Source organism: Pseudomonas sp. C2B4, assembly GCF_013359695.1.
Lineage (GTDB): Bacteria > Pseudomonadota > Gammaproteobacteria > Pseudomonadales > Pseudomonadaceae > Aquipseudomonas.
The window spans coordinates 1-55,550 of the sequence record NZ_JABFMU010000036.1; the positions used below are offsets into that span (position 1 = coordinate 1).

Genomic DNA, 55,550 nt, shown 5'->3' on the forward strand with positions numbered 1-55,550 from the left:
TGAGCCCGACGAGCTACCAGACTGCTCCATCCCGCGTCTGTGTGGCGGCATTCTACAGAGGATCGACAGACTGTCAACCGCAATTTCCGGCAAAACCTCTTCAGGTTCAATCGCTTAGCTCGATGGCGGGGGCGCTGATCGGTCTGAAAGGCAGGCCTGGCAAGGCTTTAGGCTCTATTGGTGACAACTTTTCGATTGAAAAAATAAATTCAGCCGTCGCGTTTCCTACATTCGACGAAGAACATTCAGACTACTGGTGCTATATACAGGTGTGGGTGAGATACTGCTTATCCCACAGGGCGCGCCGCCATTTTTCACTCTGAATTTACCGCGTTGATATGACCCAGCGAAAAATCATCCACGTCGATTGTGACTGTTTCTACGCCGCCATTGAGATGCGTGATGACCCGCGCCTCGCTGGAAAGCCGCTGGCGGTGGGCGGGGCGGCGGATCGACGTGGCGTGATTGCCACCTGCAACTATGAGGCTCGGGCTTATGGCGTGCGTTCGGCAATGTCTTCCGGTCATGCGCTGAAGTTGTGCCCGGACCTGACCATCGTCAAGCCGCGTATGGATGCCTATAGAGAGGCTTCGAAGGAAATTCATACGATCTTTCGCGATTACACCGACATCATTGAGCCGCTTTCCCTGGACGAGGCTTACCTGGATGTGTCGGACAGCGCGCATTTCGGCGGTAGCGCCACGCGCATCGCCCAGGACATCCGTCGGCGGGTATCGAATCAACTGCACATTACTGTCTCGGCCGGCGTGGCACCGAACAAGTTTCTTGCCAAGATCGCCAGTGACTGGAAAAAGCCCAACGGTTTGTTCGTGATTACGCCGGATCAGGTCGAGGACTTTGTCAGTGGGTTGCCGGTGAGCAAGTTGCACGGGGTCGGCAAGGTCACAGCCGACAAGTTGGGCAAGCTCGGCATCCTCGATTGCGCACAGTTGCGCGAGTGGGACAAATTGGCGCTGGTACGTGAATTCGGCAGCTTCGGTGAGCGACTCTGGAGCCTGGCGCGTGGGATCGATGATCGCCAGGTGCACAACGATAGCCGCCGGCAGTCAATCAGCGTTGAAAATACCTACGACGTCGACCTGCCAGACCTGGTGAGTTGCCTGGATAAGTTACCCGAGCTGCTGGAAACCCTGACCGGCCGTATGGCACGGATCGACAGCAGCTACAGGCCGGGGAAACCGTTCGTCAAAGTGAAATTCCACGACTTCACCCAGACCACGCTGGAGCAGGCCGGGGCAGGGCGGGATTTGGGCAGTTATCAGCTGTTGCTGACTCAGGCGTTCAATCGAGGGGGCAAGCCGGTGCGATTGTTGGGCGTGGGGGTGAGGCTGGAGGATTTGCGGGGCGGGTTTGAGCAGATGGAGTTGTTTGAGCGGTAGCGGCAAGGTTTTGTTGTGGTGGTGAATTTCAGACCGCTTTCGCGAGCAGGCTCGCTCCCACATTGGATTTGTGAACGCCAATGAAACTGTGGGAGCGAGCCTGCTCGCGAAGCTTTTTCGGCTTTAATTCGGCCCCGGATCCGCCACCAGACGCCCGGCATCCTTGGTCAAGGATTTGAGGAATTCGGTCTGCAGTTCAGGATCGTTGCGAGTCAGTTCGATCAAGCTCTGTTCCAGCTCGCTGGCTTCCTCTTCCAGGCCCAGTTCCGACAGGCGTTTGACCCGGTGTACCCACTGGCTCACTTCGTCATCTTCGAGGTCGTCGTAGATCAGTCCGTGGGCTTCGAGCAGCTTGCCGCGCAAGGTGTTGCTCAGTGCCAGGGTCGAATCGCTGTGCACTTCATCCTTGCCGTCGGCGACACTGATCTGCAGCTTGCCCAGGTGGTTGAGGTCATGTTCGGCGAACGGGCTGTCCAACAGGTTCAGGCGCAAGACGCCGTTTTTGTCGGTACTCAGTTCGAACGTATCCTTGCCGGCCTTGACCTCAACCGGACGCTCGCTCCAGGGCAGGCTTGAGTATTCGGTGCGTTTGTCGAGCTGCACTTCGTCGATTCCGGCCAGGTTTTGCTGCGCGCGACCGTGAGATTGCACGTTCATGAACGGGTTGAGCCCGGCAAAGCCGTAGCTGAACCAGTCCTTGGTCATGCTGTCTGGCAGGTTGCCCAAGGCGAACACGTTGGCCACGTTGGCACCGACGCCTGCCACTACGGCCACCGCGCCCAGCGGGATCTCGTAGATCTCCCGCCAGGGTTGGTACGGCGTGTAGCGATCGTAATGCCGCGTAACTTCGAATTCGGTGACTTCGAAAGTCTTCTGCTCGTGGATTTTCACCCGGCGTTGCGGCAGCTCAAGCACCTTGGGCTCACCAACATCGATCTGCAGGCTGTGATCGAGCAGTTTGCGCTCGACACGTTCCTCGTGCTCGCTGCGTTGTGACATGTGATTGGCACAGCCGCTGACCAGCAGGGTGCCGCACAGGGCGGCACCACCGAGGCCTAAGGTGTTTCGCTTGAACATGACGTCTCTATCTGGTTTCAGCGGCGGATACGGGCCTGAAGGAACGGCAATACGTCGGCAACCGGCAATGCTTGCGGCTCGGCTTCGGTACGGCTCTTGTATTCCAGGTTGCCATCGGCGAGGCCACGGTCGCTGACCACGATCCGGTGAGGAATGCCGATCAGCTCCATGTCCGCGAACTTGATGCCCGGGCTGGTTTTCTTGTCGCGGTCGTCCAGCAGTACTTCGAAGCCGGCTGCAGTCAGTTCTGCATACAGCTTGTCGGTGGCCTCGCGAACCAGGTCGGTTTCGTAACGCAGCGGTACCAGGGCGATCTGGAATGGCGCCAGGGTGTCGCTCCAGATGATCCCTTTCTCGTCGTTGTTCTGCTCGATGGCGGCCGCGACCACGCGGGAAACGCCGATGCCGTAGCAGCCCATTTCCAGGGTTACCGGCTTGCCGTTCTCGCCCAGCACTTCGCACTTCATGGCTTTGCTGTACTTGTTGCCCAGCTGGAAGATGTGCCCGACTTCGATGCCGCGTTTGATTTCCAGGGTGCCCTTGCCGTCCGGGCTTGGGTCGCCGCTGACGACGTTACGCAGGTCGGCAACGGTCGGAACCGGCAGGTCGCGTTCCCAGTTGACGCCGAAGTAGTGCTTGTCGTCGATGTTCGCGCCGATGCCGAAGTCGCTCATCAGCTCGACGGAACGGTCGATGATGATCGGCAGGGGCAGGTTCAGCGGGCCGAGGGAGCCGGCGCCGGCGCCAATGGCGTCGCGCAGTTCGGCTTCGGAAGCCATGACCAGCGGGCTGGCAACGCCAGGCTGGTTGGCGGCCTTGATTTCGTTCAGTTCGTGGTCGCCACGGATGATCAGGGCAATCAGCTTGCCTTTCTCTTCTGCGTGCACCACCAGGGTCTTGATGGTCTTTTCAATCGGCAGATTGAATTTTTCCACCAGCGCGGCGATGGTCTTGGTGTCCGGCGTGTCGACCAGGCGCAGCTCTTCAGCCGGTGCCGGACGGGAGGTTTCACGCGGTACAGCTTCGGCCTTCTCGATGTTCGCGGCGTAGTCGGAACCGTTGCTGAAGACGATATCGTCTTCGCCGGATTCGGCCAGTACGTGGAACTCGTGGGAGCCGGCGCCGCCAATCGAGCCGTTGTCGGCTTCAACCGGACGGAACTTCAGGCCCAGGCGGGTGAACACGTTGCAGTACGCCTGGTGCATGCGATCGTAGGTGACTTGCAGCGAAGGCTGGTCAGCGTGGAACGAATAGGCGTCTTTCATGATGAATTCGCGGCCGCGCATCAAGCCGAAGCGTGGGCGGATTTCATCGCGGAATTTGGTCTGGATCTGATACAGGTTGATCGGCAGCTGTTTGTAGCTGCTCAGCTCGTTGCGCATCAGGTCGGTGATGACTTCTTCGTGGGTCGGGCCGGCGCAGAAGTCGCGACCGTGGCGATCCTGGAAACGCAGCAGTTCAGGGCCGTACTCTTCCCAGCGACCGGACTCCTGCCACAACTCAGCCGGTTGAGTGCTTGGCATCAACACTTCGAGCGAGCCGGCGGCGTTCATTTCCTCACGAACGACGGCTTCGACCTTGCGCATGACTCGCAAGCCCATCGGCAGCCAGGTGTACAGGCCCGAGGCGAGTTTGCGGATCATGCCGGCGCGCAGCATCAGCTGATGGCTGATCACGACCGCGTCGGAAGGCGTTTCTTTCTGTGTGGCGAGCAAAAATTGACTGGTGCGCATGGTTGGCCGTTATCGATTGCTGATGACGAGAAATGACGGAGCATTGTACGGGCGAGATCCGCTGTCGTACAGGCGTGCGGTCGGCGGTGTGGCAGGAGGGCGGGAATCGTTCCTCCCTCTGCCTTGCTTCCTTCAAATGCAGCTTATGATTCTTCCGCGACCTGAGTCGGGACGGGTTCCGGCGTCGGTGTCGGACCTTCGCGGCGGTTCTCCTGGAACCAGTGCAAGGCGATCAGCAGCAACGTCGGCACACCCAGCAGGGCGGTGATCAGGAAGAAATTGTGATAACCGAATTTCTCCACCATGACCCCGGAATAGCCGCCGATCAGACGTGGCAGCAAGAGCATGATCGAGCTGAGCAGGGCGTATTGGGTGGCGGAGAACTTGAGGTTGGTCAGGCTCGACAGGTACGCGACGAACGCCGAGGTCGCCAGGCCCGAACTGAAGTTGTCCAGGGAGATGGTGACAACCAGCATCTGCAGGTTGGGGCCCATGTCCGCCAACAGCAGGAACAATATGTTGGTGCCTGCCGACGCCGCGCCGCCGATGAACAGGATCGGCAGGATGCCGAAGCGCACGATCAGCAAGCCGCCCATGCCGGCGCCGACCAGGGTCATGATCAGACCGAAGATTTTGCTGACGCTGGCGATCTGGTCCTTGGTGAAGCCCTGGTCGATATAGAACACATTGGCCATCACACCCATGACCGTATCGGACATTCGATAGGTGGCGATCAGTCCCAGCAACAGCAGCGCTTGCCAGCGGTAACGCAGAATAAAGTCGTTGACCGGTGTCAGTACGGGGGCCAGGCCGCGACGGCCCATGGCCGAGAGGCACATGGCGGTGAGGGTGGTGTAGAGGATCGCGCGCAGGAATGCACGGTCTTCGAGCAGCAGATCTAGCAGGCTCACGCCTTCGAACAGAACGCTGGCAAAGTCGGTGTTGTAGAACTGGGTGAACATGGCCGGCACGGAAACCAGCAGCACGATCAGTACGAACACCGATGCCAGTTGATGCACGAAACTGTATCGCCCGGCCTGCAATTGTGTGCGCAGTGGAACGGGCGGTTCGCGCATGAACAGGCTGGTCAACAAGGCCGGGACCATCAGGACGCCGAACAGTATGTAGGTGCCGGCCCATGCGGAATGCTGGTAGTTGAAACCGGTCGAGCCGAAGCCTTCGGCAAAATACAGGGCGCCGGCGGTCGCCAATAGCGCGGCGATTCGATAACCGGACATGTAGCTGGCGGCCAACGCAGCCTGACGGCTGTCTTCGGCGATTTCCAGGCGATAGGCGTCGACCGCAATATCTTGCGTGGCCGAGGCGAACGCGACGATCACGGCAATTGCGATCAGCCAGGACAGATGTTTTTGCGGGTCGCAGAAACCCATCCCGATCAGGCCGAGGATTACCAGTGCCTGGGAGAGCACCAGCCAGGAACGTCGTCGACCCAACTTGCCGAGCAATGGCAGGCGCCATTGGTCGAGTAGCGGGGACCAGACCCATTTGAAGGCATAGGCCAGGCCGATCAGGCTGGCATAGCCGATGGTTTCGCGAGCGACACCAGCTTCGCGCAGCCACACCGAGAGTGTCGAGAACACCAGCATGTAGGGCAGGCCGGCAGCGAAACCCAGCAACAGCAGTACAAGCGTCGAGGGGCTGGCATAGGCAGCGAGCGCGGCGCGCCAGGTTTTACGGGGCATGGGCTGGAGTCTGCCTCAAGAAATACGGAAACAAAGCGCGCACTCTAACCGCTGTGCTCTACCGGGCGCCAGCCATGGCGTCGAATATCAACTCGATTATTCAGGATACTGATGCCCTCCATGCGCAATCGCGCGCGTTGTTCGTCCCCGGATGGGCTGCCTGCGGGCAGGCTGATGCGTCCGCCGGCGCCGAGTACGCGGTGCCAGGGCAATTTACTGTCGCCGGGCAGTTGGCTCAATGTCCGTCCGACCCAGCGGGCGGCACGACCCAGGCCCGCGAGCTCCGCCAACTGGCCATAACTGACCACCTTGCCCTGAGGAACTTGCGCGAGGGTCAGGTAGAGCGCCGTGCGTCGGATTTGTGCCGCACTTTCGGATTCAGTGGTGGGTTCGTTCACGTCCCGTGTTCCTGAAAAAGTAATCCTGAAAAAATTCACAGTACCGTCTGTAGAGTAAATCGCGGATCGCCAGTTGAGAAATGAACTCAATAGAAATAGTCGTGTCAGTCCTTGCTAGGGCCTTATTTCTTCGGATAATGCCGACTTTTTTCGCAATCCTGAGTCTGTATTTGCTTATGTTGTCCAGAACGTTGCTGTGCCTCGCTGTCGTCAGTGCCTCCTCTCCCTTGCTCGCCGATACCGTCTGGTTGAAGAACGGTGACAAGCTGAGCGGCAAGATCGTTCTGTTCGATGGTGGCAAGTTGCTGATCCAGACGGAGTACGCCGGTGCGGTGCCTATCGACTGGAAGCAGGTCAAAACCCTGGAAAGCGATCAGCAGTTGCTGGTCAAGCAGGATGCCTACACCGGCGAAAAGGCCAAGGCATTGCATGCGGCGGACGACGGCAAGGTCACCCTGGCCAACGGTGATGCGCTCAAGACTGTCGAACTGGCCAGTATCCAGCAGATCCTCAAGCCAAAACCTGTGGTCGAGGATCTGGTGTGGAAAGGCAACGTCGACGTGGCGCTGGATTATCAGCGGGCCGAAAGAGACACCGATGATTACGATGTCGACTTCAAGACCAGTGCGCGCCATGGTCGCTGGCGGCACACCGCGGAAGGCGAATACAACCGTGAGTTCCAGGATGATGTGGTCACCACTGACAACTGGCGGGCCGAGTATTCCCTCGACCGCTTCCTGACGGATAAATGGTTCTGGCAGGGGCGCCTGGTCTACAAACGCGACAAGGTCGAAGATCTGTCCCGTCAGCGCACCGTCGGTACGGGCCCGGGTTATCAGTTCTGGGATGACGAACTGGGGGCTTTCTCCCTCGGATCGCTGGTCAACCGCACCGACTATCAATTCGCCGATGGCAGCAAGGAAAACTTCTATTCCGTGGCGATGAAGTGGGATTACAACCGCTACCTGATTGGCAAGAAAGTGGAGTTCTTCACCAATGGCGAGGTGGGCAAGCCGCTGTCGGGCGTGGCCGAGTATGCGCTGGATGCGGAGATGGGCTTGCGCTACAAGGTGACGGACTGGGCTTCGCTCAATCTCAAGGCCGAGCGAGACATCATCGACGGTACCAAGGATGCGGATCTGGATAAGACGCGGTATACCGCTGGATTCGGCGTGACCTGGTAAGGCGCTTTTTTGTCTGGCAAAACTGCATGCTCACAAAAAACCGTTCGGGGGAGGCTTAAAGCTGTGGCTAGAGAATTCATCCCCTAGCCACAAATGTGGTTTACATACTTAGGTGAGCAGCATTGTTTTGAAGTCGGGTCTTTGTGCTGGGCGGCGTTCTCTGGTTATCGATTAATTCTTTCGTGCACATTCGCCTTGGCGTTCACCTGCCTCGTAATAGCACTCTTGGATCAGGCGGCCATCCTCTGCCCAGAAACGACTTATAATCCGCAGCGGTTTTTATCTGGCCGTTTTCGTACCAAGCGCGGAAGGGGCCTTCGAGTTTGCCAGCCTCGTAGGTCTTTTGTTCCTTAAGTTGGCCGTTTTTGTACCACTCCTTGAAATCGCCCTGTTCGCGGTGCAGTTCATCCCACTGCCATTGAACGGTTTGCACACCTTGCTCATTCCAGCGTTCAAAGCTCTGTCGAAATCCAGCCCTGTAAAACGCCTTTTCTTCTATTTTGCCGTCGATGAAGTACGTGATCAGCCAGCCATCCGGTTTGCTGTCGATATCGTTTCGAGTCAGTTGTATAGCGCCATTTTCAAAGTAATGGGTGCTCGGACCTTGTGCTTTGCCGTTAACGAAAAGAGTGCTGTATCTCAGCTGTCCGTTCGGGTAGTAACCCAGGGCAGGCCCGTCCCACACGTCGTTTCGATAGCTGCTACGGCTAATCAATGCCCCGTCTTCGTCATATTCGAGATACTCACCATCCACGCGTTTGCCTAGCTGCCAGTTGTAGGATTCGGCGATCTTGCCATTGTCATGGTAGATAGATTGCCATCCTTCGAGCTCGTCGTTTAGATAACCCTCACGCTTGATGACTATGCCGCTTTCAGAGTACGTGAGCGCTTCGCCCTGGCGCAGGCCATGTGCGTCGCTTTTATAGCTTTGGCGGAGCTTGCCGCTTCGGTAGTAACTTCTGTAGGCGTGGACTGCCTTGCCTGAAACAAAATCTGCCTTATCCACAAAATATTCATGGCTCGGGGTTTGGGTTTCGACAAAGAAGATCTGTGCTACCCATGCCTTGCGTTTACTGTCGTACTCCATCGGCATCTTCACGTAGTAATACGCTTGGCCTTGACCTGTTGGTGAAAATTCGCGATCCAGATACTGTTTTCCGTCTACAAGGGATGCCGTGAGTTCGCCGCATTCTTCAGGCGTACAGGGGCGCACCTTCACGAGAAACGCTCGTTTGCGTTCGCAGACCGTATGTGTAAGTAGAAGAGGGATTTTCTGATCGATCAGTTGCTGGACTTCGTCGAGGGCTCGGCGAAAGGAATCATCGGGGATGCCTGCAGACTCGGGCGTCATGTAAATCTCATTGCTTCCGCAAGCATGGGGGGTTGAAAGCGTCAAAAGTGCTGCCGCTCGAAGTTGAATAGATGAGTGTCCATTCACCTCCGGACCCTTCGCCAAGTAGGTGGCGCGAGTATTCATTCCGACGATTACGGTCGGGTGTTCAGGTTGCGATTCTGCGTAGGTATTGAGAGGCGGTGCGAAAACGAGCAGTGCTGCGTTGAGTGCTTTCCAGGAGATGAATTGCATCCTGCTTTCTTCCATGTGATTTTCCAGGGCGCGAATCATATAGAGGGGGAGCGGAGATGGGGCGATGCAAAACATTCAGGCACAAAAAAGCCCCGCTGTTGAGGGCGGGGCTTTTTACTAAAGCAAGTACAAGTTAGATAACTTGAACTTCTTCAGCTTGCATGCCTTTCTGACCGCGGGTAGCGATGAAAGAAACCTGTTGGCCTTCTTTCAGGCTTTTGAAGCCGTCGGATTGGATAGCTTTGAAGTGAACGAACAGGTCGTCACCGGATTGTGGGGTGATGAAGCCGAAGCCTTTTTCATCGTTGAACCACTTAACGGTACCGGTTTGGCGATTAGACATGGTGTAACTCCTTGAACAAAGATAACTGCGACTCAGGAAGAACCCTGGCCGAGACTGAGTGCAAAGAGCAGGAAAAATTCTTGTAGATGGTTGGATCGAAATTCAACATATCGTGTAGAGATTCTCAGTGACACAAGCAGCACAGTGGCGCCACCTTAACCCTTTTTCCGGAACGTGCCAATGCTTCTAGCGAAGGTTTCTCGGTTTTCATGATCGACGGTGCATCGTATTGTTTCGAAGGTCCGTCAATAACGCGTGATCGTCGAGAATTGTGCCCTGCTCTTTGAACCCGGAGGCCCGCCCCGGTAAGATGCCGGACAGATTTTTTCCACCTCGCTATTCAGGACACCGCCATGAGCATCAAATCGGACAAGTGGATTCGCCGCATGGCGCAGGAACACGGCATGATCGAGCCGTTCGTCGAGCGCCAGATGCGCGGCAGCGACGACAGCCGTGTGATCTCCTACGGCGTGTCGAGCTACGGCTACGATGTGCGTTGCACTAATCATTTCAAGGTGTTCACCAACATCAATTCGGCCATCGTCGACCCGAAAAACTTCGATGCCGGCAGCTTCGTCGATATTCACAGCGACGTTTGCATCATCCCGCCGAACTCCTTCGCCCTGGCCAGTACCGTCGAATATTTCCGTATTCCGCGCAACGTATTGACCATCTGCCTGGGCAAAAGCACCTACGCCCGCTGCGGCATCATCGTCAACGTCACCCCGCTTGAGCCGGAGTGGGAAGGGCACGTGACCCTGGAGTTCTCCAACACCACGAACCTGCCGGCGAAGATCTACGCCAACGAAGGCGTGGCGCAGATGCTGTTCCTCGAGTCCGACGAAGAGTGCGAAGTGTCCTATAAGGATCGCGGCGGCAAGTATCAGGGCCAGCGCGGCGTGACCCTGCCTCGGACCTGAGTCAGCCGTCTGACAAAACGTGGGAATTCCTGAGCGAGCGTACACTCTATGGAGTGTACTGCCCCGATTTGCGCAAGGCGGATCGGGCTATCGCTCAGGAGTGCTTTATGAAGATCGACCCGCGAATAAGTGCCGAACTGGCAAGGCTTGAGCCCAATCAGGTTGGCGTTTTGGCCTGGTCGTTGTTGGCACACCCGTCAGTCAGCATGGCAGGGGGCATCCCCGGCCAGCCTGATCCCGATACCCCCAATGAACAGCCCACCGAACCCGGTGAGCCCACCCTGCCGGATGAGCCGCCTCCCGCGCCTGTGGCCTGATTGAATTGAATGTGGGAGCGAGCCTGCTCGCGAAGGCCATGTTTCATCCAACAGAAATGTTGACTGACCGGGCCAATTCGCGAGCAGGCTCGCTCCCACAGGTTTTGCAGTAGGGGTTACTTGAGGTTACCGCTGAGGAATTGCTTCAGGCGTTCGCTCTTCGGGTTACCCAGCACGTCTTCCGGCGCGCCTTCTTCCTCCACCAGGCCTTGATGCAGAAACAACACCTGGCTCGACACTTTACGGGCGAAGCTCATTTCGTGGGTGACCATGATCATGGTCCGGCCTTCTTCGGCCAGACCCTGGATCACCTTGAGCACTTCGCCCACCAGTTCCGGGTCCAGCGCCGAGGTCGGCTCGTCGAACAGCATGACTTCCGGTTCCATGGCCAACGCCCGGGCAATCGCCACGCGCTGCTGCTGGCCGCCAGATAGGAACGCCGGGTACTGATCGGCCACCCGTGCCGGCAGACCGACCTTGTCCAGATAGCGGCGCGCACGGTCTTCGGCTTCCTGCTTGCTGCAGCCCAGCACCCGGCGTGGCGCCATGGTGATGTTTTCCAGCACGGTCATGTGGCTCCACAGGTTGAAGTGCTGGAACACCATGGCCAGCCGGGTGCGGATCCGTTGCAGTTCGTCGGGATCGGCGACATGCATGCCGTGGCGATCCTTGACCATGCGAATCGCCTGGCCGTCGAGGCTCATGGCGCCGTCGTTGGGTTGTTCAAGAAAGTTGATGCAGCGCAGAAAGGTGCTTTTACCCGAGCCGCTGGCGCCGATCAGGCTGATGACGTCGCCGGTGTTGGCCTTGAGCGAAACGCCTTTGAGCACCTCATGATCGCCATAGCTTTTATGCAGGCCTTCAATGGTCAGTTTGTACATGGAGCAAGCATCCTCAAGGCGAAAGTAGGTAGCCGCTGCGATAGGCTTCGGCGCCCGCGACGTGGGCGATCACCATGCCGGCGGTGGCCATGCGGCGCAGCGAACGGGCGTACATCAACCCGGCGGCGGTGCAGTGGACCGGTGTGACACGGTCGGAGATCGGATCGATGATTTCGGCGATCAGTTGCCCGGCTTCCAGGTATTCCCCTGGCAGCGCGGTGAACACCAGCAGCCCGCCGACCGGCGTGGCCACAGGTTCCACACCGGCCAGCGGTGTGGCCGGGTAGGGCAGGTCAGGCAGTGGGGCCGACTCGCCGGCAATCGCACCGAAGTGAACCAGGTAATCGATGATCGCCTGGCAGTCGAGGCTGGCCAACGGGTGATTGACGTCGCCCTGGCCGCGCAGTTCGACGGTGACCGAAAAGCTGCCCAACGGAATATCGAAGTGCTCGCCGAAGCGCTCTTTCAGTTGCCACCACAGCAGGGTGAAGCATTCATCGAACGACTGGCCGCCGGAATCGGTGGCCAGCAAGCTCGCTTCGGAGCCGATGTAGCGGGCCAGCGGCTCAACCAGCGGCCAGGCCTCGGGCGTGGTGTACAGGTGCGCGACGGCTTCGAAATCGCAATGCAGGTCCAGCACCATGTCCGCATCGCAGGCCAGCCTTTGCAGGGTCAGGCGCTGGGATTGCAGCTGGGTGCTGGCGGTCTGCCGCGCCAGCGCAGTGCGCAGGCTGTTGCGGATCAATTGCAGGTTATGTTGCGGGTCGTCGCCGAGTTGACCTTCGATGTCGTTACCGACTTCTTCACTCAAATCGACGAACCAGCGGTTGAAGTTCTGCCCGCTTTCCAGCTCGTAGCGGCCCAGCGGCACATCCATCAGCACCTGTTCCAGGCCGACCGGGTTGGCGACCGGCACCAGGACGATCTCGCTGCGCAGACGACCGGCGGCTTCCAGCTCCGCCAGGCGTTGCTTGAGGTGCCAGACCACCAGCATGCCGGGCATTTCATCGGCATGAAGGGATGACTGGATGTAGATCTTGCTTCGGGCGCTTGTAACGGTAGGCGCCGTTGCAGGCCCGAAGTGGAAGCTGTGGATCTGGCGTGCGGTCCCCGGCAGCGGGGCCAGCAGGTCATGTATCTGGTGGCGCATTCTTTGTTTCCTGAAACAGAAAAGACCTAGTGGGTCGGCCCGAGGAAGGCCAACCATCGGCGTTCGGCGAGGCGGAACAGGCCGACCAGCGCAAAGGTGACGGTCAGGTAGATCAGCGCGGCGATGCCGAACGACTGGAAAGTCAGGAAGGTCGCCGAGTTGGCATCCCGCGCGACTTTCAGTACATCCGGGATGGTCGCGGTGAACGCCACGGTGGTCGAGTGCAGCATCAGAATCACTTCGTTGCTGTAATACGGCAGCGAGCGACGCAGGGCCGAAGGCATGATCACGTAGGCATAGAGCTTCCAGCCTGTAAGACCGTAGGCCTTGGCCGCTTCGACTTCACCGTGGGCCATGCTGCGGATCGCCCCGGCGAAAATCTCCGTGGTGTAGGCGCAGGTGTTCAGGGCGAACGCCAGGATGGTGCAATTCATTGCATCGCGGAAAAAGCTGTCGAGCAGCGGTTGCGCGCGGATGGCGGCCAGGCTGTAGATCCCGGTGTAACAGATCAGCAGTTGGATATACAGCGGCGTGCCACGGAACAGGTAGGTGTAGAACTGCACCGGCCAGCGAATGTAGAAGTGCGGTGAAACCCGGGCGATGGACAGCGGAATCGAAACGATGAACCCGATGAAAATCGAAGCGCTGAGCAGCCACAGGGTCATGGCCAGGCCGGTAATGTTCTGACCGTCGGTGTAAAGGAAGGCTTTCCAGTATTCCTGCAGGAGTTCGATCATCGTACGGCCTCCCGGGTGCCGGCGGCGTAGCGACGTTCGAGCCAGCGCAAAATGATATTGGAGGCACTGGTGATCACCAGGTAGATCACGGCGGCGAGCACCAGGAAATAGAACAGTTGATAAGTGCTTTTACCCGCGTCCTGTGCAGCCTTTACAAGGTCCGCGAGGCCGATGATCGACACCAGCGCGGTGGCCTTGAGCATGACCATCCAGTTGTTGCCGATACCCGGCAGGGCAAAGCGCATCATTTGGGGGAACACCACGATACGGAAACGCTGACCCCGTTTAAGGCCATAAGCGGTGGCTGCTTCAACCTGACCGCGAGGCACCGCGAGGATGGCGCCGCGGAAGGTTTCGGTGAAGTACGCACCGTAAATGAAGCCCAGGGTGAGTACGCCAGCGCTGAATGGGTCGATTTCGATGTATTCCCATTCCATGTAGTCGGTGAGCGACGTCAGCCAGGTTTGCAGGCTGTAGAAGATCAGCAGCATCAGCACCAGGTCCGGCACCCCGCGAATCAGCGTGGTGTAGCACTGGGCGGGCAGGCGCAGCAGTTTGACTTTTGACAGCTTGGCACTGGCGCCGAGCAGGCCGAGCAACACGGCCACCAGCAGCGACATCGCCGATAATTTGATGGTCATCCAGGTGCCTTCCATCAGCAACGGACCGAAGCCCTTGAGGCTGAAGGCTGAGAGCCCCAGATTTTGTAAGAGGTTTTCGAACATAAATCAGCAACCTGATCGGATGAAAAAAGCGCCCATCGCGAGATGGGCGCCGGGCATTATTTGCCGCTGTACAGATTCAGATCGCCAAAGTGTTTCTTCTGGATGGTGGCGTAGGTGCCATCATCGTGTAACGCTTTGATACCTTTATCCAAAAGCGCTTTCAGCTCGGTGTTACCTTTCTTAATACCGACGGCGGTTTTGGCTGGCAGCAGCTCGCTGTCGACCGGTTTGCTGACGTCGTAGTCGGCACCTTGTGGGGATTTCAGGAAGCCCAGTTCAGCCTGCAGCATGTCCTGGATACCCGCATCGAGACGACCCGAAGTCAGGTCGGCATATACCTGGTCCTGGTTCTGATAGGCCTGGGTTTTCACGCCTGCCTTGTCCAGAACGGCCTTGGCATAGGCTTCCTGAATGGTGCCTTGCTCGTAGCCGACGGTTTTGCCCTTGAGCGTGGCAACGTCTGCGGTGATGCCGGAACCTTTCTTGAACACGTAAGCGGTAGGGCCGGAGAACAGCTCGCTGGAGAAGTCGATGACTTTTTCGCGGGCCGGGGTGACGGTCATCGAAGAGATCACGCCGTCGAATTTATTGGCCTTGAGGCCAGGAATCATGCCGTCGAAATCGCTCTCGACCCATTTGCACTTGACCTTCAGCTCGGCGCAGATTGCGTTGCCCAGATCGATGTCGAAGCCTACCAGGCTGCCGTCGGCCGCTTTCGACTCGAACGGTGCGTAGGAAGGGTCAACGCCAAAACGCAATTCCTTGTATTCCTTTGCCAGCGCAGAGCCAGCAGCTACGCACAATGCCAGTGCAGACAGGGTCAGCAATGCTTTTTTCATTATTCAATCCCTAAGAACCAATATGAGCGCTTGTGGCGCAGAATTATTGTTACTGGTACGCGTAAGACCTAATGAAAGTAGCAATTTCCGAACCAGAGTGCCGAACAAGCGTTTAAAAGGTGTTCGGGAAATTGCCGGATGCGATTAGTGCACGAAAACGGGCGGCGTGAAAAGCCTGCACTGTTTTGGGTGGCGGGCCTGTTCGCGAAGAGGACGTGTCAATCAACCTTCAAGGTGACTGACACACCGTTTCGCGAGCAGGCTCGCTCCCACAGGGATTTTTCAGCCGTCTTTATTTGCCGGGTGTCAGGGTCAATCGCTTGGTTCCGTACACCTTGTCAAAGTTCTGCGGTTGCATCGGCAGGCTCATGTATTGCCCCTTCAACCACGGATCGATGCTGTTGAGGTAGTTAGGGCTGGCCGGGTTGCCGGACTGGCCGGTGGCGAGCTGGCCCGTCAGCGGCTCGGCCTGGCCGAAGTCGACGATAAAGCGCATGGCCGGCACCAGCGTCGTGTTGAAGTCCTGGCCCCAGGTGAACGCCGCGGTGTTGAGCGTGGTGTGATCGCCGCCTGCCGGCAGCGGACCGCGTACGGTCTGGCCATGGCTGTTCTTCCATTCATAGCGGTGCAGTTTGCCCCACTGCCAGGCTTTGTGATCACCACCCAACTGACTGTCGCCCGCGCTGATCGCCGCGGCCAGGCTGCGTGCGAGGATGGCCGGTTTGTCTTCTTTCTGCGCGGTGCGCGCGTCATCCCAGAACGGACTGTCTTCACGGCCCAGCAGATGATCGGCCTGTGCGGCGTAGGACAACTTGCCGTTGGCGATAAAGGCTTTCCACGCCGGGCTGCTCTCTGGACCCAATTCGTCGAGGAAGATTTGCTTGGTGCTTTCCTGCAGGAACAGCTCGTAGATCGCGGCGTCAGTGGAGGTCGGGGCCAGTTTGCCGTCGAACGCCATCAAACGGGTCAATGCTTCGCGTGCCTTGCCGCGATCCGCCTCGGGCAGCGCGTCGATGGCCTGCTTGAGCGGCTGGGCCATGCCCGGTGCTTCGAACATCTTCTTCAGTTTGGCGGCGAAGGTCGTGGTTTGGTCGTACTGCATGGCGATCAGGCTGCGGGTGTCATGTTTGCCGATGCCGGCCAGTTCGGCCAGGCGCTCGCCGCGTTCCGGTGCCGACCAGGAATTGGACAGCTGCATGCCGTAGCCATGAGGGATGACCCGTTGGTTGGCGGTACCGAGCCAGCCTTGGGCCGGGTCCTGATCGTAGGGGTGCAGCATCGGATCGGCGTAACCGTCCCAATCGTAGCGTCCGTCCCAGCCCGGCGAGGGCAGCAGGCCTTCGCCTTCGCGGCGGTTCGGGTAGCGGCCGGTGACTTGCCAACCGATGTTGCTGGCATCGGCAAACACCAGGTTCAAGGCAATGGCGCGGATCTCGCGGCTGGCGTCCGACGCCTTTTCGACGTTCTGTGCGCGGGACAGGTCGAAAAACGCGTCCAGGGTTTTGTCGTCGGTGAAGTTCGGCGTCTGCAGGGCCAGGCCGAAGCCGCTGCCCTGGGCCAGGCCCTGGGCGCTGTTGAGCAACGGGCCATGGCGGGTTTCGAACACCGCTTCGCGAATTGGCCGCTGGCCTTTGACGAAATAGGTTTCGTTGCGCACGATCGCAGGCGTCCATTTGCCGTTGGATTCGTAAGTCAGGCCATTGCCCTGGCGCTTGATTTTCTCCAGGAACAGGTCCTGGTTGTCGCCCATGACCGTGGTCATGCTCCACGCCACTTTGCCGTTGAACCCGCCCAGCACCATCGGCAAGCCGGCGATGGTCACGCCGGATGCCTGATACTTCGGTGCGCGAATCTGCACGTAGCTGAACAACGATGGCACCCCCATCGGGCCATGGCTGTCGCTGGCCAACAGGCTTTTACCGCTGCGACTGCGTTGCGGGGCGATGGCCCAGTTGTTCGAGGACGTGGCGCCCAGCAGGTTCAGCTCAGAGAGTAGTCCCGTGGCTTTGCTGATATCTGCCAGGCCCGGTACTTGTCCATTGAGCTTGATGCCCTGCAGCTTTTCGCTTTCGGCCAGCGGCAGTTTTTCGTCTGGCGCGGAGGGCGTCAGCCACGGGAGTTTGTCGGTGGTGATCGTTTGGGCCAGCACCAGCGAGGAAATTTCTTCGGGCAGGTTCGCGGACTGACTGAAGTTCAGCAGGCAGAAAATCAGCGCCGAATCTTCCGGTTTCCAGTATTCAGGCTTGTAACCGCTGGCCGCGAGGTCGGCCGGCAGTTTGTCGCGGTAGCGGAACAGGTAGGCGTTGACCCCGCGAGCATAGACTTCGAAGAATCGCTTGAGGCGTGGCGAAGAAGCCTTGTACAGCTCGCCGGCGCTCTTCTTCAAGTTGACGGCACGCATGTAGCGGTCGGCATCCAGCAGATCCGAACCCTGCATCTCGGCCAGGCGTCCCTGAGCCAGCAAACGCAGGGTGACCATTTGCGTGATGCGGTCGCTGGCGTGCACGTAGCCGAGGGTGAACAGGGCGTCGTGGAACGTGCTGCTTTCGATCAACGGCATGCCCATGGCATTGCGGCGCACCGAAACGTTCTGTGCCAGGCCCTTCAGTGGCTGTACACCAACAGTGGGCGGCAGGGTGTCCTGGGCATTGAAGCTCTGACAGCCGGTCAGGCTCAAAACCCCCGCCACTGCTGCGGCAACGCCGAACCGGGGTAGAAAATGTGTAAGGGCTGGCGAGGCCATGGCAAAGCTCCTGCGGGAGTAAGGGTGCAATTAAGGCAAAGGCGCTACGTTAGTGAGCGGGAAGGGGGTGCGCAAGCGGACAAAAGGTCTTATTTCAGGATTTGTCCAAGTCATCCGAATGACGTTGCAGGGTTGTTTGTCAGCGGAGGCAATGTTGAAGTGCGACAAACTCAATCAACAAGCGTGAGAAAAGTCGGCATGGAGCTCAAGGCAAACGCAGCATTGATCATCATCGATCAACAAAAAGGCATCCTGCACCCCAAACTCGGTCGTCGAAATAATCCCCAGGCCGAGGCGCGCATGCTGGAACTGCTGGATCATTGGCGGCGCAGCGCAAGACCGATCATCCACGTACAGCACCTGTCCCGCTCAGCGGATTCCGTGTTCTGGCCGCAGCAATCCGGCGTGGAGTTTCAGGAGCGTTTTCAGCCATGGCCTGGCGAGCAACTGATTCAGAAGCAGGTGCCGGATGCGTTTTGTTCGACGGCGCTGGAGGCCTGGTTGCGCGAGGTGGGGATCGAACAATTGATCATCGTGGGCGTGGCGACTCACAACTCGGTGGAGTCCACGGCGCGAACGGCGGGCAATCTGGGGTTTGATACGTGGGTGGTGGAGGATGCGTGCTTTACCTTCGACAAGGCCGATTTCTTTGGAAATGCCCGTTCAGCCGAGGAGGTGCATGGGATGTCGTTGGGGAATCTGCAGGGGGAGTATGCGACGGTGGTCAGTACGGCGCAGATCCTGGTGTGAAGCCTTGTAGGAGCGAGCTTGCTCGCGATGGTCGTTAACGATAATGCGTACCGAATGGTTCAACGCGGCGTTTTCGAGTTTTTCGCGAGCAGGCTCGCTCCTACATGGCGATTCAACGGGCGAAGAAACTCTTCGCCCAAAGCATCAAGCGCCGTGGCACTTCTTGAATTTCTTGCCGTTGCCGCATGGGCAAGGGTCGTTGCGGCCGACATCTTTCAGGGCGTTGCGCACCGGTTCCTGGTGGGCGTGGCCGCAGTTCGGGCCGTGGACATGGCCATGGTCGTGATCATGGTGGTCATGATCGTGGTTGCAGTCAGGGCCATGGACATGGGGTTGCTGGGTCATCGGGGTTACTCCGGAATTAGATCGGCGGGGATTATTACGCCATTACGCGCCAGGTGCACGTAGTGAGCGATGAATAAACCGGTTTCCATCTCGCCTTCCAGACGATAGGGAATGCCTTGCTCGGACTCTTTCAGCTGTTTGACCAGGTCTTTGATCTTGGGCCAAAGGTTGGTGCGGATCGGCACCTTGTAAAAACGGCTGGCCTTGGGCGTGACGGTGATCCAGTGTTCATGTTCGCCTTCGGCCAGCAGGATGCCACCCAGGTGAATGCGATATTCCAGGCCGCGCACGGTCAGGTCACTGTCTCGGCGGTTATCGATGCGAAAATGCAGCACGAACCGCTGCTCCATCAGCTTGGCCCGCTTCACTTCAACCCTGACCAGATGCACCTCGGGGTCCGGCTCATCGGAGCTGAACCAGGACGCACAGCCACCGAGCCCCAGGCACAGGGTCAACGTAACTAGATAGAGTCCGAGCCGTCGGGTGATCATGGTGGTGTTTTCCTCCTTGAACCCCAGTCTAGTCGTTGGCTCTACTTCAACCGCCGAAATACCCCGAACAGCACTTCTTGAACTTCTGCCCGCTGGCGCAAGGGCAGGCGTCGTTACGCCCGACATCGAGTTGCACGGTGGGATCAATGAAGTACCAGTGGCCGGCGTTCTGCACGAACGATGAGCGCTCGCGGTGGCTGTGTTCGCCGCTGCCGTCGTGCCAGCGCGCGGTGAAAGTGACAAAGGCGTGTTCCGGCTGCCCGCCGAGGACTTCAGAGCTTTCCACCTCAAGACCCAGCCAGGTGCTCTGGGCGCTCCACTCACTGATCGATTGCCGATCGAGGCCTGCCTGCTGGGCGGGCAGGGTGGTCGTCACCAGGTAATCAATCAGGCCCAGCACATAAGCGCTGTAGCGCGAGCGCATCAAGGCTTCGGCGCAAGGGGCCGGGTGCCCGGCGTGGTAATGACCGCAGCAGGCATCGAGGAGGGTGCCGCTGCCGCAAGGGCAAATGGATGTACTCATTGCGTTACCACCAATATTTCCCGAAATTTTCCGGATTGGCCCAGAACCGCGAGTTGAGCCAGTCGGGGACTTGCTTGTATTCAAGCAGATCATAGGTAAACAGCGTCAACACCTGATCGTCGCGCTGGAAGCGTTCACTGGCTTGCAAGGCCAGAGAGAAAAAGTCCGTCTCTTGCCAGCCGCTGGCCGGCAAGTCGGCCAGTACCGCAATGCGGCTGGCGTTGAGGTTGCGGATGCCGCCCAGCAAATTCAGCCCATCGCGCTTAGGCAAGTGTTCAAGGCAATCGACGACCAGCGCGAGATCAAACCGGCGCGCCGCCAGCTCGGCAGGCAACGGGCCGGGTGCCGTGTGCGCCACGCAGCTGTCGGGGTGCGCAAGCTTGAAGGCCTCAAGCGCGGGGAACTCGCTGGCGCCAATCAGCAACAGCCGCGAAGGGGCGTAACGATCCAGTAAAGCGGCCAGCGCCTGTTGCGGCGTGCGCGAAGAAATACCTGCATTCATCGAAGATCCTCACTCAGATTTGCCAAGACTAGCCTGCCCGCCAGTTCGAGCCTAGAGCGCGTTTTTCGTAAAAGTGACGATCTCCCGTGAATACGGGACAAAACTGCAATGGCCTATTGCTGGCGGAGTTTTAATCTCCGGTCTTTACTCCCTTAATCGGTTCTAAGCCGATCCTTCAGGAGAAAACTAGATGAGCATAGTTCGGACAGCATTACCCCTGGTTCTGCTAACCAGTGTGTTGACTGGTTGCGCAGGTTTGCAGAAAACCGACTGGCCGATCTGTGCGGCAGTCGGCGGTGTCGTAGGTGCGGGCATCGGAGCGACCGAGAGTTCGTCATGGGCCGGTTGGGGAGCATTGATTGCCGGCGGTACGGCGGCGGCCTATTGCTGGGTTCATGGTGATGGCGACGAAGACGGCGATGGTGTGCCGGATAGCCGCGACAAGTGCCCGGGTACCCCTAGAGGCGTGAAAGTCGATGCCGATGGTTGCCCACCACCAGCACCAGCTCCTGTGGTTGAAGAAGCCGTGGTAGTCAAGGAAGAAACCATCGTCATTCGCGATGTTCACTTCCAGTTCGATAAAGCAACGCTCACCGCGTCTGACAAACAGGTTCTGGATAAGATCGCCACTCGCCTGAAAGCGGAAGCGCCTACTGCCCGCCTGACCGTTACCGGCCATACCGACAGTGTGGGCAGTGATACCTACAACCAGAAATTGTCGGATAAACGCGCTCACTCGGTGGTTGAGTACCTCATCCAGGAAGGCGTGCCGCGCAGCAACTTCGTGTCTGTTTCCGGTGCCGGTGAAAGTCAGCCGGTTGCCGATAACAAAACCGCCGACGGCCGTGCACAGAACCGTCGTACGGAAATCAAAATCCAACGCTAGCTCCCTCGCATCCGCGGCTTGTGCAGTCGCGGATGCGGGTCTTTACTCCTGTGTGACCGGCATTGGCCGGTGACACAGGAGCTTTCAAAATGACCAAACTCACACGGACCGTCTTACCGGTTCTGCTGCTTGGCAGCCTGTTGACCGGTTGCGCTACTCACAGTGATGGCACCGCCCCCCTCAATCAACGCACCTGGCCGATCTGCAGCGTCATTGGCGGACTGGTCGGCGGAGGCTTGGGCGCTATTGGAAGTAGCGGTTGGGCGGCCGGTGGAGCGGCGCTCGGTATCTTGAGCGGTGGTTTGATCTGTTATGCCCAGGATGGTGATGAGGACGAGGATGGCGTTTTCGATCGACGCGATCGCTGCCCGGACACCCCGGCCAATACACCTGTGGAACATCACGGTTGCCCGTTGCCGCAATATCCGGTCAGCGAGAAACCTGCGGAACCTGTACAGCCCGAAGTCATCACGTTGAGCAATGACGTGTTTTTTGGCTTCAATCAATCCGACCTGACCCCCTACGCGCAGAGCCAGCTCGATTCGATCATGAGCAAACTGCTGGACGCCGACGTGGTGGGCATCAAGGTGGTAGGGCACACCGACAGCGTCGGGGCGGATGCCTACAATCAGGCGTTGTCGGAGCGACGTGCCAGCAGCGTTGCACAGTACCTGTTGAGCCAGGGCGTGGCGCCGAGCAAGCTCACCAGCGAAGGCAAGGGCGAAAGCGAGCCGGTGGCTGATAACGAAACAGAAGAAGGCCGCGCGAAAAACCGTCGTGTGGAGCTGCACATCAATCGCTGAGCCGCGAGCTAGAGCCGTCGTGTGAAAAATCGTTTCACGGCGACGGCCATTCGGCGGCCATCATGAAGAATTTTCGCTCGCCCTCTGGCTTATCCCGCGTGGAAGCCGTTACTGTGCGCGCAAAGAATAATTCTCATCGGGGGGCGTATGAAGGTGTTATGGGGGCTGGGGAAGCTGTTGACCCTGCTGTTCTGGCTGGTGGTGCTGGCCAATCTGCTCACGCCGTTCGTCCATCCGCTGCATCTGCTGGTCAACCTGGCCGGTGGCCTGTTGGCGACCCTCCATCTTCTCGAAGCGCTGCTGAGCTATCGCAGTCTCAGAGGTCGTGCCCATCCGTGGCTCGATCGCTTGAAGATTATCGTTTTCGGCGTCTTCCACCTGCAAACCCTTCCGGCTCCCACCGCAACTAAGGCTTCCCATGCGTAAACTCTGTCTGCTCGCGGCACTCATCAGTCCATTGGCTTGCGCCCAGGTGGTGAGCGTCGAAACCAACTCGTTGATGCGCCTGCCCAACACCGCCAGTACTTTGCAACTGGAACGCCTGGTCGTGGCGGACTACGGTACCTTGCTGATTCCCTCGAACGTGACCGAAGTCACCGTTGGCGAACTGCAGCTGGGACGTGATGCGCGCATCGCGATCGTGCCCAGCGAACAGGCGCTGGAGCTGAAGGTCAGTCGTGCCGAGTTGTCGGAGGGCAGCCAGATTACCGCTCGCGGTGCGCCCGGCACGTACCAGAAAGCCGCCCGTTCCGGACGTAATCTGAACTTGCAGATCAAGTCCCTCAACGCGCCGCAATTGCTGGTGGATGCTCGCGGTGGTGCGGGAGCGCCGGGTTTTGTCGGGCTCGACGGCGCCAACGGTCAGGCACCGGGCTGCACCTGGGGGCAGGCGGGGCGCGGTGCCGATGGCAGCGATGGCAGTGACGGTCAGCCAGGGGCGCCAGGTGCGCTGGTCAAACTGGCGGTGCCGCGTGACTACCCGGCAGAACAGATCAAGGTCCAGGTGGCCGGCGGTGCCGGTGGCCTGGCCGGGCCTGGTGGCAAACCGGGAGCGGGCGGTAAGGCCAAGGGCTGCATTATCTACAAGGCCGATGGTGGCAAGAGCGGTAAACCTGGCGCTGATGGACGACCGGGACCTGCGGGGGCAGCGGGTTCGGTGACGGTTCAGCGGTTGTAAGCCGTTTCTGACATGGTTGTCGCCTGATCAATTGCATTCGCGGGCAAGACCGCTCCCACATGGCTGTGATAAACCTGTGGGAGCGGGCTTGCCCGCGAAGCTTTTAGAAGGTTGGCCTGACCGCAGCAATCGCCACCACCACCAACCCGACAATCAGGTTGATCCCCACCACCCTGCGAATTCGTCCCAGCACCGCCGCCCCGACCGGCCAATCCTGCGCCTCCACGGCAGTGCGCAGTTCCGGCAGCATCAACGCCTGAATCCGGATAAACAGCGCCGTCATCACCACATACAACCCCATCATCACCTGCACATAACGCGGCGCCAGTTCAAAACCGGCGAAGTGCAGATTCAGCATGCCCACGCCGCTGACCGGCAGCAGCACCACCGCTACCCAGACCCAGCGGAAAAAACCTTGAAACACTTCTACCCACAACTTCAACCGGGCAGGGCCTTCAAGTGCCTTGATTGCTGCGGGACGCAGGACCATCCAGGCGAAAAACATGCCGCCGACCCAGACCAGGGCCGCCAGTACATGCAGGCTATAAATGAGGCTAAAAGGTGTCATTGGGGTACTCCGTTCTGCGCGGGATTCATTAGCGGGGTATGATAGCGGCCGATCCGAACCACTGAAAATTTATCCAGCGTTTTTTGCGCCCGACAATCCATGATCAGCACTGAACTCAAAACCACGATCCAGGGCGCCTATTCGCGTTTTCTCGAAGCCAAGAGCCTCAAGCCGCGCTACGGCCAACGCCTGATGATCGCCGAAGTCGCCAAGGTCCTCGGTGACATCGACACCGACGACGAAGGCCGGCGCAGTGGCGAGCCGGCAATTGTCGCGGTGGAAGCCGGCACCGGTACCGGCAAGACCGTTGCCTACAGCCTGGCGGCCATTCCCACCGCCAAGGCTGCCGGAAAGCGGCTGGTAATCGCCACGGCCACCGTCGCCCTGCAGGAGCAGATCGTCTTCAAGGATCTGCCCGACCTGATGCGCAACAGCGGGCTGAATTTCAGTTTCGCCCTGGCCAAGGGGCGCGGGCGCTACATGTGCCTGTCCAAGCTCGACATGCTGCTTCAGGAAGGCCACGCGCAAACTGCCACGGCACAGCTGTTCGAAGAAGAAGGCTTCAAGATCGAGGTCGATGAGGCCAGTCAAAAGCTGTTTACCAGCATGATCGAGAAACTCGCCGGCAATAAGTGGGACGGCGACCGTGACAGTTGGCCGAACGCCCTGGAGGACGCCGACTGGGCACGCCTGACCACCGATCACAGCCAGTGCACCAACCGCCATTGCCCGAACTTCGGTCAGTGCGCCTTCTACAAGGCCCGCGAAGGCATGGGCAAGGTCGACGTGATCGTCACCAACCACGACATGGTGCTGGCCGACCTGGCCCTGGGCGGTGGAGCGGTGCTGCCGGACCCGCGCGATACCATCTACGTTTTCGACGAAGGCCATCACCTGCCTGACAAGGCCATCGGCCATTTCGCCCATTACACACGCTTGCGCTCCACCGCCGACTGGCTGGAAACCACCGCCAAGAACCTCACCAAACTGCTGGCCCAACATCCGCTGCCGGGGGATCTGGGCAAGCTGATCGAGCAGGTGCCGGAGCTGGCGCGGGAGATCAAGACCCAGCAGCAGTTCATGTTTACCGCTTGCGAGCAGATCGCCGATTTCAAACCCGGCGAAGATGTCGAAGGGCGCGAACGGCCACGCCATCGTTTCGTCGGCGGGGTGATCCCCGAGCACATGCGCGAGATGGGCATCGAACTGAAAAAGGGCTTTGCCCGCCTGACCGATCTGTTTACGCGCCTCACCGACTTGCTCAAGGAGGGCATGGACGGCGAGGTCAATATCGGTATCGCCAGCAATCAGGCCGAAGAGTGGTATCCGCTGTTCGGCAGCCTGCTGTCCCGTTCTTCGGGCAACTGGGAGTTGTGGACTGCGTTCACCGTCGAAGACCCGGAAGACAACCCGCCCATGGCGCGCTGGTTGACCCTGGCCGAAAGCGGTTCCCTGTTCGATATCGAGGTCAACGCCAGCCCGATCCTCGCGGCGGAAATGCTGCGACGCAATCTGTGGAACGTGGCCTACGGAGCCCTGGTGACCTCCGCGACCTTGACCGCCCTCGGTACGTTCGACCGGTTCCGCATGCGCGCCGGCCTGCCGAAAAAAGCCGTGACCGCCGTGGTGCCGAGCCCGTTCCATCACGCCGACGCCGGTGTGTTGCGGGTGCCGAACCTCAACGCCGACCCTCGGGATGCAGCGGCACACACCGCGGCAATCATTCGCGATCTGCCCGAGCTGGTCGAAGGCTCGCGGGGCACGCTGGTGTTGTTCTCTTCGCGCAAACAGATGCAGGACGTGTTCGACGGTCTCGATCGCGATTGGCGCAAGCAGGTGTTCATCCAGGGCAACCTGTCGAAGCAGGAAACCCTGAACAAGCACAAGGCGCGGGTCGACGGCGGGGATTCGAGCGTGTTGTTCGGCCTGGCGAGTTTCGCCGAAGGGGTCGATTTGCCCGGTGCGTATTGCGAGCACGTGGTCATCGCCAAGATTCCGTTCTCGGTGCCCGATGATCCGGTCGAAGCCGCGCTGGCGGAGTGGATCGAAGCCCGGGGCGGCAACCCCTTCATGGAGATCTCCGTGCCGGACGCCTCGCTGAAACTGGTCCAGGCCTGCGGTCGCTTGCTGCGTACCGAAGAAGACCGCGGCACCATCACCTTGCTCGACCGGCGCCTGGTCACCCAGCGCTATGGCAAGGCGATCCTCAATGCGTTGCCACCCTTCCGGCGCGAAATTTCCTGATACCGGTGGGCAAATCTGCCCACCGCGTTGTCTATCTCTCTGCCACCGCTTTTCCACTGGCCCATTGAGGTCGTTAGGGAGAATTTCGTTCTCATGATCCGCCGTTCGTTACCTGCTGTATTGACCTTGATTTTCGCTGCCCCGTTGCTGGCAGCTCCAGCCGCTCAGCAGACCCTGTTCAACTTTGTCCGGCCCGCCGATGTGGTGCGGGTGGTCACCGAGAACGCCGATCTGCCGCAAGCCAACGCCGAGCAAACGCCTGAAGGCGAAGTGCTGCGCCGGGTGACTTTCAATCCGGTGGCCCGCCCGACCTTGCGCATGACCCCGCAAACCGGCGCCTGGGACTGGTCGCAGTCGGCAATGATGAGCCTGCGCATTCAGAGTGCGATGAACTGGGCGATCACGCTCTATGTGCAAATCCAGAGCAACGACGGTAAGACACTGGTCAGCCGTATCGACCTGCCGGCCGGTCCTGCGCAGACATTGTTGGTGCCGCTGGTTGCGACTTCGCCGCTGGCTCAGGGCATGAAGGCCGGGCCGCCGATGCCAACCACCGTTGATGGTCAGCGGGTATTTCTGGCCAGCAGCAGTGGCGAACTGGACCGCAGCCAGGTCGTATCGGTCAGTCTGTGGATGGATCAACCCAAGGCCGCCCAAAGCATTCTGCTCGAGCGTTTCGGTGTGCAGGACGGGGATGCGGTCACCCAAGCCGTATACGGCAATCTGGTGGACGCCTACGGCCAGTCGACCCGGGGTAAATGGCCGGAGAAAATCGCCAATGACGAACAACTGAAGTCCGCTGCCGCCAAGGAACAGCAACAACTGAACACCTGGCTGGCCGGACGGGAGAAGTCGTCGCTGGACAAGTTCGGTGGCTGGACCCAGGGCCCGGCATTCAAGGGCAGTGGTTTCTTTCGCACTGAAAAACGCGATGGCCGCTGGTATCTGGTAACGCCGCTGGGGTATCCGTTCTACTCGCTGGGCGTCAATACCGTCGCGGCAGACGTCAACCAGACTTACATCGCCGGCCGCGAATGGATGTTCGAATCCTTGCCCAAGCCTGAGGAGCCGCTGGCCAACCACTACGGTGAAGGCGATAACCGTGGCGGCAACGGCGTCGATCAGGGACGGGGCTTCAATTTCGGGCGCTGGTACGACTTCTATGGCGCCAACCTGCAACGTCTGTACGGCGACCCTTGTGCGCTGGGCAGCGATACCAAGGCCGGCGTGGCGGCAGCGGCCAAGGCCGATGCGGTAGAGGCCACTGCGCAGAAGGCCGCCGAGCCACCGGTTGTTCCATCGACCGCCGAATCCGGTGTTGCCGAAGCGGCCAAGGCAGATGCCGAGGGCGCGACGGCGGCGAAAGCGATCGAGCCAGTGCCGGCCGAACCCTGCAAAGCGGTGTTCGACGAAAAACGCTGGGCCAGCCAGACCCTTGATCGCCTGCAAGCCTGGGGTTTCAACACCGTGGGCAACTGGAGCGCGCCCGCGTTGGCGGACTCGGAACGCATGCCGTACACCTTGCCGCTGTCGATCGTCGGCGATTACACCAGCATCAGTACCGGTAACGACTGGTGGGGCGGCATGCCCGACCCGTTCGACCCGCGTTTTGCCATGGCCACCGAACGCGCCGTGGCCATCGCCACCCGCGACCATCGCGACGATCCATGGCTGGTTGGTTACTTTGCCGACAACGAGCTGGCCTGGGCCGGCCCTGGCGATGATCCGAAGGCCCGCTATGCCCTGGCCTACGGCACCTTGAAAATGACCACCGATGTACCGGCCAAACGCGCGTTCCTCAAGCAACTGCGCGACAAATACCGTAATCAGGCCGGACTTTCCAAAGCCTGGGGTATTGATTTGCCAGCCTGGGAATTGATGGAAGACCCAGGTTTCGTGCCGCCGCTGCCAAGCGCGGAGCACCCGGAAATCGAGGCTGACTTCAAATACTTCCAGAAGGTCTTCGCCGACACTTACTTCAAGACCATTTCGGACTCGCTCAAGTGGCACGCACCGAACCATTTGTTGCTCGGCGGCCGCTTTGCCATCAGCACGCCGGAAGCTGTCGAGTCCTGCGCCCGGTATTGCGATGTGTTGAGTTTCAACCTGTACACCCTGCAACCGCAGGATGGCTATGACTTCGCCACACTGCGCAGCCTCGACAAGCCCGTGCTGATCACCGAGTTCAACTTCGGTTCGACGGATCGCGGCCCGTTCTGGGGTGGTGTGACGCCACTGGCGAAGGAAGAAGACCGTGGCCCGGCCTACGCGAACTTTCTCAAACAGGCGCTGAGCGAGCCGTCGATTGTGGGTGTGCACTGGTTCCAGTACCTCGACCAACCCGTGACGGGGCGCCTGCTGGATGGCGAAAACGGTCACTTCGGACTGGTGGGCATCACCGATCTGCCATTCCAGGGTTTTGTCGACAACGTGCGCAAGAGCAACCTGGCGGCCGTCGATCAGTTGGTCAAGCAAGCGCAGAAAGCCAGCGCCGAAGCCGACAAAGCCCGCCATGACACCGAAGGCGGACGCCAGGCCGAGGCGGATAAAGGCCCGGAGAAGGGCGCGGGTGGGCATTCCGGCAAAGGTCATTGAGTCCTGATTGACCGCTTTATCGTTCTTCGCGAGCAGGCTCGCTCCCACAATGCTGCGTCGAGCCATTGTGGGAGCGGGCTTGCTCGCGAAGGCGTCTTTACAGGCGCAATGCATTTCCGATCAGTTCCGAGGGCGATTGATCGCCCGGCCCGCCCCTGTTCCCAAATCCCTCGAGGGCTGGAACAATGCGGGCCACTTTTTACAGTGTTTATCCGGGGAGTTGCGGGTGCAGATTCAGGGTCATTACGAGCTTAAGTTCGAGGCAGTGCGTGAAGCGTTCGCGGCGTTGTTCGACGATCCTCAGGAGCGTGGCGCGGCGTTGTGCATCCGCATCGGCGGCGAAACCGTGCTTGACCTGTGGTCCGGCACCGCCGACAAGGACGGCGCCGAGGCCTGGCACAGCGATACCATCGCCAACCTGTTCTCCTGCACCAAAACCTTCACCGCCGTCACGGCTTTGCAACTGGTGGCCGAAGGCAAGTTGCAGCTGGATGCCCCCGTTGCCCGCTACTGGCCGGAGTTCGCTGCGGCCGGCAAAGAATCCGTGACCCTGCGCCAATTGCTCAGCCATCGTGCCGGTCTGCCAGCGCTGCGTGAATTACTGGCCCCCGAAGCGCTGTACGACTGGCAGACGATGGTTGACGCCTTGGCGGCCGAAGCCCCTTGGTGGACGCCCGGTGAAGGCCACGGCTATGCCGCGATCACTTATGGCTGGCTGATTGGCGAGTTGCTGCGTCGTGCCGACGGTCGCGGGCCGGGTGAATCTATCGTGGCCCGGGTGGCCAAGCCTTTGGGGCTGGATTTTCACGTTGGCCTGGCCGATGAAGAATTCCACCGTGTGGCACACATCGCTCGTGGCAAAGGCAACGTCGGCGATGCGGCGGCCCAACGCCTGCTGCAAGTGACCATGCGCGAGCCGACGGCCATGACCACCCGTGCCTTCACCAATCCACCGTCGGTACTGACCAGCACCAACAAGCCGGAATGGCGACGCATGCAGCAGCCGGCCGCCAATGGCCACGGCAACGCCCGCAGCCTGGCCGGGTTTTACGCCGGCCTGCTCGATGGCAGCCTGCTCGAAAGCGAAATGCTCGATGAATTGACCCGTGAACACAGCCTTGGCGAAGACAAGACCTTGTTGACCCGGACCCGTTTCGGCCTGGGCTGCATGCTTGATCAGCCGGACGTGCCTAACGCCACCTTCGGCCTTGGCCCGCGAGCGTTCGGGCATCCGGGCGCCGGTGGTTCCATCGGTTTTGCTGACCCGGAGCATGATGTGGCTTTCGGTTTTGTGACAAATACACTGGGGCCGTACGTCTTGATGGATCCGCGCGCACAAAAGCTTGTGCGGGTACTGGCCACTTGTCTGTAAATCACGCTCGAAGGTCCCAGGTCCGGAACCCAAAAGCCTTTTCAGTTTCAAATCATCTGTTTATACGGGCTTGACCGGCCCGCTTTTTTTTTGACTTCATTTTTGTGGATATCCAATGTCAACCAAACCAACCCTCGCCTTGGCACTGTGCTTCGCTATTACCGGTTGCGCACAGAATCCGAAAAATGATGCGGACGGCGGCAGCTGGTGGCCGTTCAGTTCCTCCGACAAAGTCGCGGCCAAAGAGCCCGCTCCGGCACCCTTGAAACCAGCGGCGACCACCCCGGTGGCCAAGACGGAAAGCAGCAGCCACTGGTACTGGCCGTTCGGCTCTGATGACAGCGCTGAAAAGCCAGCTGCCAAACCGCTGCAAGTAAAAACTGAAGCGAAGCCTGAAGCCAAACCAGTAGCAGTGACCAAGGCTGATGCCGATTCTGGCGGCAAGTGGTGGTGGCCGTTCGGCGGCAAGGAAAAAACCACGGCCAAAGCCGTACCGATGCCCGACCCGAAAGTGACCCAGGCCTGGCTCGACGACTACGAACCCCGTCTGCGCACGGCGATCAAGGACAGCAACCTGCAACTGGAACGCCGTGAAAACGTGCTGGTGGTAATCGCGCCGGTCGAAGGCTCGTTCAACCCGGACCGTCCGGCCATGCTGCTGCCCGTCACCCTCGGCCCGTTCACCCGCGTGGCGAAAATCCTTGAAGCCGACCCGAAAACTGCCGTGTTGGTGCTGGGTCATAGCGACACCTCCGGCGCCGCGCCCGCCAACGTCAAGCTGAGCCAGGAGCGTGCCCAGTCGGTCGCAGCGATTTTCCGTCTCAGCGGCCTGCAGCGTGATCGTCTGATGCTGCGCGGTATGGGCAGCGAGGCTCCGCGTGCAGCCAACGACAGCGTCGAAGGGCGCGCACTGAACCGTCGGGTAGAATTGCTGGTGACTCCGCAAGACACCATGATCGCGTTGCTGAGCAAGTACAACATGCCAGCCCCGGCGCCTGTGCGCACGGTCGCAGCCCAGGACGCCAAGCCGGCAGCCAAGCCTGTGACGCCAGCGCCCGCCGATGCGAAAAAAGCCGCTGCACCGGTGGCGAAAAAAGCACCCGCGAAGAAAGCTGCCAAGGCCCCGGTCAAAAAGGCCCCGGCCAAGACGGCGACTCCGGCGAAAAAGACAGCACCGGCCAAGGCCGCTGCGGCTGACAAGAAAGTCGTTACCGATACCACAAAGCAGTGATTTGCTGACTAAAAGGAATGCGTCATGACCAAGGCTCTGGCTGATATGCGCCGCGATTACACCCGTGATGGCCTGACCGAGGCGCAAGCCCCGGCCGAGCCGTTCGCGCTGTTCCACCAATGGTTCGCCGACGCGGTGAAAACCGAGCAGGCACCGGTGGAAGCCAACGCCATGACATTGGCCACGGTCGATCAGGAAGGTCGACCGCATTGCCGCATCCTGCTGCTCAAAGGGCTGGACGCGACGGGTTTCACCTTCTTCACCAACTACGACAGTGCCAAGGGCCAGCAGCTGGCTGCGAATCCGTTCGCGGCCATGACCTTCTTCTGGCCTGCCCTGGAGCGTCAGGTGCGCATCGAAGGGCGGGTGATGAAGGTCACGCCTGAAGAGTCCGACGCTTACTATCAGGTTCGTCCGCTGGGTAGCCGCCTGGGGGCTTGGGCATCGCCGCAAAGCCAGGTAATCGCCGATCGTGCTGAACTGGAATCGTTGCTCAAGGACACCGAACAACGTTTCAGCGACAGCCAGCCTCACTGCCCTGAACACTGGGGTGGTTACCGTTTGTTACCGGAGCGCATCGAGTTCTGGCAGGGCCGTTCGAGCCGCCTGCACGATCGCCTCAACTATCGCTTGCAGGGCGCCGACTGGATTCTTGAACGTCTGGCACCCTGAGCAGTCTACCGCTCGAGATAGCCTGCCGCTGCGGCTTCCAGCCATTGCGGCAGGTCTCGACGCTTGATCTTTTGCGCTTGAGCGTTCGCCAGTTGCTGGAGCATGAACGCTTTTTTGCGTTCGTCGTTGCCCGCCAGCGATAACGCCAGATCGCGGTCCATCCAGCGTTTGATCCTCACGTATAGCCACCAGTGGAAATACAGGCCGGCAACGGTTGTGACGACAATGATAAAGTAATCCATGAAAATCCTGTCTCTGGAGGGCAGATCGCGCAATTTGCCACTACTGTGTGGTGAGTTCACGCAGGTGCCTGTACAAGGCCTGAATCAAAGCAATTTTATCCGGGCGATGCCGTGACATGCGTCAATCTGCGGAGTTTAATGGTTACCTGTCCTTTGGAGTTGATGCTATGCGTAAGTCTGTTCTGCTGGTTGCTTCCTTTTCCACGATGGCGATGTTGCTTACCGGCTGCCAATCGAGCCTGACCGGTGACTCCTACTCCCGTGACGAAGCGCGTCGCGTGCAGACGGTTCGCATGGGCACCATCGAAGCCCTGCGCCCGGTGAAAATCGAAGGCACCAAAACCCCAATCGGCAGCATCGCCGGTGCGGCGGTCGGTGGTGTTGGCGGCAGCGCCATCGGTGGCGGTAAAGGCAGCATCGTCGCTGCGGTCATCGGCGCAGTCGCTGGCGGCCTGGTGGGCTCGGCGGCCGAAGAAGGCCTGACCCGTACACAAGGTGTCGAAATCACCGTGCGCGAAGACGACGGCAGCATGCGTGCCTACGTGCAACAGGTTCAGGAAAACGAAGTGTTCCGCGTTGGCGAGCGTGTGCGAATTGCCACGGTCGACGGGACAAGCCGCGTTACGCACTAAGCGGGAATACGGATAAAAGAAACCCCCGATCAGTCACCTGATCGGGGGTTTTCTTTTTTGGGTAGTGCCGCGGGAGTCAAATGCGTATCGGACTATGAAACCTGGAGGCTGTTCCTGCGGCTCGCCGCCGCCGTCACCGCATAACCGATCAATGCGGCCAGTATCGAGCCAGTCAAAATCCCCATTCGGTCCATCCCGGCGTATTCGCTGGCACCCGGTACGAAGGCCAGGGAACCGACGAACAGGCTCATTGTGAAACCGATGCCGCAGAGGATCGCCACGCCCAGCACCTGGCCCCAGTTGGCACCTTGGGGCAGGGCGGCGATGCCTGATTTCACCGCCAGCCAGGTCAGGCCGAACACGCCGATGGTTTTACCCAGCAGCAGGCCGACTGCGATGCCCATCGGCACGTAATGGGTGAAGCTCTCGACGGTCACGCCGCTCAGTGACAGGCCGGCGTTGGCGAAGGCAAATAGCGGCAGGATGCCGTAGGCCACCCATGGGTGCAGTGCGTGTTCCAGGGTCAGCAGTGGCGACGGTTCGGCGTTTTTCGTACGCAGGGGAATGCAGAAGGCCAAGGTCACACCCGCCAGCGTGGCGTGGACACCACTCTTGAGCACGCAGACCCAGAGGATCAAGCCGATGATCATGTACGGCCCGAGCTTGACCACCCCGAATCGGTTCATGCCGACCAGCGCGGCGATGCACGCCGCGGCCAGTGCCAGGGACAGGGTCGACAGCGCGCCGGAATAGAAGATCGCAATGATGATGATCGCGCCGAGGTCGTCGATGATTGCCAAGGTCATCAGGAACAGCTTCAGCGACACCGGAACCCGTTTGCCCAGCAGCGCCAGTACCCCGAGCGCGAAGGCGATGTCGGTAGCGGTGGGGATGGCCCAGCCGCTGAGGGCTGGCGGGTTGTCACGGTTGAGGAACCAGTAGATCAGCGCTGGCACCACCATGCCACCGATGGCGGCCGCACCGGGCAGGACGATTTGCGACGGCTTGGACAACTGGCCGTCGAGGACTTCGCGTTTCACTTCCAGGCCGATCAGCAGGAAAAACAGGGCCATCAGTCCGTCGTTGATCCAAAGCAGCAGCGGCTTGGCGATCTTCAACGCACCGACCTGAGCCACCACGGGCGTGTCCAGCAAGCCGTTGTACAGCCACGACAGCGAGGAATTGTTGATGATCAAAGCCAGAATGGCTGCGGCGATCAACAGAAGACCGCTGGCAGCTTCCAACTGAAAGAAACGCGTGAAAGTGCTACGCAGAGGCAAAGTCGCTCTCCATTAGTCGATTCAAAAGGTCGGACACCCTAACCCGTACCCTTAGAAGTTAAAACAAAAGTTATATTCTTTTTTGTTATATGACGTTACAAACCGATTGATCCGTTCAGGCGATCTGAGCCTAGCAGTTGCCTGCCGTATTGAACCCCAGCTGTACCTGTGCGGGATGTAGGTTTTTTCCTAAGCTTGGTGATTAGCCAGACTCCTGCCCGATCCAACGAGAAAACCACCATGAGCGACAACCGACAGTGGGCCCGTGAAGCCATCCGGATCATCGAAGCCGATTTCCAGCGTAGTGCCGACACCCACCTGATCCCTTTGCCGCTGCCGGGTTTTCCGGGCATCGAGCTGTACTTCAAGGATGAGTCCAGCCATCCCACCGGCAGCCTCAAGCACCGTTTGGCCCGCTCATTGTTTTTGTATGCGCTGTGTAACGGCTGGCTCAAGCCCGGTGCGCCGGTGATTGAAGCGTCCAGCGGTTCGACGGCGATTTCCGAGGCGTACTTCGCCCGGTTGCTGGGGGTGCCTTTCATTGCGGTGGTGCCGGCCAGTACCTCCAAGGAGAAGATCGCGCAGATCGCTTTCTACGGTGGCCAGACTCATCTGGTGAATGATCCGACTCAGATCTACGCCGAATCCGAGCGTCTGGCGCGGGAACACGACGGACATTTCATCGACCAGTTCACCTACGCCGAACGCGCGACCGACTGGCGGGCGAACAACAACATTGCCGAATCGATCTTCCAGCAGATGCGTTTCGAGAAGCACCCGGAACCGAGTTGGTTGATCTCCAGCCCGGGTACCGGCGGCACCACGGCCACCCTGGGGCGTTACGTGCGCTATCGCCAACATTGCACTCGCGTGCTGTGTGCCGATGCCGAGCGTTCAGTGTTCTTCGATTTTTACCAGAACGGCGATGCCAGCCTGCGCCTGGACCATGGTTCGCGAATTGAAGGCATTGGCCGGCCACGGGTGGAAGCGTCGTTTCTGCCCAAGGTCATCGATGCGATGGTCAAGGTGCCGGATGCCCTGTCACTGGCGGCCATGCACTACCTGGCCGAGCGCTTGGGGCGGCATGTTGGCGGATCGAGCGGGACCAACCTGATCGGCGCGTTGATGGCGGCGCAGCACATGGCGGCAGCCGGCGAGACGGGGTCGATCGTGGCGATCCTGTGCGACAGCGGCGAGCGCTATGCAACGACTTACTACGATCAGAAATGGCTCAAGGCCGAGGGGTATGAGTTGAGCGGGTTGATGGCGGTGGTGGCGGCGAGTGTCGAACAGGGTGTTGCACTGCCGGGCAGCGTGTTGCGCGCCAATATCTGAGGACGTTCAAACACTGCAGAACCCTTGTGGGAGCGAGCCTGCTCGCGAAGGCGGAGTGTCATTCACAGTGATGTTGAATGATCTACCGCTTTCGCGAGCAGGCTCGCTCCCACAGGGGATTTGTATCAGGCCTCGAGACCGAGGATGTCTCGGGCAACCGCTTCAGCAATGCGAATCCCGTCGACACCCGCCGACAGAATCCCTCCCGCATAACCCGCGCCTTCACCGGCCGGGAACAAGCCTTTCACGTTCAGGCTCTGCATCGAGTCATTGCGAGTGATCCGCAGTGGCGACGAGGTGCGGGTCTCGATCCCGGTCAACACCGCGTCGTGCAGCGAGTAACCGCGAATCTGCTTCTCGAAGGCCGGCAAGGCTTCGCGAATGGCTTCGATGGCGAAGGCTGGCAAGGCCAGCGCCAGATCACCCAGGGCAACGCCTGGCTTGTAGGACGGTTCGACGCTGCCCAGTTCGGTGGACGGCTTGCCAGCGATAAAGTCGCCGACCAGTTGCGCCGGCGCTTCGTAGTTGCTGCCCCCCAGCACATAGGCGTGGGACTCCAGACGCTCCTGCAACTCGATACCGGCCAGCGGGCCGCCCGGATAGTCGACTTCCGGGGTAATCCCGACGACGATGCCGGAGTTGGCGTTGCGTTCATTACGCGAGTACTGGCTCATGCCGTTGGTGACCACACGGTTAGGCTCGGAGGTCGCCGCCACCACGGTGCCGCCCGGGCACATGCAGAAGCTGTAGACCGAGCGACCGTTCTTGGCGTGGTGCACCAATTTGTAGTCGGCGGCACCCAGTTTCGGGTGGCCGGCGTATTTGCCCAGGCGCGCGCGGTCGATCAGCGACTGCGGGTGCTCGATACGGAAACCCACCGAGAACGGCTTGGCCTCCATGTAAACGCCACGGCCGTGGAGCATGCGGAACGTGTCCCGGGCGCTGTGGCCGAGGGCCAGGATCACGTGTTTCGAATGAATCTGCTCGCCGCCGTGGAGTTCGACGCCGACCAGTTGCCCGTCTTCGATCAGCACGTCGGTGACCCGCTGCTGGAAGCGCACTTCACCGCCAAGGGCACGGATTTCCTCACGCATGTTTTCCACGACACCGGTCAGACGGAACGTACCAATGTGCGGTTTGCTGACGTAGAGGATTTCTTCCGGCGCACCGGCCTTGACGAACTCGTGCAGGACCTTGCGGCCAAGGAACTTCGGATCCTTGATCTGGCTGTAGAGCTTGCCGTCGGAAAACGTCCCCGCGCCGCCTTCGCCGAACTGCACGTTGGACTCGGGGTTAAGCACGCTTTTGCGCCACAGACCCCAGGTGTCCTTGGTGCGCTGGCGCACATCGGGGCCGCGTTCGAGGATGATCGGCTTGAAGCCCATTTGTGCCAGCAGCAGCCCGGCGAAAATACCGCACGGACCAAAACCGACGACGATCGGACGTGCGCCCGGATCGGCTGGCGCCTGGCCAACCATTTTGTAGCTGACATCCGGCGCCACGTTGACGTTACGATCATCGGCGAACTTGTGCAGCACCGCTGCCTCGTCGCGAACGCTGAGGTCGATGGTGTAGATGAAGCACAGTTCGGAAGACTTTTTGCGCGCATCGTAGCTGCGCTTGAACAAGGTGAAGTCGAGCAGGTCATCGCTGGCAATGCCCAGGCGCTGCACGATGGCAGGGCGCAGGTCTTCGTCGGGATGGTCGATCGGCAGCTTGAGTTCGGTGATTCGTAACATGACGGGATCCGGTTCGCGGGGCGCACAACTGCGCCAGGGCGTTTGAAGCCGGCGATTATAAGCCGCAAAGGCCGGGTCCCGTGAGGCTTAAACGATCAGTCGTCGCGCGATCCGCCGAAATACCCGCATCCGCGTTGCACCTGGCCATTGATACGCAACTCGGCGCTCATGTGCTGGACGCTGCCGTTGCTGCTGTCGACGCAGCGTTGTGGGGCGACCCACAGTTCGATGTGCTGATTGTTGGCTTCGGTGCTGAGGTTGAAGCGGCCATCGCCCAGTTGCTCTTCGACGTAGGGCACGGCCAATGGCGGCTGGCCGGCTCGGGTGATGACCATGCCTTTGCCGCTGACGCTAACATTCCACTCGGGGGCATGGCCGGCGGCGCGCAGGATCAGCTTTTTGAAGTCAGGATCTTCACAGCCGTTACCTGAACGTTCGACGCGGTACAGCTGTTCGAGGTCCAGTTGCCCGTCGCCGGAACCGGAGACGATCCGCCCGCGCACATCGGCAAAGAGTTTGCCTTGGGCATTGGCCAGGCTCGCGGCCTGTTGCAGGACGCTGGTGCCACCCGTGTCGTTGACCGCATAACGCTGTGGTTGGCCGCATGGCTGGAACAACAGCTTGCCGTCGGCGGCGCTCAACTGGCCCTGCATGCGGGTCTGGCCTACATGGGCGGCGCTTTCTCGGGATCCGTCGAATAACTGGCAGGCGGCGAACAGGGGGAGCAGGGCAACAACGACTAGGGAACGGGCAACACGCATCTTGGGGTCTCCTGACAAGTGCCGCCACGTTACTCAGACTGACCGTTCATCACAACCGGTGAGTGGGACTCGCCTCGGATTTGAGGGCGGGTAAGTAACATTCGGCTTTACTTTAGGAGCCGGGTCGAAAGGGATTTGGCCGTAACCTTGTCGGCCTTTTCGTTACAGGAGGTGTTATGAGGGGCTCAGGCAAGCTGATTTTCGGGGTATTGGGAATGGCGGCGGCGATGCAATGCCTGGCGGCGGACATCACTTTCACGTCCAGGTCGGACTTTACCGCCATGGACCTGGAGCTTAAACGGATCGATAACCTGAACCCGCAATCCATCGGGCTCAAGGTCACACTGAGCCCCAATGCACAGCGCCGGTTAGCACAAGTGACGCGTCAGGAAATGCATCAACGCGTGCGGCTATTCATCAATGGAGTGCTGGTGTCCACCACGACGGTTCAGTCGGAGATCAGAGGCCCCAGTCTGTTTATCTCCGTACCCCGCGAGATAGCCGGCGACCTGGTGCCGACGCTGTTGGAGCCGCCGGCATCCTGAGGCGACGCTGAGTCAGCGCCGCACCTTGGGTCTGTTCAGATGTGAAAGGTCTGGCCGGTCTGCAAGCCTTCGACACTCTTGGCGTAGGCCAATGCCACATCGGCCGCTGGAACCGGTTTGAAGCCACGGAAGTAGGGTGCGTATTTGCCCATGGCTTCGACCAGCACATTCGGGCTGATCGAGTTAACCCGCAGGCCGCGCGGCAGTTCGATGGCGGCTGCGCGGACGAAACTGTCCAGGGCACCGTTGACCAGCGCTGCCGACGCACCACTGCGGATCGGGTCATGGCTGAGCACGCCGGTGGTGAAGGTGAACGATGCGCCGTCATTGGCGAATTCACGGCCGATCAGCAGCAGGTTGACCTGGCCCATCAGCTTGTCTTTCAGGCCCAGGGCAAAACTCTCCTCGGTCATTTCATCCAAGGGGGCGAAGGTCACGTTGCCAGCAGCGCAGACCAGCGCATCGAACTTGCCGGTTTGCTCGAACAGTTTGCGAATCGAGGCGCTGTCACTGATATCCACCTGGAAATCACCGCTGGTGCGGCCGATGCGCACGATTTCGTGGCGTGGGGACAGTTCCTTGTCGATGGCCGAACCAATGGTGCCGCCTGCGCCGATCAAAAGAATTTTCATGTTGCCGTTCCTCCAGTGGTTTGAATGTGGCTTCAGTTTAGAGTGGTTTTTTCCACTGATAAGCGCGCTAATAGGCAACCTTTGGTTTTCAAATGGAAACAATCCATGAGCGAGATGGATGATCTGGCGGCGTTCGCGGTGTTGGTCGAGGCGGGCAGTTTTACCCTGGCGGCGCAGCAACTGGGGTGCAGCAAGGGGCAACTGTCCAAGCGTATCAGTCAACTGGAAACGCAGTTTTCCGTGGTGCTGCTGCAGCGCACCACCCGGCGTTTGAGCCTGACGGCGGCCGGCGCGGCATTGTTGCCGCAGGCGCAGGCCCTGGTGGTTCAGGTCGAGCGGGCACGCCAGGCCCTGGCCCGGTTGAAGGACGACATGGCCGGTCCGGTGCGTATGACGGTTCCGGTGTCGTTGGGGGAGACCTTCTTCGATGGCTTGCTGTTGGAGTTCTCAGCCAAGTACCCCGAGGTGCAGATCGAATTGGAGCTCAACAACAATTACCGCGAACTGTCCCGCGATGGGTTCGATCTGGCGATCCGTGCCGACGTGGCCATCGATCAGCGACTGGTGGCGCGTCCCTTATTGGCCTGGCACGAAATGACCTGCGCCAGCCCGGCCTATCTCGAGCAATACGGCGAGCCGCGGACACCTCAGGCCTTGGCCGAGCACCGATGCCTGCTCAACAGCCATTACAGCGGTCGCGAAGAATGGCTGTATCACCAGCAACATGAATTACTGCGGGTGCGGGTTTCCGGTCCGTTCGCCAGCAACCATTACAACCTGCTGAAGAAAGCCGCGCTGGCCGGCGCCGGCATTGCCCGTTTGCCGTCCTACTTGCTGCCGGCGGAATTGGCGGATGGGCGTCTGCGCTGGTTGCTGCGCGACTATCAGACCCGAAGCATGCCGATGTACCTGGTGCATCCGTATCAGGGGGGCTTGCCCAAGCGTACGCAGGTACTGGCGGATTATTTGATGGGGTGGTTCAAGCGAAGTGGGGAGGCGTTGGATCGACTATAGATCGTCACATAACCCCTGTAGGAGCGAGCCTGCTCGCGATGGACGTTAACGATGACGTGGGCTGTCTGGATGAACGCAGCGCTCTCCAGTTCTTCGCGAGCAGGCTCGCTCCTACAGTGGGTCTTCATTGTTGTCGGGGGTTGTGGCAGGCAAAAAAAAACGGCCCGCGAAGGCCGTTTTTTTGTTTTCCGCAGAGGCTTAGCCGCCGAGGTACGCTTCGCGCACTTTCGGGTCGGTCAGCAGGGCTTCACCGGTGCCTTGCATCACCACCCGGCCGTTTTCCAGCACGTAGGCACGGTCAGCGATTTTCAGCGCCTGGTTGGCGTTCTGCTCGACCAGGAACACCGTCACACCGTCCTTGCGCAGCTGTTCGATGATGTCGAAGATCTGCTGGATGATGATCGGTGCCAGGCCCAGCGACGGTTCGTCGAGCAGCAGCAACTTGGGCTTGCTCATCAGCGCACGGCCGATGGCGAGCATTTGCTGTTCGCCGCCGGACATGGTGCCGCCGCGCTGGCTGAAACGTTCTTTCAGGCGTGGGAAAAGTCCGAGGACCTTGTCCATCTGTTCCTGATAGTCGCCCTTGGCGGTGAAGAAACCACCCATGGAGAGGTTTTCTTCCACGGTCAGGCGGGAAAATACCCGACGACCTTCCGGAACCACGGCGATGCTCTTGCGCATGATCTGCGAGGAGTCCTGGCCTACCAGTTCCTCACCCATGTAGCGGATGCTGCCGCTGTGGGCCCGAGGCGAACCGCACAGGGTCATGAGCAGGGTGGACTTGCCGGCACCGTTGGCGCCGATCAGAGTCACGATCTCGCCCTGGCGAACTTCGACGTTGACGCTGTGCAAGGCCTGGATCTTGCCGTAGAAGGTGGAAACGTTTTCGAACTGCAGCATTTACGCTTCCCCCAGGTAGGCTTTGATCACTTCAGGATTGTCGCGGATCTGTTCCGGCGTACCGTTGGCCAGAGGCGTGCCCTGGTTGATCACGACGATGTGGTCGGAAATGCTCATGACCAGTTTCATGTCGTGTTCGATCAGCAGCACGGTGACATTGTGCTCTTCACGCAGCACGCTGATCAGCGCCTTCAGGTCTTCGGTTTCCTTCGGGTTCAGACCGGCGGCCGGTTCGTCGAGCATGAGGATCCGCGGACGGGTCATCATGCAGCGGGCGATTTCCAGGCGACGTTGCTGACCGTAGGCCAGGGTGCCGGCCGGACGGTTGGCGAACTCCTTGAGATGAACCTTTTCCAGCCAGTACTCGGCGTATTCCATGGCCTCGCGTTCGCTGCGGCGGAACGACGGGGTCTTGAACAGACCGGACAGGAAGTTGGTGTTCAAGTGGCGATGCTGGGCAATCAAGAGGTTCTCGACCGCCGTCATGTCCTTGAACAACCGCACGTTCTGGAAGGTACGCACCACGCCCTTGAGGGCGATCTTGTGGCCCGGCAAGCCTTCGATCGGCTCGCCGTCCAGCAGGATGCTGCCGCCGCTCGGCTTGTAGAAGCCGGTCAGGCAGTTGAACACGGTGGTCTTGCCGGCACCGTTGGGGCCGATCAGTGCAACCACTTGTTTCTCTTTCACGCTCAAGGCTACGCCATTGACCGCCAGCAAGCCGCCGAAGCGCATGCTCAGGTTTTCTACTTTAAGGATCTCGCGGCTCATTTGCGCAGCTCCATGTGAGGACGTTGCATGGGCAGCAGACCCTGAGGGCGCCAGATCATCATCAGTACCATCAAGGCACCGAACATCAGCATGCGGTACTCACTGAACTCACGCATCATTTCCGGCAACAGGATCATCACCACGGCCGCCAGGATCACACCCAGCTGCGAACCCATGCCACCCAGCACAACGATGGCGAGGATGATCGCCGACTCGATGAAGGTGAAGGATTCCGGTGTGATCAAGCCTTGGCGGGCGGCGAAGAAGCTACCGGCGAAACCGGCGAAGCTGGCGCCCAGGGTAAAGGCCGACAATTTGATCACGGTAGGGTTCAGGCCCAGCGCGCGGCAGGCGATCTCGTCTTCGCGCAGTGCTTCCCACGCACGGCCCAAGGGCATGCGCAGCAGGCGGTTGATGACGAACAACGCGGCCAGGGCCAGGAGCAACGCCACCAGGTAGAGGAAAATCACCTTGTTGATCGAGTTGTATTCCAGGCCAAAGTACTCGTGGAACGTCTGCATACCTTCGGCGGCTTTACGTTCGAAGGTCAGGCCGAAGAACGTTGGCTTCTCGATGTTGCTGATGCCGTTCGGACCGCCAGTGAGGCCGGTCAGGTTACGCAGGAACAGACGGATGATTTCACCGAAGCCCAGGGTCACGATCGCCAGGTAGTCGCCGCGCAGGCGCAGTACCGGGAAGCCGAGCAGGAAACCAAAGGTGGCGGCCATCAGGCCGGCGATCGGCAGGCAGATCCAGAAGCTCAGGCCGTAGTAGTGCGACAGCAGCGCATAACTGTAGGCGCCGACGGCGTAGAAGCCGACGTAACCCAGGTCGAGCAGACCCGCCAGACCGACCACGATGTTCAGGCCCAGGCCCAGCATCACGTAGATCAGCACCAGCGTTGCGATGTCCACCGCACCACGGGAGCCGAAGAACGGCCAGATCAGTGCGCCGGCGATCAGGGCAATGATGAACCAGCGCTGGGTGCTCGGCAGGGTCAGGAAATTGCTGGCCTTGGCCGGCATCAGCGGCATGCCCGGCGATGAGCGCCAGGCGGAGCTGATCCGCTGGTCGAACAGCACGCGCAGGAACATCAGCACCGAGCACACGGCGATGGTGATCAACGTGGCGGTGCTGGTGCCATGGACTTCGAGGTGGATACCGACGATGGTCAATTTCAGGCCCAATACCGGGTAGGCCACGGCCCACACCAGCAAGGCGCTGAAGAACGCCTGTTTAAGATTCCTAGTCATACTTTCTCAACCTCCGGACGGCCCAGCAGGCCGGTTGGCCGGAACAACAACACCAAAACCAAGAGACCGAAGGCCACGACGTCCTTGTACTGGTCGCCGAAGATATCGGCGCCGAAGGCTTCTGCCACACCCAGGACCAGCCCGCCGAGCATGGCGCCCGGAATGCTGCCGATACCGCCCAGTACGGCGGCGGTGAAGGCCTTGAGGCCGACCAGGAAACCGGCGTTGGGGTTGATCACGCCGTATTGCATGCTCAGCAGCACGGCCGCGATGGCCGCCAGCGCTGCACCGATGACGAAGGTGAGGGCGATGATGTTGTTGGTGTTGATACCCAGCAGGTTGGCCATCTTGATGTCTTCGGCACAGGCGCGGCAGGCGCGACCCAGGCGAGAGCGGGAGATGAACAGCGTCAGGCCGAGCATGGCGACCAGCGTCACCACGAACACCACGATTTGCATGTAGGAAATCAGCACTTCATGTGCGCCACCTGGCCCGAAGGCAAAGTTGCCCGGAATCAGGTTGGGAATGGATTTGTCCTTGGAGTCTTGCGCCAGCAGAACCGTGTTCTGCAGGAAGATCGACATACCGATGGCGGAGATCAGCGGGATCAGACGGTTGCTGCCGCGCAAGGGGCGGTAGGCGATCCGTTCGATGCTGTAGCCGTAGGCACTGGTGACGACGATGGTCGCCAGGAAAGCAGCGGTCATCAACAGTGGAACACTGTCGAGTCCCAGCATGGCCAGTCCGGCGATGGCGATGAACGCCACGTAGGAACCGATCATGTACACCTCGCCGTGGGCGAAGTTGATCATTCCAATGATGCCGTAAACCATCGTATAGCCGATGGCGATCAGGGCATACGTGCTGCCAATGGTCATGCCATTAACCAGCTGTTGGAAGAAGTGATAGATGTCAGGCATTACAGCGCTCCTAAAAACCTGATACGCATTTCACTGGTGGAGTCATTTTCCCGCCCGAGCCCCGTGGATCTGCATCCACTTCGAATTCGGGGTTTGCCAGCGAACCGCTGATGACGGTTTTGAGATTTTCAGGTGGGGAGACTAGCGGATCACGCCAGCGCGGCCCAAGTACGTTCGTAAAACAAAGCCCACGGCACGCCGTGGGCTTTATTGGCAGTCAGTCAGGCAGGGCCTTACTGAGGCTTGGCTTCAGTTTTTGGTTTGCCGAAGTGCCACTCGTAAACCACAAATTTGAAGTCCTTCAGGTCGCCCTTGTCGTCGAAGCTCAGGTCGCCTGTTGGGGTCTTGAAGGTGCCTTTGTGGATTTCTGCAGCCACTTTGGCGGTGTCTTCGGACTTGGCAGCCTTGATGCCTTCGGCGATCACTTCCACAGCCGAGAAGGCCGGGAACACGAACGGACCGCTTGGGTCTTCTTTCTTGGCTTTGAACGCGTCAGCCAGGGCGATGTTGGCCGGATCCTGGTCGAAGGATTTCGGCAGGGTCACCAGCAGGCCTTCGGAGGACTTCTGGGCGATCTGCGAGATCGAATCGTTACCCACGCCTTCCGGACCCATGAACTTGGCTTTCAGGCCTTTTTCATCCGCTTGACGCAGGATCAGACCCAGCTCCGGGTGGTAGCCGCCGTAGTAGACGAAGTCGACGTTGGCTTGCTTGAGCTTGGCGATGATCGAGGAGAAGTCCTTGTCGCCGGCGTTGATGCCTTCGAACACGGCAACCTTGGTGCCTTTCTTCTCGAGGGTGGTTTTAACGGCGGTGGCGATGCCTTCACCGTATTGCTGCTTGTCGTGCAGGACAGCAACGATTTTCGGCTTCACGAAATCGGCAATGTAGTTACCGGCGGCAGGGCCCTGGGCGCTGTCCAGACCGATGGTGCGGAACACCATTTTGTAACCACGATTGGTGATGTCCGGGCTGGTGGCAGCCGGGGTGATCATGATCACGCCTTCGTCTTCGTAGATGTCCGAAGCCGGTTGAGTGGAGCTGGAGCACAGGTGGCCGACCACGAATTTCACGCCGTCGTTGACGACTTTGTTCGCGACCGCTACCGCTTGTTTCGGATCACAGGCGTCATCGTATTCGACGGCTTCGAGTTTCTTGCCGTCTACGCCGCCTTTGGCGTTGATTTGTTCGATGGCCATTTTGGCGCCACTGAACTGCATGTCGCCGTATTGGGCTACAGGACCGGTTTTAGGGCCGGCGATGCCGATCTTGATGGTGTCAGCTGCGAACGAATGGCTGGCAACCCCGGCCAGAACCATAGCGGCAAACAGTTTGGAAATCTGCTTAGTAGCCTTAGTCATAGTGCTCCACTCTTACTGTTGTAGTTTTTATAGTCCTGGCGCCGTCGGCAGCAGAACCGGGTCAGTATCTACGACATTCCCCGGAAAAGCCCCTCGGCAACTGTACCGGTACAGTGTAGAGCGCCGATTGTCAGCCTGTGAAGCTGGCGCCGGGGGGCAAAACTTGGGGGTGTCGCTTTTATGAAAGAAAAAGACAGAATTGCGGCGGGGCTTTGACGGGCTTATAGCCAGATTCCGTGCATTCCTTGGCTTTCCTGCGCTTTTCGTTCAGTGATGCAAATTGCTTCTGGGTTTTTCTGCCAGACCACCGACGTTATGATTGCGTCGATTTCTTTTCCGGACCGAACCCATGACTGAAGAACCTAGCACCCTCTATGCCAAGCTGCTTGGAGAAACCGCATCTATTACCTGGAAGGAGTTGGAGCCGTTCTTCGCCAAGGGTGCCCTATTGTGGGTCGACCCCGGCCTGGATTTGATCGCAGTCGCCGAGGCCGTGGCCACCGACGAAGGCGAGAAAGTGGCCGCCTGGCTGGCCGCTGACAAGGTCGCCAAGCTCTCTGAAACGCGGGCGCTGGATCTGTTTGAGCGTGATCCGCAGCTGTGGGCTGTGGTTGTTTCGCCGTGGATCCTGATCCAGGAAAGGGCGACGCCCTGAATGAGTGCACCCTCTTGGTGCGCATCATCTGTGTCTAAAAGTGTGTAGCCGAGTAGCGTGATGGCATGTTGCCGTAGAGAAAGGCCACAGCCTCACGGTGACGTAAACGTAACGGGAACAGTTGAGCGAGCAGCCTGAGGGCTGCTTAATTGTTTCTGGATGTTGGAGCGGCGTTGAATCTGAGGATGTCTTCGCGAGGAGGCTCGCTCCCACAGAGTCATCACTGAACCCTGTGGGACCGAGCCTGCTCGCGAATGGAGCGACGTGGTTTAGAAGGTTTTACCGGTGTGGTTATTCAAAGAAATAACCTTGGTCTTGCCAATGCGGTGACGGTAGATCTCGCGCAGGTACTTGATCGCCTTCTTTACGCAATCCCGGGACAGGCGGATGTCGTTGATCGAGACGAATTTGTCCTTGTCGTTGATCAGTTCGCGGTACTTCTTCTCGTACATCGGTTTGATCGCGTACCAGTTGGTATCGAGGATCTTGGCCGGGTTTTCAAACTCGTTGAGCAAGTCGTCGATGCGCGCTTCGTCGAACTCTTCATTGATGATGAAGTCGAGCATCGAGTTGTCCAGGGTTTCGTCGAAACGGTATGGACTGCGTGCGAAGCAACGCTTGATGAAGGCCACGATCAGCGTCAGGAAGTCGTCTGACAGGCACGGGCTCTTGGCAATCAGGGTGGTCAACGACAGGTTGGCCGAGGCGCCGATCACCAGTGCATAACGCTTGAGCGTGGTGTTGGGGAACAGGTTGTTGAGGTGGGTCTTCAACCGGTTCAGGTCCATGTAGGACAGCTTGTAGTCCTTCGGCAGGGACACAATCGACACCACCGACGAGCAGTTCTTGAAGAAGTGCAGGTCATGCAGGGCCGCCGCGTCATACCCGGAGTTCTTGTACTGCTCCAGCGACGCACGATAACGCTTGGATTCGATCGGCAGCAGGCTGATGCCTTCGATGGCCTGGGTTTCCTTGTTGAAGTGCGGCAGATCGATGGAGCGGAAGAACAGGTCGTCGATGTTCAGGCGCTGCGGCTCTTTTTCGAACACCTTGAACTTGTCGTTGCTTGGCTGCGGGGTTTCCGGCACCACGGACTCGGCGTAGGCGATCGCCACCGGCCCGGCCAGGCTCATGAACAGATCGTTGGCGTCCAGGCGAATGGTTTCGCCGATGTCGATACCGGCACGATGGAAATAGTTCTGATCGTAGTCGGTGGTGACGGCTTGCGCGGTCAGAATGTTGAAGATCTGCTGCGAAATGTACTGGTTGGCATGCTTTTCCATGGCATTGACGTCAATGTTCTGGATGTTGCCGTCATCGCTCGCCTCGGCATAACGCATGATGTCGTTGGAGATCAGCATCATTGCGTTCCAGGGGCGGATGCGACCCATGACGCTGGCTTCGCTGCTGTCTTCGTTGGCGAAGTTGTAGGAGAAATCCCATTCCTCCGACAGGTATTTGCACAGCAGCCGACCGGCGTTGATGTGCAGCGCTTCGGACATTTCACTGCGGTGATCGGAAATGTTCGGCAGTACGCAAATGCCGCTGGTGAAAATCGGCTCGAAGACGAAGGAATGCCCGCTCTTGCTGTCGTGCTCGTCCACCGGCTTGGTGTCGAACGTCTTGTTCATGTACGAGTGCTGTTGCGCCAGTCCGAACTCCGAAGCCATGCCCGAACCGGTACCGCCGCCGGCGCTGAAGATCGAGAAGTACAGGCGCGACTGGTTGGCCTTGATCCCGCAGCTGTCGATCAGGTACGAGTGAATCATCTTCCAGTCAGGGCTGGAGAAACGCTGGGTGTCCTTGTTCAGGATGATCTTGGCCAGGTACTGGCCGAGAATCGGCGCGTTACCGGCGCCACCGGCGTGGACTTCCGACAAGTCCATGATTTTCATCTTGCTGTAGTCGCGCAGGAAACCGCTTTTTTCACCTTTGCGCGAGAAACGGATACGCCCGGCGATGTCCTTGTCCAGGTCGCCGAGCATGACCAGCGGTTCGACCAGGAATACCGGTTTGGCTGCCTTGTTTGGAATCAGGCGAAGGTTGTTGCGAATCCACTGGGCGGGGCCCTTTTCGGCGAAGCGTTTATCCGGGGACAGGCGGGGTTCGTTGTTGAACTCGTTGAGGTAGAACGTGCGCGCGTTGTACACCAGTTCCGCCACATCCAGCGCGATGTTCGAACCGCAACGGCCCAGGCCGATCAGGCACACGGACGGGAACTGCTGATCGTTGTGCTGTTCGTTGTCGCCTTCCAGGTGCGGCGGCCGTGGAAACACCATATCGCGCAGGCCGTCGAGGTTGTCGAGGATGCGGTCGGTGTTGGTTTCTGTGAAATACAGGTATTGCTGGGTCGCCAGCGGGCGTGACGGTAGCAATGGCTTCGATGAGACAGGGCTGTTCGCCGCAGGGCTCAAGGTCAGGTCGGTTACCGCAGGGGCCGGGTTGTTTTTAGAAGTCATTGTTCGCCATCTACCTGGGCTGTTTTGGTTGGCGACACGCGGTCGTCGAACCGTCACGGAATGAGAACTCGCGTCTTTTATCAGCGCGTATTTGGCCCAAGCGTCAGAGCCGTGGCCTGAACGTACTCGGGGGAATCCTTTCCTAAGTCATGATGAATCGGCCAATATTTGACGATCTTTAATGAAAAAGAGGCGAAATGATGTCAACGCTACCTTCGTTGGGGTTTGCCGGGATCGGTTTGATGGGGTTGCCGATGTGTCGGCGCTTGCTGGCAGCGGGTTATCCGCTGACGGTGTGGAACCGTAACCCGGCCAAATGTGCACCGCTGGTCGAGGCCGGTGCCCGTCAGGTCGCCACCCCGGCAGAGCTGTGCGCGCACGCCGACGTGGTGATGTTGTGCCTGGCGGACACCGCGGTGGTGCGCGAGGTGGTGTTTGGCCCGACCGGGGTTGTCGAAGGGGCGAAAAGCGGTCAGTTGCTGGTGGATTTTTCCAGCCTGGAACCCACGGCGACGCGGGAAATGGCTGCAGAGCTTGCCAGGAAAGCCGGCATGGGCTGGCTCGATGCGCCGGTTTCCGGTGGGGTGGTGGGGGCGGAAGCCGGCAGCCTGGCGATCATGGTTGGTGGCGACGCGGCCCACCTTGAGCGCGTCAAACCGGTATTGCTGAGGCTTGGACAGCGCGTGACGCACATGGGCGCTGTCGGCGCGGGGCAGGTGACCAAGGCCTGCAATCAGATGATCGTGGCCTGCAACGCGCTGGTGATTGCCGAAGTGGTGGCGCTGGCGGAGCGCTCCGGGGTCGATGCGAGCCTGATCGCTGAGGCTTTGGCCGGCGGCTTTGCCGATTCCAAGCCCTTGCAGATCCTTGCCCCGCAAATGGCTGATAGCCGCTTCGAACCGGTGAAATGGCACGTGCGGACGTTGCTCAAGGATCTGGACACGGCGGTGAAGTTTTCCCGCGAGCAGGGTTCGGCAACGCCGATCAGCGGGCTGGCGGCACAACTGATGCGAATGCATGGCGCCCAGGGGTTTCTGGAAAAAGACCCGTCTACATTAGTGCAGATGTACCGTGAACCAGACTCAACGACGTGAGGGTGTACGAGTGCTTGCGCTGGTTGATTTCGTTCAGCACTGGACGTAATTCCTCCAGCGGCACCGCACGGCTGAGCAGGTAACCCTGGACGAAGTCGCAGCCGTAGCATTCGAGAAACTGGTATTGCTCGAAGGTTTCCACGCCTTCGGTGACCACGTCCAGATGCAGGGTATGGGCCATGGCGATAATCGCCTGAACGATTTCCATGTCCTGGGTGGACTTGGGGATGTCTTGAATGAAGGAACGATCTATTTTCAGCGTGTTGAGCGGCAAGCGCTTGAGGTAGGCCAGGGACGAGTAACCGGTCCCGAAGTCATCGATCGACAGCGACACGCCCAAGTCTCGGATCTGCCGCAGCAGTTCCAGCGTCTCGGCGATATTGCCCATCAACGCGTTCTCGGTCACCTCCAGCTCCAGCCGTTGTGGCGCGACCCCGGCGTTGCGCAAGGCCCGCTCGATTTGGCCGGCCAGCTCTTCGCGCGCCAGGCTCAGGGGCGAGCAGTTCACGGCGATCTTCAGCGCATCGCAACCCTGGCGCGACAAGTCACCGAGGTCCTCACAGGCTTTGCGCAGTACCCAGTTGTCCAGTTCGGTGATCAGGCCGTTGGCCTCGGCGAGGGAGATGAAACGGTCCGGTGCGAGGAGTCCGTGGACCGGGTGTTGCCAGCGAATCAACGCTTCGAGCTTGCTGACCTGGCCGGTCTTCAGGTCGTAGATCGGTTGGTAATGGAGCATCAGACCGGTGTCTTCGCGCAGGGCGTAACGCAGTTCTTCCTCCAGTTGCAGTTCGAGCGTGGCACGGGCCTTGAGGTTGGCACTGAAGAAATTCAGGCCGTTGCGACCACTGCCCTTGGACTGATACAGCGCCAGGTCGGCATTTTTCAGCAGCTCGTCACAGGTCTTGCCATCTTCGGGAAACAGGCTGATACCAATGCTGGTTGTCATGACCATGCGCCGCCCGGCCAATTCGATCGGCTCCTTCATTTTCAACATGATGCGCTGCGCCATTTGCCGCGCTTCTTCGCGATCATTGAGGTTGATAAGCATGCAGAATTCATCGCCACCGAAGCGTGCCACTACATCGTCGTGACTGCGCACCGAGCCTTTGATATGGCTGGCAAGCACCTTGAGCAATTCGTCGCCGGCGTCGTGACCGAGGCTGTCGTTGATGCGCTTGAAGTGGTCGATATCGAGGAACAGCACGGCCAGCATGCCGCCTGAATGGGTTTTTTCGATGAGTTTCTCGGCAAACAGCTGGTTGAAACCGCGACGATTGGTCAGGTTGGTCAAGGGATCAAAGTGCGCCACCTGTTGCAGGGACATGCGCGCCTGATCCAGTTGGCTGAGCAGTGAGTTGACCCGCTGCAGGTCATGCTCCTTGTGTTGCAGTTTCTTGTCCGCCAGCGCCGCACTGATGCTGCTGCCGATGATCAGCAGCGTCATGATCGCCACTGTCAGGCCCAGTTGCAGGTGATTGTTTTCCCCGGGCTGGGTCAACAGACTGCCGGTGGGCAGCACCAGGCTGAACGCGGCCATGCCGGTGAAATGCATGCTGATGATGCCTGTTCCGAGGACCAGGCTGGCGCTGTATTTGAGCAATTGATGGAACATGCCGGCGCCGTTGCGCAGGTAGCTCGCCAACAACAAGGCCGCCAGGCTGGCGCCAATCGCAACCAGGATGGAAAGGCCGAACAGTGTTGGCTGGTAATAGGCCACAGCCTGCGAACGCAGGGCAGACATGCCTACGTAATGCATGCTGGCAATGCCCAGGCCGATCAGGATCGAAGCCTTGAAGCAATGCCAGAAATTCAGGGCAGGGCGACTGAGCGTCTGCATCGCCAGCCAGGAAGCGAGCAAGGCGATCAGCAGTGAGACAAGGGTAACAGGCAGTTGGTAATGCACATTGATCGGCGCCTGGAACGCCAGCATGCCGATGAAGTGCATGGCCCAGATGCCCCCGGCGAGGCAGCCGGCACCGACCCAGCACCAGAGCCTGCGGGAGGCCGGTTTTTCCGCATGCGCGACGCGCTCAGCCATGTCCAGTGTGGCGAAGCTGCCGGCACAGGCGACCAGATAAGCGAGCAGTACCAGAAAAGGGTCATGTATGCAGTTGAGTATGACCTGCCCACTCTCTGGCAGCTCGGTAAGGAAATGCAGACCAAGCCACTCCATAGCATGTCCCATGTTGTGTTCCTGACCGGTGCAAGGAGCACCGTTGAATGTCTTGAAGTATAGAGGGCATGCTTGGAGCGCAAGGAGTAGTGGCACATTAGTCCCAATGATTTTGGCATTAGGCTAATAGCGATTGGTGCTAATTGTCAGGCGCTTTGTTGTTCAGGGATCTGGAAGGTGGGCTCAAGGGGCGCCAGACCGAAGGCGGCCCGGGCGGCGTCGCAATCGGGATTGGCCTGGCCATCGACCCAGGACGCTTCGAATTCCCGACAGGTGCTGGAGCGCTTGTCATAAATCGAGCATTGCACCGTACTGCCGACGTCCCCCACCAGGCTGATGCAGCGCACGGGTTTGCTATCGGTGCCAATCATCGCCACTCGACTGGGATTGATCTGCGTGACCAGCTCATCCGGCACAGTCCCTCCGGAGGAGGTGCATTCACCCCAAAAAAACGACACGCGAAAATGAGAACAGCAGGCACCGCAATTCAGACACGGACTGGCTTCGGACATGGGGTAATTATCTAAGGAAGAGTGAGGGACGCTGGGGGGGCAGACAAGGTCGCTATTCTAGGCTTCGCCAGCGGCTTGGAAAGGGGGTACGAAAGGTATTTTTCAGCGGATAGACGTGCGGTGCAAACCATCGCCTCAAGCCGATGAACATTGGGCCTCGTCAGTGCTTGGGAGGATAGCTTCGGGCGGGTGTCGCCATGGGCTGATATCAGCCTTACGAATAATTACAGACAGCGGTGACAGGCCTGTCTAGATTGGAGTTTCCGGGGACAGTGACGCCCCAATAACAATAAAAGAGACGGACCCATGCAGAACTCGACCCAAGCGGCGAATGCCTGGCGCATTCTGTTCCTGTTGTTCCTGGCGAACCTGTTCAATTTCTTCGACCGCACCATCCCCGCCATCATCATCGAACCGATTCGCATGGAATGGCATCTCAGCGATTTTCAGCTGGGGATCATCGGCACGGCATTCACGATTGTCTACGCGATCGCCGGCCTGCCGCTGGGACGGATGGCCGATACCGGTTCGCGCAGCAAATTGATGGGCTGGGGGTTGGCGGCGTGGAGCGGGCTGACAGCGGTCAACGGAATGGTGGGCAGTTTCTGGAGCTTCCTGATCGTGCGCATGGGCATCGGCATCGGTGAAGCCAGTTATGCACCGGCCGCCAATTCGTTGATCGGCGACTTGTTTCCGGCTCATCGCCGGGCACGGGCCATGGGGATCTTCATGCTGGGGCTGCCATTGGGGCTGTTGCTGGCGTTCTTCACCATTGGCGCGATGGTCAAGGCATTCGATAGCTGGCGAGCACCGTTCTTCATTGCCGCGGTGCCGGGGCTGATCCTGGCGATCTTCATGTTCTATATAAAGGAACCCAAGCGCGGTGCCGCTGAAAGCGTGCAGGTGTCGCAGGAGAAGGTCGACCGGCCGATCCGCCGTGTCCTGGCGGTGCCAACCTTCCTGTGGCTGGTGCTGGCCGGGTTGTGCTTCAACTTCGCCACTTATGCCTGCAATTCATTCCTGGTGCCGATGCTGCAGCGGTATTTCCTGATGCCGTTGCAGGAAGCGGCGGTGGCTACCGGTATCATCGTCGGCGTGACAGGCCTGGTGGGCCTGACTCTGGGTGGCTGGGTCGCGGACAAGATTCACCAGCGCATTGCCAATGGTCGCCTGCTGTTTGCCGCGTTCAGCCTGATTATTTCCACCTTGTGCACGGCGTGGGCGCTGCATTCGGGGCGGATCGAGATCGGTGTGTTCGTGGCTGTGTTCAGTGTCGGCTGGTTGTTTGCCTATAACTTCTACACCTGCGTATACACGGCCATCCAGGACGTGGTCGAACCGCGATTGCGGGCGACAGCCATGGCACTGTTCTTCGCCGGGTTGTATCTGCTGGGCGGTGGTCTGGGGCCAGTGGTGGTCGGTGGTTTGTCTGACCATTTTGCGCACACGGCGATGCTCTCGGCCGGGGCGGAGCAGATGACCGAGGCATTCAAGGCCGTCGGTCTGCATGATGCGATGTACCTGATTCCAGTGGCGCTGTTTTTCACCATGGTGTTTCTGGTGTTGGCTTCGCGGTGTTTTGTAAGGGATGCCAAGCGGATGAAAGAGGGATTGGTGGCGGTGGTTGAGCCTGAAGGTTCTGCGGCGACTGCATAATCGCTTTCGCGAGCAGGCTCGCTCCCACAGTGGTCTCGGTTGCTCACAGAATTTATTGTCACCCGAAGCCCTGTGGGAGCGAGCCTGCTCGCGAAGAGGCCATCTGCGGCACTACAAAACTCAAGCAAACAAAAAGGCCCGCATCGCTGCGGGCCTTCTTTTTTACCGGTAGAGCAGGGGGCTTAGCCCGCCACCAACACCCGAATCGCTTCCAGTCGCAGCGCCGCCTTGTCGAGCATGGCCAGGCCCTGCTCACGTTGTTTGCGCAAGGCAACCAGTTCGCTGTCGCGTACGGTCGGGTTGACCGCTTGCAACGCGGTCAGGCGTGCCAGTTCTTCATCGGTATCGGCCGCCAGACGACGTTGCGCCTCCGCCACACGTTCGGCGTGACGCGGGTAGATCTTGTCTTCGCCGGCGTTGATCCGTGGCGTCAGCTGGTCGCGCTGGGCCTGGATGAATTTGTTGGCGCTGGCGCGCGGCACGCTTTCGAGTTGATCGTTCAGAGTCTCGAACGCAACACGGGCCGACAGGTCGTTGCCATTGGCATCGAGCAGGCAACGCAGGGCGGCCGGCGGCAGGTAACGGCCCAGTTGCAGCGAGCGCGGGGCGACCACTTCGCTGACGTAGAGCAGTTCCAGCAACACGGTGCCGGGTTTCAGCGCCTTGTTCTTGATCAGCGCCACGGCGGTGTTGCCCATGGAACCGGACAGCACCAGGTCCATGCCACCCTGTACCATCGGGTGTTCCCAGGTAATGAACTGCATGTCTTCGCGGGACAGCGCCTGGTTGCGGTCGTAGGTGATGGTCACGCCTTCGTCGTCGCCCAGCGGGAAGCTGGCGTCGAGCATTTTTTCGCTCGGCTTGAGGATCAGGGCGTTTTCCGAATGGTCCTCGCTGTCGATGCCGAAGGCGTCGAACAGGGTTTCCATGTAGATCGGCAGGGCGAATTGGTCGTCCTGCTCCAGAATCGCTTCAACCAGCGCCTCGCCTTCGCCCGCGCCGCCGGAGTTGAGCTCCAGCAAACGGTCGCGGCCGGTGTGCAGTTCGGCTTCCAGGCGCTCGCGCTCGGTGCGCGCTTCGTCGATCAGCGTCTGCCATTCACCGTCGTCAGCCTCTTCCAGCAGCGGCAGCAGGCGTGGGCCGAACTGATGCTGCAGGGCGTTGCCGGTCGGGCAGGTGTTGAGGAAGGCGTTCAGCGCTTCGTGGTACCACTGGAACAGACGCTCTTGCGGGCTGGTTTCCAGGTACGGCACATGCAATTCAATGGTGTGCTTCTGGCCGATCCGGTCCAGACGGCCGATACGTTGTTCCAGCAAGTCCGGGTGGGACGGCAGGTCGAACAGCACCAGGTGATGAGAGAACTGGAAGTTGCGGCCTTCACTGCCGATTTCCGAGCAGATCAGCACTTGCGCGCCGAATTCTTCGTCGGCGAAGTACGCGGCGGCGCGGTCGCGTTCGAGGATGTTCATGCCCTCGTGGAACACCGTGGCCGGGATGCCGGAACGCACGCGCAGGGCGTCTTCCAGGTCCATGGCGGTTTCGGCGTGGGCACAGATCACCAGCACTTTGGTGCGCTTGAGCATTTTCAGCTGGTCGATCAGCCACTCGACGCGAGGGTCGAATTTCCACCAGCGCTCTTCTTCGTTGGCGTCCGGCTGGGCCTGGAAGCTGACTTCCGGGTAAAGCTCGGCGTGATCGCCCAACGGCAGTTCGAGGTATTCGTCC

53 protein-coding genes (1 of these 53 running past the window's edge) are annotated in these 55,550 nt (G+C 59.6%); 22 read left to right on the plus strand and 31 right to left on the minus strand.

Annotated elements, in window-relative coordinates:
* On the plus strand, positions 1-323 hold a 323-nt coding region (locus HNQ83_RS31015), incomplete at its 5' end, for a hypothetical protein (protein ID WP_218585546.1).
* Between the two features lie 15 nt (positions 324-338).
* Entirely contained in the window at positions 339-1,400 is a 1,062-nt protein-coding gene (dinB, locus tag HNQ83_RS20710; protein WP_175390652.1) for a DNA polymerase IV, read from the plus strand.
* A gap of 123 nt (positions 1,401-1,523) precedes the next feature.
* Here dinB and HNQ83_RS20715 read toward each other — a convergent pair whose 3' ends face one another.
* The 4 genes from HNQ83_RS20715 to HNQ83_RS20730 all read right to left on the minus strand — a co-directional run bounded on the left by HNQ83_RS20715 (position 1,524) and on the right by HNQ83_RS20730 (position 6,311).
* The gene (locus HNQ83_RS20715) at positions 1,524-2,477 is read right to left on the minus strand and encodes a hypothetical protein (RefSeq protein WP_175390653.1); all 954 of its coding nucleotides are present in this window, start codon (positions 2,475-2,477) and stop codon (positions 1,524-1,526) included.
* Between the two features lie 17 nt (positions 2,478-2,494).
* Positions 2,495-4,210, minus strand: a complete 1,716-nt coding sequence (locus HNQ83_RS20720; RefSeq protein ID WP_175390654.1) for a proline--tRNA ligase — start codon at positions 4,208-4,210, stop codon at positions 2,495-2,497.
* Positions 4,211-4,353: 143 nt separating this feature from the next.
* Positions 4,354-5,913 carry an AmpG family muropeptide MFS transporter gene (locus tag HNQ83_RS20725; protein ID WP_175390655.1) on the minus strand — a complete coding sequence of 520 codons (1,560 nt, stop codon included), beginning with the start codon at positions 5,911-5,913 and terminating at the stop codon, positions 4,354-4,356.
* Between the two features lie 44 nt (positions 5,914-5,957).
* Complete coding sequence (locus tag HNQ83_RS20730) at positions 5,958-6,311, minus strand: MGMT family protein (RefSeq protein WP_175390656.1); 354 nt, start codon at positions 6,309-6,311, stop codon at positions 5,958-5,960.
* A 176-nt stretch (positions 6,312-6,487) separates the two neighbouring features.
* Here HNQ83_RS20730 and HNQ83_RS20735 point away from each other — a divergent pair, with 176 nt between their 5' ends.
* Positions 6,488-7,495 carry a DUF481 domain-containing protein gene (locus HNQ83_RS20735; protein WP_175390657.1) on the plus strand — a complete coding sequence of 336 codons (1,008 nt, stop codon included), beginning with the start codon at positions 6,488-6,490 and terminating at the stop codon, positions 7,493-7,495.
* Positions 7,496-7,697: 202 nt separating this feature from the next.
* Here the strand turns inward: HNQ83_RS20735 and HNQ83_RS20740 are convergent, their stop codons facing one another.
* Both HNQ83_RS20740 and HNQ83_RS20745 read right to left on the minus strand, forming a co-directional pair.
* Complete coding sequence (locus HNQ83_RS20740; RefSeq protein WP_256669100.1) at positions 7,698-9,095, minus strand: toxin-antitoxin system YwqK family antitoxin; 1,398 nt, start codon at positions 9,093-9,095, stop codon at positions 7,698-7,700.
* A gap of 118 nt (positions 9,096-9,213) precedes the next feature.
* Entirely contained in the window at positions 9,214-9,423 is a 210-nt protein-coding gene (locus HNQ83_RS20745; RefSeq protein ID WP_002554837.1) for a cold-shock protein, read from the minus strand.
* Positions 9,424-9,776: 353 nt separating this feature from the next.
* On the opposite strand from HNQ83_RS20745, the gene dcd reads away from it, so the two are divergent.
* The gene (gene dcd, locus HNQ83_RS20750; RefSeq protein ID WP_007940589.1) at positions 9,777-10,343 is read left to right on the plus strand and encodes a dCTP deaminase; all 567 of its coding nucleotides are present in this window, start codon (positions 9,777-9,779) and stop codon (positions 10,341-10,343) included.
* A 107-nt stretch (positions 10,344-10,450) separates the two neighbouring features.
* Entirely contained in the window at positions 10,451-10,660 is a 210-nt protein-coding gene (locus HNQ83_RS20755; protein WP_175390658.1) for a hypothetical protein, read from the plus strand.
* A 116-nt stretch (positions 10,661-10,776) separates the two neighbouring features.
* On the opposite strand, the gene HNQ83_RS20760 is transcribed toward HNQ83_RS20755, so the two are convergent.
* The 6 genes from HNQ83_RS20760 to HNQ83_RS20785 form a co-directional block, all read right to left on the minus strand.
* Positions 10,777-11,541 (minus strand): ABC transporter ATP-binding protein, encoded by a 765-nt coding sequence (locus HNQ83_RS20760; protein WP_056856146.1) that lies wholly within the window; start codon positions 11,539-11,541, stop codon positions 10,777-10,779.
* Positions 11,542-11,554: 13 nt separating this feature from the next.
* Entirely contained in the window at positions 11,555-12,691 is a 1,137-nt protein-coding gene (locus HNQ83_RS20765; protein WP_175390659.1) for a succinylglutamate desuccinylase/aspartoacylase family protein, read from the minus strand.
* A gap of 26 nt (positions 12,692-12,717) precedes the next feature.
* Complete coding sequence (locus tag HNQ83_RS20770) at positions 12,718-13,428, minus strand: ABC transporter permease (protein ID WP_175390660.1); 711 nt, start codon at positions 13,426-13,428, stop codon at positions 12,718-12,720.
* A complete protein-coding gene (locus tag HNQ83_RS20775) occupies positions 13,425-14,153 on the minus strand; it encodes an ABC transporter permease (protein WP_175390661.1) in 729 nt (242 codons plus the stop codon). The genes HNQ83_RS20770 and HNQ83_RS20775 overlap by 4 nt, the downstream gene beginning before the upstream one ends.
* A gap of 56 nt (positions 14,154-14,209) precedes the next feature.
* Positions 14,210-14,992, minus strand: a complete 783-nt coding sequence (locus HNQ83_RS20780; protein WP_175390662.1) for a transporter substrate-binding domain-containing protein — start codon at positions 14,990-14,992, stop codon at positions 14,210-14,212.
* Positions 14,993-15,284: 292 nt separating this feature from the next.
* On the minus strand, positions 15,285-17,735 hold the full coding sequence (locus HNQ83_RS20785; protein ID WP_175390663.1) for a penicillin acylase family protein: 2,451 nt from the start codon (positions 17,733-17,735) through the stop codon (positions 15,285-15,287).
* 198 nt (positions 17,736-17,933) lie between these two features.
* Here HNQ83_RS20785 and HNQ83_RS20790 point away from each other — a divergent pair, with 198 nt between their 5' ends.
* Positions 17,934-18,485: a cysteine hydrolase family protein gene (locus HNQ83_RS20790; RefSeq protein WP_175390701.1), complete on the plus strand. Its 552-nt coding sequence runs from the start codon at positions 17,934-17,936 to the stop codon at positions 18,483-18,485.
* A 144-nt stretch (positions 18,486-18,629) separates the two neighbouring features.
* Here HNQ83_RS20790 and HNQ83_RS20795 read toward each other — a convergent pair whose 3' ends face one another.
* Genes HNQ83_RS20795 through HNQ83_RS20810 form a run of 4 tightly spaced genes read right to left on the minus strand, consistent with a single transcriptional unit; the run spans position 18,630 to position 20,346 of the window.
* On the minus strand, positions 18,630-18,830 hold the full coding sequence (locus HNQ83_RS20795) for an SEC-C metal-binding domain-containing protein (RefSeq protein WP_034146774.1): 201 nt from the start codon (positions 18,828-18,830) through the stop codon (positions 18,630-18,632).
* A 5-nt stretch (positions 18,831-18,835) separates the two neighbouring features.
* The gene (locus tag HNQ83_RS20800) at positions 18,836-19,321 is read right to left on the minus strand and encodes an LEA type 2 family protein (protein WP_175390664.1); all 486 of its coding nucleotides are present in this window, start codon (positions 19,319-19,321) and stop codon (positions 18,836-18,838) included.
* A 46-nt stretch (positions 19,322-19,367) separates the two neighbouring features.
* Positions 19,368-19,844: a YchJ family protein gene (locus tag HNQ83_RS20805; RefSeq protein ID WP_175390665.1), complete on the minus strand. Its 477-nt coding sequence runs from the start codon at positions 19,842-19,844 to the stop codon at positions 19,368-19,370.
* A gap of 4 nt (positions 19,845-19,848) precedes the next feature.
* The gene (locus tag HNQ83_RS20810) at positions 19,849-20,346 is read right to left on the minus strand and encodes a DUF6231 family protein (protein ID WP_175390666.1); all 498 of its coding nucleotides are present in this window, start codon (positions 20,344-20,346) and stop codon (positions 19,849-19,851) included.
* A gap of 190 nt (positions 20,347-20,536) precedes the next feature.
* Between HNQ83_RS20810 and HNQ83_RS20815 the strand changes: the two genes are divergently transcribed.
* From HNQ83_RS20815 to HNQ83_RS20830, 4 genes are all read left to right on the plus strand, one after another.
* Positions 20,537-21,232 (plus strand): OmpA family protein, encoded by a 696-nt coding sequence (locus HNQ83_RS20815; RefSeq protein ID WP_175390667.1) that lies wholly within the window; start codon positions 20,537-20,539, stop codon positions 21,230-21,232.
* An 89-nt stretch (positions 21,233-21,321) separates the two neighbouring features.
* Positions 21,322-22,035, plus strand: a complete 714-nt coding sequence (locus tag HNQ83_RS20820) for an OmpA family protein (protein ID WP_175390668.1) — start codon at positions 21,322-21,324, stop codon at positions 22,033-22,035.
* A 147-nt stretch (positions 22,036-22,182) separates the two neighbouring features.
* A complete protein-coding gene (locus HNQ83_RS20825; RefSeq protein ID WP_175390669.1) occupies positions 22,183-22,461 on the plus strand; it encodes a DUF1145 domain-containing protein in 279 nt (92 codons plus the stop codon).
* Positions 22,454-23,212: a collagen-like protein gene (locus HNQ83_RS20830; RefSeq protein WP_175390670.1), complete on the plus strand. Its 759-nt coding sequence runs from the start codon at positions 22,454-22,456 to the stop codon at positions 23,210-23,212. Before HNQ83_RS20825 ends, HNQ83_RS20830 begins: the two co-directional genes overlap by 8 nt.
* A gap of 103 nt (positions 23,213-23,315) precedes the next feature.
* On the opposite strand, the gene HNQ83_RS20835 is transcribed toward HNQ83_RS20830, so the two are convergent.
* Positions 23,316-23,780 carry a CopD family protein gene (locus HNQ83_RS20835; protein ID WP_175390671.1) on the minus strand — a complete coding sequence of 155 codons (465 nt, stop codon included), beginning with the start codon at positions 23,778-23,780 and terminating at the stop codon, positions 23,316-23,318.
* 99 nt (positions 23,781-23,879) lie between these two features.
* Here HNQ83_RS20835 and dinG point away from each other — a divergent pair, with 99 nt between their 5' ends.
* From dinG to pdxH, 5 genes are all read left to right on the plus strand, one after another.
* A complete protein-coding gene (gene dinG, locus HNQ83_RS20840; protein ID WP_175390672.1) occupies positions 23,880-26,024 on the plus strand; it encodes an ATP-dependent DNA helicase DinG in 2,145 nt (714 codons plus the stop codon).
* Positions 26,025-26,117: 93 nt separating this feature from the next.
* The gene (locus HNQ83_RS20845) at positions 26,118-28,619 is read left to right on the plus strand and encodes a beta-agarase (RefSeq protein ID WP_175390673.1); all 2,502 of its coding nucleotides are present in this window, start codon (positions 26,118-26,120) and stop codon (positions 28,617-28,619) included.
* A 226-nt stretch (positions 28,620-28,845) separates the two neighbouring features.
* Positions 28,846-29,991: a serine hydrolase gene (locus tag HNQ83_RS20850; protein WP_175390674.1), complete on the plus strand. Its 1,146-nt coding sequence runs from the start codon at positions 28,846-28,848 to the stop codon at positions 29,989-29,991.
* 115 nt (positions 29,992-30,106) lie between these two features.
* Positions 30,107-31,222 (plus strand): OmpA family protein, encoded by a 1,116-nt coding sequence (locus HNQ83_RS20855; RefSeq protein ID WP_175390675.1) that lies wholly within the window; start codon positions 30,107-30,109, stop codon positions 31,220-31,222.
* 24 nt (positions 31,223-31,246) lie between these two features.
* Positions 31,247-31,894, plus strand: coding sequence for a pyridoxamine 5'-phosphate oxidase (pdxH, locus tag HNQ83_RS20860; RefSeq protein WP_175390676.1), 648 nt, complete (start codon positions 31,247-31,249; stop codon positions 31,892-31,894).
* Between the two features lie 5 nt (positions 31,895-31,899).
* Here pdxH and HNQ83_RS20865 read toward each other — a convergent pair whose 3' ends face one another.
* Positions 31,900-32,136, minus strand: coding sequence for a hypothetical protein (locus HNQ83_RS20865; protein WP_175390677.1), 237 nt, complete (start codon positions 32,134-32,136; stop codon positions 31,900-31,902).
* A 167-nt stretch (positions 32,137-32,303) separates the two neighbouring features.
* Here HNQ83_RS20865 and HNQ83_RS20870 point away from each other — a divergent pair, with 167 nt between their 5' ends.
* Positions 32,304-32,768 carry a glycine zipper 2TM domain-containing protein gene (locus tag HNQ83_RS20870; RefSeq protein ID WP_137807050.1) on the plus strand — a complete coding sequence of 155 codons (465 nt, stop codon included), beginning with the start codon at positions 32,304-32,306 and terminating at the stop codon, positions 32,766-32,768.
* A 92-nt stretch (positions 32,769-32,860) separates the two neighbouring features.
* Here HNQ83_RS20870 and nhaA read toward each other — a convergent pair whose 3' ends face one another.
* Positions 32,861-34,048: a Na+/H+ antiporter NhaA gene (gene nhaA / locus HNQ83_RS20875; protein WP_175390678.1), complete on the minus strand. Its 1,188-nt coding sequence runs from the start codon at positions 34,046-34,048 to the stop codon at positions 32,861-32,863.
* 240 nt (positions 34,049-34,288) lie between these two features.
* On the opposite strand from nhaA, the gene HNQ83_RS20880 reads away from it, so the two are divergent.
* Positions 34,289-35,383, plus strand: a complete 1,095-nt coding sequence (locus HNQ83_RS20880) for a PLP-dependent cysteine synthase family protein (protein WP_175390679.1) — start codon at positions 34,289-34,291, stop codon at positions 35,381-35,383.
* Between the two features lie 125 nt (positions 35,384-35,508).
* Here the strand turns inward: HNQ83_RS20880 and HNQ83_RS20885 are convergent, their stop codons facing one another.
* Both HNQ83_RS20885 and HNQ83_RS20890 read right to left on the minus strand, forming a co-directional pair.
* Complete coding sequence (locus tag HNQ83_RS20885) at positions 35,509-37,122, minus strand: NAD(P)/FAD-dependent oxidoreductase (protein WP_175390680.1); 1,614 nt, start codon at positions 37,120-37,122, stop codon at positions 35,509-35,511.
* Positions 37,123-37,217: 95 nt separating this feature from the next.
* The gene (locus tag HNQ83_RS20890; protein ID WP_175390681.1) at positions 37,218-37,883 is read right to left on the minus strand and encodes a COG3650 family protein; all 666 of its coding nucleotides are present in this window, start codon (positions 37,881-37,883) and stop codon (positions 37,218-37,220) included.
* A 176-nt stretch (positions 37,884-38,059) separates the two neighbouring features.
* Here HNQ83_RS20890 and HNQ83_RS20895 point away from each other — a divergent pair, with 176 nt between their 5' ends.
* On the plus strand, positions 38,060-38,428 hold the full coding sequence (locus tag HNQ83_RS20895) for a hypothetical protein (protein ID WP_175390682.1): 369 nt from the start codon (positions 38,060-38,062) through the stop codon (positions 38,426-38,428).
* 35 nt (positions 38,429-38,463) lie between these two features.
* On the opposite strand, the gene HNQ83_RS20900 is transcribed toward HNQ83_RS20895, so the two are convergent.
* Positions 38,464-39,060 (minus strand): short chain dehydrogenase, encoded by a 597-nt coding sequence (locus HNQ83_RS20900; protein WP_175390683.1) that lies wholly within the window; start codon positions 39,058-39,060, stop codon positions 38,464-38,466.
* A 105-nt stretch (positions 39,061-39,165) separates the two neighbouring features.
* Here HNQ83_RS20900 and HNQ83_RS20905 point away from each other — a divergent pair, with 105 nt between their 5' ends.
* The gene (locus HNQ83_RS20905; RefSeq protein ID WP_175390684.1) at positions 39,166-40,074 is read left to right on the plus strand and encodes a LysR family transcriptional regulator; all 909 of its coding nucleotides are present in this window, start codon (positions 39,166-39,168) and stop codon (positions 40,072-40,074) included.
* A gap of 198 nt (positions 40,075-40,272) precedes the next feature.
* On the opposite strand, the gene HNQ83_RS20910 is transcribed toward HNQ83_RS20905, so the two are convergent.
* The 5 genes from HNQ83_RS20910 to HNQ83_RS20930 form a co-directional block, all read right to left on the minus strand.
* Complete coding sequence (locus tag HNQ83_RS20910; RefSeq protein ID WP_034146751.1) at positions 40,273-40,974, minus strand: ABC transporter ATP-binding protein; 702 nt, start codon at positions 40,972-40,974, stop codon at positions 40,273-40,275.
* A complete protein-coding gene (gene livG / locus HNQ83_RS20915) occupies positions 40,975-41,742 on the minus strand; it encodes a high-affinity branched-chain amino acid ABC transporter ATP-binding protein LivG (RefSeq protein WP_175390685.1) in 768 nt (255 codons plus the stop codon).
* Positions 41,739-42,995 carry a high-affinity branched-chain amino acid ABC transporter permease LivM gene (locus HNQ83_RS20920; protein ID WP_175390686.1) on the minus strand — a complete coding sequence of 419 codons (1,257 nt, stop codon included), beginning with the start codon at positions 42,993-42,995 and terminating at the stop codon, positions 41,739-41,741. Before HNQ83_RS20920 ends, livG begins: the two co-directional genes overlap by 4 nt.
* The gene (gene livH / locus HNQ83_RS20925) at positions 42,992-43,915 is read right to left on the minus strand and encodes a high-affinity branched-chain amino acid ABC transporter permease LivH (RefSeq protein ID WP_175390687.1); all 924 of its coding nucleotides are present in this window, start codon (positions 43,913-43,915) and stop codon (positions 42,992-42,994) included. The genes HNQ83_RS20920 and livH overlap by 4 nt, the downstream gene beginning before the upstream one ends.
* 233 nt (positions 43,916-44,148) lie before the next feature.
* Complete coding sequence (locus tag HNQ83_RS20930; protein WP_175390688.1) at positions 44,149-45,276, minus strand: branched-chain amino acid ABC transporter substrate-binding protein; 1,128 nt, start codon at positions 45,274-45,276, stop codon at positions 44,149-44,151.
* Positions 45,277-45,625: 349 nt separating this feature from the next.
* On the opposite strand from HNQ83_RS20930, the gene HNQ83_RS20935 reads away from it, so the two are divergent.
* Positions 45,626-45,931 (plus strand): DUF2288 domain-containing protein, encoded by a 306-nt coding sequence (locus tag HNQ83_RS20935; RefSeq protein ID WP_175390689.1) that lies wholly within the window; start codon positions 45,626-45,628, stop codon positions 45,929-45,931.
* Between the two features lie 269 nt (positions 45,932-46,200).
* Here the strand turns inward: HNQ83_RS20935 and HNQ83_RS20940 are convergent, their stop codons facing one another.
* On the minus strand, positions 46,201-48,390 hold the full coding sequence (locus HNQ83_RS20940) for a hypothetical protein (RefSeq protein WP_175390690.1): 2,190 nt from the start codon (positions 48,388-48,390) through the stop codon (positions 46,201-46,203).
* 197 nt (positions 48,391-48,587) lie between these two features.
* Between HNQ83_RS20940 and HNQ83_RS20945 the strand changes: the two genes are divergently transcribed.
* Positions 48,588-49,484: an NAD(P)-dependent oxidoreductase gene (locus HNQ83_RS20945; RefSeq protein ID WP_175390691.1), complete on the plus strand. Its 897-nt coding sequence runs from the start codon at positions 48,588-48,590 to the stop codon at positions 49,482-49,484.
* Here the strand turns inward: HNQ83_RS20945 and HNQ83_RS20950 are convergent.
* Both HNQ83_RS20950 and HNQ83_RS20955 read right to left on the minus strand, forming a co-directional pair.
* On the minus strand, positions 49,441-51,657 hold the full coding sequence (locus tag HNQ83_RS20950) for a bifunctional diguanylate cyclase/phosphodiesterase (protein ID WP_306157271.1): 2,217 nt from the start codon (positions 51,655-51,657) through the stop codon (positions 49,441-49,443). The genes HNQ83_RS20945 and HNQ83_RS20950 overlap by 44 nt on opposite strands.
* Before the next feature lie 146 nt (positions 51,658-51,803).
* Positions 51,804-52,169, minus strand: coding sequence for a YkgJ family cysteine cluster protein (locus tag HNQ83_RS20955; protein ID WP_175390693.1), 366 nt, complete (start codon positions 52,167-52,169; stop codon positions 51,804-51,806).
* Between the two features lie 306 nt (positions 52,170-52,475).
* Here HNQ83_RS20955 and HNQ83_RS20960 point away from each other — a divergent pair, with 306 nt between their 5' ends.
* Positions 52,476-53,825: an MFS transporter gene (locus HNQ83_RS20960; RefSeq protein ID WP_175390694.1), complete on the plus strand. Its 1,350-nt coding sequence runs from the start codon at positions 52,476-52,478 to the stop codon at positions 53,823-53,825.
* A 182-nt stretch (positions 53,826-54,007) separates the two neighbouring features.
* Here HNQ83_RS20960 and rapA read toward each other — a convergent pair whose 3' ends face one another.
* Positions 54,008-55,550, minus strand: partial view of an RNA polymerase-associated protein RapA gene (gene rapA / locus HNQ83_RS20965; protein ID WP_175390695.1) — the 3' portion only. It continues 1,304 nt past the right edge of the window; only the last 1,543 of its 2,847 coding nucleotides appear in the window; the start codon falls outside the window, past its right edge — the gene reads right to left on this strand; it ends in the stop codon at positions 54,008-54,010.

What these genes read in the sequence shown, in the direction of transcription:
- HNQ83_RS20725 (WP_175390655.1), bottom strand. Translation starts at nt 5,913, where the DNA reads ATGCCCCGTAAAACCTGGCGCGCCGCGCTCGCTGCCTATGCCAGCCCC.
- dinG (WP_175390672.1), top strand. Translation starts at nt 23,880, where the DNA reads ATGATCAGCACTGAACTCAAAACCACGATCCAGGGCGCCTATTCGCGT.
- HNQ83_RS20880 (WP_175390679.1), top strand. Translation starts at nt 34,289, where the DNA reads ATGAGCGACAACCGACAGTGGGCCCGTGAAGCCATCCGGATCATCGAA.
- HNQ83_RS20795 (WP_034146774.1), bottom strand. Translation starts at nt 18,830, where the DNA reads ATGACCCAGCAACCCCATGTCCATGGCCCTGACTGCAACCACGATCAT.
- HNQ83_RS20810 (WP_175390666.1), bottom strand. Translation starts at nt 20,346, where the DNA reads ATGAATGCAGGTATTTCTTCGCGCACGCCGCAACAGGCGCTGGCCGCT.
- HNQ83_RS20800 (WP_175390664.1), bottom strand. Translation starts at nt 19,321, where the DNA reads ATGATCACCCGACGGCTCGGACTCTATCTAGTTACGTTGACCCTGTGC.
- HNQ83_RS20845 (WP_175390673.1), top strand. Translation starts at nt 26,118, where the DNA reads ATGATCCGCCGTTCGTTACCTGCTGTATTGACCTTGATTTTCGCTGCC.
- dinB (WP_175390652.1), top strand. Translation starts at nt 339, where the DNA reads ATGACCCAGCGAAAAATCATCCACGTCGATTGTGACTGTTTCTACGCC.
- HNQ83_RS20760 (WP_056856146.1), bottom strand. Translation starts at nt 11,541, where the DNA reads ATGTACAAACTGACCATTGAAGGCCTGCATAAAAGCTATGGCGATCAT.
- HNQ83_RS20945 (WP_175390691.1), top strand. Translation starts at nt 48,588, where the DNA reads ATGATGTCAACGCTACCTTCGTTGGGGTTTGCCGGGATCGGTTTGATG.
- HNQ83_RS20735 (WP_175390657.1), top strand. Translation starts at nt 6,488, where the DNA reads ATGTTGTCCAGAACGTTGCTGTGCCTCGCTGTCGTCAGTGCCTCCTCT.
- dcd (WP_007940589.1), top strand. Translation starts at nt 9,777, where the DNA reads ATGAGCATCAAATCGGACAAGTGGATTCGCCGCATGGCGCAGGAACAC.
- HNQ83_RS20895 (WP_175390682.1), top strand. Translation starts at nt 38,060, where the DNA reads ATGAGGGGCTCAGGCAAGCTGATTTTCGGGGTATTGGGAATGGCGGCG.
- HNQ83_RS20755 (WP_175390658.1), top strand. Translation starts at nt 10,451, where the DNA reads ATGAAGATCGACCCGCGAATAAGTGCCGAACTGGCAAGGCTTGAGCCC.
- HNQ83_RS20740 (WP_256669100.1), bottom strand. Translation starts at nt 9,095, where the DNA reads ATGGAAGAAAGCAGGATGCAATTCATCTCCTGGAAAGCACTCAACGCA.
- HNQ83_RS20865 (WP_175390677.1), bottom strand. Translation starts at nt 32,136, where the DNA reads ATGGATTACTTTATCATTGTCGTCACAACCGTTGCCGGCCTGTATTTC.
- HNQ83_RS20775 (WP_175390661.1), bottom strand. Translation starts at nt 14,153, where the DNA reads ATGTTCGAAAACCTCTTACAAAATCTGGGGCTCTCAGCCTTCAGCCTC.
- HNQ83_RS20785 (WP_175390663.1), bottom strand. Translation starts at nt 17,735, where the DNA reads ATGGCCTCGCCAGCCCTTACACATTTTCTACCCCGGTTCGGCGTTGCC.
- HNQ83_RS20935 (WP_175390689.1), top strand. Translation starts at nt 45,626, where the DNA reads ATGACTGAAGAACCTAGCACCCTCTATGCCAAGCTGCTTGGAGAAACC.
- HNQ83_RS20815 (WP_175390667.1), top strand. Translation starts at nt 20,537, where the DNA reads ATGAGCATAGTTCGGACAGCATTACCCCTGGTTCTGCTAACCAGTGTG.
- livH (WP_175390687.1), bottom strand. Translation starts at nt 43,915, where the DNA reads ATGCCTGACATCTATCACTTCTTCCAACAGCTGGTTAATGGCATGACC.
- pdxH (WP_175390676.1), top strand. Translation starts at nt 31,247, where the DNA reads ATGACCAAGGCTCTGGCTGATATGCGCCGCGATTACACCCGTGATGGC.
- HNQ83_RS20825 (WP_175390669.1), top strand. Translation starts at nt 22,183, where the DNA reads ATGAAGGTGTTATGGGGGCTGGGGAAGCTGTTGACCCTGCTGTTCTGG.
- HNQ83_RS20905 (WP_175390684.1), top strand. Translation starts at nt 39,166, where the DNA reads ATGAGCGAGATGGATGATCTGGCGGCGTTCGCGGTGTTGGTCGAGGCG.
- HNQ83_RS20780 (WP_175390662.1), bottom strand. Translation starts at nt 14,992, where the DNA reads ATGAAAAAAGCATTGCTGACCCTGTCTGCACTGGCATTGTGCGTAGCT.
- HNQ83_RS20820 (WP_175390668.1), top strand. Translation starts at nt 21,322, where the DNA reads ATGACCAAACTCACACGGACCGTCTTACCGGTTCTGCTGCTTGGCAGC.
- HNQ83_RS20765 (WP_175390659.1), bottom strand. Translation starts at nt 12,691, where the DNA reads ATGCGCCACCAGATACATGACCTGCTGGCCCCGCTGCCGGGGACCGCA.
- HNQ83_RS20960 (WP_175390694.1), top strand. Translation starts at nt 52,476, where the DNA reads ATGCAGAACTCGACCCAAGCGGCGAATGCCTGGCGCATTCTGTTCCTG.
- HNQ83_RS20805 (WP_175390665.1), bottom strand. Translation starts at nt 19,844, where the DNA reads ATGAGTACATCCATTTGCCCTTGCGGCAGCGGCACCCTCCTCGATGCC.
- livG (WP_175390685.1), bottom strand. Translation starts at nt 41,742, where the DNA reads ATGAGCCGCGAGATCCTTAAAGTAGAAAACCTGAGCATGCGCTTCGGC.
- HNQ83_RS20870 (WP_137807050.1), top strand. Translation starts at nt 32,304, where the DNA reads ATGCGTAAGTCTGTTCTGCTGGTTGCTTCCTTTTCCACGATGGCGATG.
- HNQ83_RS20770 (WP_175390660.1), bottom strand. Translation starts at nt 13,428, where the DNA reads ATGATCGAACTCCTGCAGGAATACTGGAAAGCCTTCCTTTACACCGAC.
- HNQ83_RS20715 (WP_175390653.1), bottom strand. Translation starts at nt 2,477, where the DNA reads ATGTTCAAGCGAAACACCTTAGGCCTCGGTGGTGCCGCCCTGTGCGGC.
- HNQ83_RS20830 (WP_175390670.1), top strand. Translation starts at nt 22,454, where the DNA reads ATGCGTAAACTCTGTCTGCTCGCGGCACTCATCAGTCCATTGGCTTGC.
- HNQ83_RS20955 (WP_175390693.1), bottom strand. Translation starts at nt 52,169, where the DNA reads ATGTCCGAAGCCAGTCCGTGTCTGAATTGCGGTGCCTGCTGTTCTCAT.
- HNQ83_RS20855 (WP_175390675.1), top strand. Translation starts at nt 30,107, where the DNA reads ATGTCAACCAAACCAACCCTCGCCTTGGCACTGTGCTTCGCTATTACC.
- HNQ83_RS20920 (WP_175390686.1), bottom strand. Translation starts at nt 42,995, where the DNA reads ATGACTAGGAATCTTAAACAGGCGTTCTTCAGCGCCTTGCTGGTGTGG.
- HNQ83_RS20885 (WP_175390680.1), bottom strand. Translation starts at nt 37,122, where the DNA reads ATGTTACGAATCACCGAACTCAAGCTGCCGATCGACCATCCCGACGAA.
- HNQ83_RS20790 (WP_175390701.1), top strand. Translation starts at nt 17,934, where the DNA reads ATGGAGCTCAAGGCAAACGCAGCATTGATCATCATCGATCAACAAAAA.
- HNQ83_RS20900 (WP_175390683.1), bottom strand. Translation starts at nt 39,060, where the DNA reads ATGAAAATTCTTTTGATCGGCGCAGGCGGCACCATTGGTTCGGCCATC.
- HNQ83_RS20890 (WP_175390681.1), bottom strand. Translation starts at nt 37,883, where the DNA reads ATGCGTGTTGCCCGTTCCCTAGTCGTTGTTGCCCTGCTCCCCCTGTTC.
- HNQ83_RS20950 (WP_306157271.1), bottom strand. Translation starts at nt 51,657, where the DNA reads ATGGAGTGGCTTGGTCTGCATTTCCTTACCGAGCTGCCAGAGAGTGGG.
- HNQ83_RS20940 (WP_175390690.1), bottom strand. Translation starts at nt 48,390, where the DNA reads ATGACTTCTAAAAACAACCCGGCCCCTGCGGTAACCGACCTGACCTTG.
- HNQ83_RS20720 (WP_175390654.1), bottom strand. Translation starts at nt 4,210, where the DNA reads ATGCGCACCAGTCAATTTTTGCTCGCCACACAGAAAGAAACGCCTTCC.
- HNQ83_RS20910 (WP_034146751.1), bottom strand. Translation starts at nt 40,974, where the DNA reads ATGCTGCAGTTCGAAAACGTTTCCACCTTCTACGGCAAGATCCAGGCC.
- HNQ83_RS20745 (WP_002554837.1), bottom strand. Translation starts at nt 9,423, where the DNA reads ATGTCTAATCGCCAAACCGGTACCGTTAAGTGGTTCAACGATGAAAAA.
- HNQ83_RS20835 (WP_175390671.1), bottom strand. Translation starts at nt 23,780, where the DNA reads ATGACACCTTTTAGCCTCATTTATAGCCTGCATGTACTGGCGGCCCTG.
- HNQ83_RS20930 (WP_175390688.1), bottom strand. Translation starts at nt 45,276, where the DNA reads ATGACTAAGGCTACTAAGCAGATTTCCAAACTGTTTGCCGCTATGGTT.